Origin of the sequence: Brachybacterium hainanense (assembly GCF_042434575.1) — a bacterium.
Classification (GTDB): domain Bacteria; phylum Actinomycetota; class Actinomycetes; order Actinomycetales; family Dermabacteraceae; genus Brachybacterium; species Brachybacterium hainanense.
Map to the genome: position 1 here is coordinate 1 of NZ_JBHLSV010000025.1, position 56,324 is coordinate 56,324.

At 72.4% G+C, this 56,324-nt stretch carries 51 protein-coding genes (1 of these 51 running past the window's edge); 10 read left to right on the forward strand and 41 right to left on the reverse strand.

Annotation, left to right across the window (positions count from 1 at the left end; all coding sequences use genetic code 11):
* Positions 1-81: 81 nt before the first annotated feature.
* The 14 genes from murC to ACFFF6_RS16230 form a co-directional block, all read right to left on the reverse strand.
* Positions 82-1,599 carry a UDP-N-acetylmuramate--L-alanine ligase gene (murC, locus tag ACFFF6_RS16165; RefSeq protein WP_376982516.1) on the reverse strand — a complete coding sequence of 506 codons (1,518 nt, stop codon included), beginning with the start codon at positions 1,597-1,599 and terminating at the stop codon, positions 82-84.
* 35 nt (positions 1,600-1,634) lie between these two features.
* Positions 1,635-2,714, reverse strand: coding sequence for an undecaprenyldiphospho-muramoylpentapeptide beta-N-acetylglucosaminyltransferase (gene murG, locus ACFFF6_RS16170; protein ID WP_376982517.1), 1,080 nt, complete (start codon positions 2,712-2,714; stop codon positions 1,635-1,637).
* Positions 2,711-4,138: a peptidoglycan glycosyltransferase FtsW gene (locus ACFFF6_RS16175; RefSeq protein WP_376982518.1), complete on the reverse strand. Its 1,428-nt coding sequence runs from the start codon at positions 4,136-4,138 to the stop codon at positions 2,711-2,713. Before ACFFF6_RS16175 ends, murG begins: the two co-directional genes overlap by 4 nt.
* 10 nt (positions 4,139-4,148) lie before the next feature.
* Complete coding sequence (gene murD, locus ACFFF6_RS16180) at positions 4,149-5,657, reverse strand: UDP-N-acetylmuramoyl-L-alanine--D-glutamate ligase (protein WP_376982519.1); 1,509 nt, start codon at positions 5,655-5,657, stop codon at positions 4,149-4,151.
* Entirely contained in the window at positions 5,654-6,757 is a 1,104-nt protein-coding gene (gene mraY / locus ACFFF6_RS16185) for a phospho-N-acetylmuramoyl-pentapeptide-transferase (protein ID WP_376982520.1), read from the reverse strand. Before mraY ends, murD begins: the two co-directional genes overlap by 4 nt.
* Entirely contained in the window at positions 6,754-8,247 is a 1,494-nt protein-coding gene (locus tag ACFFF6_RS16190; protein WP_376982521.1) for a UDP-N-acetylmuramoyl-tripeptide--D-alanyl-D-alanine ligase, read from the reverse strand. The genes mraY and ACFFF6_RS16190 overlap by 4 nt, the downstream gene beginning before the upstream one ends.
* Positions 8,241-9,809, reverse strand: coding sequence for a UDP-N-acetylmuramoyl-L-alanyl-D-glutamate--2,6-diaminopimelate ligase (locus tag ACFFF6_RS16195; protein WP_376982522.1), 1,569 nt, complete (start codon positions 9,807-9,809; stop codon positions 8,241-8,243). The genes ACFFF6_RS16190 and ACFFF6_RS16195 overlap by 7 nt, the downstream gene beginning before the upstream one ends.
* Before the next feature lie 7 nt (positions 9,810-9,816).
* On the reverse strand, positions 9,817-11,493 hold the full coding sequence (locus ACFFF6_RS16200) for a peptidoglycan D,D-transpeptidase FtsI family protein (RefSeq protein ID WP_376982523.1): 1,677 nt from the start codon (positions 11,491-11,493) through the stop codon (positions 9,817-9,819).
* A 172-nt stretch (positions 11,494-11,665) separates the two neighbouring features.
* On the reverse strand, positions 11,666-12,166 hold the full coding sequence (ftsL, locus tag ACFFF6_RS16205; RefSeq protein WP_376982524.1) for a cell division protein FtsL: 501 nt from the start codon (positions 12,164-12,166) through the stop codon (positions 11,666-11,668).
* A gap of 54 nt (positions 12,167-12,220) precedes the next feature.
* Positions 12,221-13,201 (reverse strand): 16S rRNA (cytosine(1402)-N(4))-methyltransferase RsmH, encoded by a 981-nt coding sequence (gene rsmH / locus ACFFF6_RS16210; protein ID WP_376982525.1) that lies wholly within the window; start codon positions 13,199-13,201, stop codon positions 12,221-12,223.
* A gap of 203 nt (positions 13,202-13,404) precedes the next feature.
* Entirely contained in the window at positions 13,405-13,836 is a 432-nt protein-coding gene (gene mraZ / locus ACFFF6_RS16215; RefSeq protein WP_376982526.1) for a division/cell wall cluster transcriptional repressor MraZ, read from the reverse strand.
* 499 nt (positions 13,837-14,335) lie between these two features.
* A complete protein-coding gene (locus tag ACFFF6_RS16220; RefSeq protein ID WP_376982527.1) occupies positions 14,336-14,734 on the reverse strand; it encodes an SCO2097 family morphological protein in 399 nt (132 codons plus the stop codon).
* Between the two features lie 178 nt (positions 14,735-14,912).
* Positions 14,913-16,103 (reverse strand): DNA polymerase IV, encoded by a 1,191-nt coding sequence (gene dinB / locus ACFFF6_RS16225; protein WP_376982528.1) that lies wholly within the window; start codon positions 16,101-16,103, stop codon positions 14,913-14,915.
* A 61-nt stretch (positions 16,104-16,164) separates the two neighbouring features.
* The gene (locus tag ACFFF6_RS16230) at positions 16,165-16,626 is read right to left on the reverse strand and encodes an SAV_6107 family HEPN domain-containing protein (RefSeq protein ID WP_376982529.1); all 462 of its coding nucleotides are present in this window, start codon (positions 16,624-16,626) and stop codon (positions 16,165-16,167) included.
* A gap of 160 nt (positions 16,627-16,786) precedes the next feature.
* Here ACFFF6_RS16230 and ACFFF6_RS16235 point away from each other — a divergent pair, with 160 nt between their 5' ends.
* Complete coding sequence (locus ACFFF6_RS16235; protein ID WP_376982530.1) at positions 16,787-17,683, forward strand: spermidine synthase; 897 nt, start codon at positions 16,787-16,789, stop codon at positions 17,681-17,683.
* 66 nt (positions 17,684-17,749) lie between these two features.
* Here the strand turns inward: ACFFF6_RS16235 and ACFFF6_RS16240 are convergent, their stop codons facing one another.
* Positions 17,750-17,953 carry a cold-shock protein gene (locus tag ACFFF6_RS16240; RefSeq protein ID WP_376982531.1) on the reverse strand — a complete coding sequence of 68 codons (204 nt, stop codon included), beginning with the start codon at positions 17,951-17,953 and terminating at the stop codon, positions 17,750-17,752.
* 274 nt (positions 17,954-18,227) lie between these two features.
* Positions 18,228-19,175 (reverse strand): proteasome assembly chaperone family protein, encoded by a 948-nt coding sequence (locus tag ACFFF6_RS16245; RefSeq protein WP_376982532.1) that lies wholly within the window; start codon positions 19,173-19,175, stop codon positions 18,228-18,230.
* Between the two features lie 158 nt (positions 19,176-19,333).
* Between ACFFF6_RS16245 and ACFFF6_RS16250 the strand changes: the two genes are divergently transcribed.
* Positions 19,334-21,571 (forward strand): HelD family protein, encoded by a 2,238-nt coding sequence (locus ACFFF6_RS16250; RefSeq protein WP_376982533.1) that lies wholly within the window; start codon positions 19,334-19,336, stop codon positions 21,569-21,571.
* 171 nt (positions 21,572-21,742) lie between these two features.
* Here ACFFF6_RS16250 and nrdR read toward each other — a convergent pair whose 3' ends face one another.
* Complete coding sequence (gene nrdR, locus ACFFF6_RS16255) at positions 21,743-22,210, reverse strand: transcriptional regulator NrdR (protein WP_376982534.1); 468 nt, start codon at positions 22,208-22,210, stop codon at positions 21,743-21,745.
* A gap of 29 nt (positions 22,211-22,239) precedes the next feature.
* A complete protein-coding gene (locus ACFFF6_RS16260; protein ID WP_376982535.1) occupies positions 22,240-22,620 on the reverse strand; it encodes a LysM peptidoglycan-binding domain-containing protein in 381 nt (126 codons plus the stop codon).
* Between the two features lie 187 nt (positions 22,621-22,807).
* On the opposite strand from ACFFF6_RS16260, the gene lexA reads away from it, so the two are divergent.
* Positions 22,808-23,488 carry a transcriptional repressor LexA gene (lexA, locus tag ACFFF6_RS16265; RefSeq protein WP_376982536.1) on the forward strand — a complete coding sequence of 227 codons (681 nt, stop codon included), beginning with the start codon at positions 22,808-22,810 and terminating at the stop codon, positions 23,486-23,488.
* Between the two features lie 122 nt (positions 23,489-23,610).
* On the opposite strand, the gene ACFFF6_RS16270 is transcribed toward lexA, so the two are convergent.
* Positions 23,611-25,632 carry an ATP-dependent DNA helicase gene (locus tag ACFFF6_RS16270; protein WP_376982537.1) on the reverse strand — a complete coding sequence of 674 codons (2,022 nt, stop codon included), beginning with the start codon at positions 25,630-25,632 and terminating at the stop codon, positions 23,611-23,613.
* A gap of 107 nt (positions 25,633-25,739) precedes the next feature.
* Entirely contained in the window at positions 25,740-27,290 is a 1,551-nt protein-coding gene (gene hflX, locus ACFFF6_RS16275) for a GTPase HflX (protein ID WP_376982538.1), read from the reverse strand.
* Positions 27,291-27,418: 128 nt separating this feature from the next.
* Here hflX and ACFFF6_RS16280 point away from each other — a divergent pair, with 128 nt between their 5' ends.
* On the forward strand, positions 27,419-28,033 hold the full coding sequence (locus ACFFF6_RS16280) for a class I SAM-dependent methyltransferase (protein WP_376982539.1): 615 nt from the start codon (positions 27,419-27,421) through the stop codon (positions 28,031-28,033).
* Between the two features lie 32 nt (positions 28,034-28,065).
* On the opposite strand, the gene dapF is transcribed toward ACFFF6_RS16280, so the two are convergent.
* A complete protein-coding gene (gene dapF, locus ACFFF6_RS16285) occupies positions 28,066-28,992 on the reverse strand; it encodes a diaminopimelate epimerase (RefSeq protein WP_376982540.1) in 927 nt (308 codons plus the stop codon).
* 9 nt (positions 28,993-29,001) lie between these two features.
* Positions 29,002-29,988, reverse strand: a complete 987-nt coding sequence (miaA, locus tag ACFFF6_RS16290; RefSeq protein WP_376982541.1) for a tRNA (adenosine(37)-N6)-dimethylallyltransferase MiaA — start codon at positions 29,986-29,988, stop codon at positions 29,002-29,004.
* 202 nt (positions 29,989-30,190) lie between these two features.
* Between miaA and ACFFF6_RS16295 the strand changes: the two genes are divergently transcribed.
* On the forward strand, positions 30,191-30,676 hold the full coding sequence (locus ACFFF6_RS16295) for a YbjN domain-containing protein (protein WP_376982542.1): 486 nt from the start codon (positions 30,191-30,193) through the stop codon (positions 30,674-30,676).
* Between the two features lie 106 nt (positions 30,677-30,782).
* On the opposite strand, the gene miaB is transcribed toward ACFFF6_RS16295, so the two are convergent.
* A complete protein-coding gene (gene miaB / locus ACFFF6_RS16300) occupies positions 30,783-32,399 on the reverse strand; it encodes a tRNA (N6-isopentenyl adenosine(37)-C2)-methylthiotransferase MiaB (RefSeq protein WP_376982543.1) in 1,617 nt (538 codons plus the stop codon).
* Positions 32,400-32,550: 151 nt separating this feature from the next.
* Between miaB and ACFFF6_RS16305 the strand changes: the two genes are divergently transcribed.
* The 4 genes from ACFFF6_RS16305 to ACFFF6_RS16320 all read left to right on the forward strand — a co-directional run bounded on the left by ACFFF6_RS16305 (position 32,551) and on the right by ACFFF6_RS16320 (position 35,849).
* A complete protein-coding gene (locus ACFFF6_RS16305) occupies positions 32,551-33,333 on the forward strand; it encodes an amino acid ABC transporter ATP-binding protein (RefSeq protein WP_376982544.1) in 783 nt (260 codons plus the stop codon).
* 63 nt (positions 33,334-33,396) lie between these two features.
* Complete coding sequence (locus tag ACFFF6_RS16310; RefSeq protein ID WP_376982545.1) at positions 33,397-34,251, forward strand: glutamate ABC transporter substrate-binding protein; 855 nt, start codon at positions 33,397-33,399, stop codon at positions 34,249-34,251.
* An 84-nt stretch (positions 34,252-34,335) separates the two neighbouring features.
* A complete protein-coding gene (locus tag ACFFF6_RS16315; RefSeq protein WP_376982546.1) occupies positions 34,336-34,983 on the forward strand; it encodes an amino acid ABC transporter permease in 648 nt (215 codons plus the stop codon).
* Positions 34,980-35,849 carry an amino acid ABC transporter permease gene (locus ACFFF6_RS16320; RefSeq protein ID WP_376982547.1) on the forward strand — a complete coding sequence of 290 codons (870 nt, stop codon included), beginning with the start codon at positions 34,980-34,982 and terminating at the stop codon, positions 35,847-35,849. Before ACFFF6_RS16315 ends, ACFFF6_RS16320 begins: the two co-directional genes overlap by 4 nt.
* Before the next feature lie 49 nt (positions 35,850-35,898).
* On the opposite strand, the gene ACFFF6_RS16325 is transcribed toward ACFFF6_RS16320, so the two are convergent.
* From ACFFF6_RS16325 to ACFFF6_RS16405, 17 genes are all read right to left on the reverse strand, one after another.
* Positions 35,899-36,552 (reverse strand): regulatory protein RecX, encoded by a 654-nt coding sequence (locus tag ACFFF6_RS16325; RefSeq protein ID WP_376982548.1) that lies wholly within the window; start codon positions 36,550-36,552, stop codon positions 35,899-35,901.
* Between the two features lie 57 nt (positions 36,553-36,609).
* A complete protein-coding gene (gene recA / locus ACFFF6_RS16330; RefSeq protein ID WP_376982549.1) occupies positions 36,610-37,710 on the reverse strand; it encodes a recombinase RecA in 1,101 nt (366 codons plus the stop codon).
* Between the two features lie 317 nt (positions 37,711-38,027).
* Positions 38,028-38,252 carry a DUF3046 domain-containing protein gene (locus tag ACFFF6_RS16335; protein WP_376982550.1) on the reverse strand — a complete coding sequence of 75 codons (225 nt, stop codon included), beginning with the start codon at positions 38,250-38,252 and terminating at the stop codon, positions 38,028-38,030.
* 1 nt (position 38,253) lies between these two features.
* On the reverse strand, positions 38,254-38,559 hold the full coding sequence (locus ACFFF6_RS16340) for a helix-turn-helix domain-containing protein (protein ID WP_376982551.1): 306 nt from the start codon (positions 38,557-38,559) through the stop codon (positions 38,254-38,256).
* A 284-nt stretch (positions 38,560-38,843) separates the two neighbouring features.
* Positions 38,844-39,380 (reverse strand): CinA family protein, encoded by a 537-nt coding sequence (locus tag ACFFF6_RS16345; protein ID WP_376982552.1) that lies wholly within the window; start codon positions 39,378-39,380, stop codon positions 38,844-38,846.
* On the reverse strand, positions 39,377-39,979 hold the full coding sequence (gene pgsA, locus ACFFF6_RS16350; protein WP_376982553.1) for a CDP-diacylglycerol--glycerol-3-phosphate 3-phosphatidyltransferase: 603 nt from the start codon (positions 39,977-39,979) through the stop codon (positions 39,377-39,379). The genes ACFFF6_RS16345 and pgsA overlap by 4 nt, the downstream gene beginning before the upstream one ends.
* A gap of 46 nt (positions 39,980-40,025) precedes the next feature.
* On the reverse strand, positions 40,026-42,905 hold the full coding sequence (locus tag ACFFF6_RS16355; RefSeq protein WP_446680634.1) for an FtsK/SpoIIIE family DNA translocase: 2,880 nt from the start codon (positions 42,903-42,905) through the stop codon (positions 40,026-40,028).
* A gap of 260 nt (positions 42,906-43,165) precedes the next feature.
* Positions 43,166-44,803, reverse strand: a complete 1,638-nt coding sequence (locus ACFFF6_RS16360; RefSeq protein WP_376982568.1) for a ribonuclease J — start codon at positions 44,801-44,803, stop codon at positions 43,166-43,168.
* A gap of 67 nt (positions 44,804-44,870) precedes the next feature.
* Positions 44,871-45,800 (reverse strand): 4-hydroxy-tetrahydrodipicolinate synthase, encoded by a 930-nt coding sequence (dapA, locus tag ACFFF6_RS16365; RefSeq protein ID WP_376982555.1) that lies wholly within the window; start codon positions 45,798-45,800, stop codon positions 44,871-44,873.
* A 109-nt stretch (positions 45,801-45,909) separates the two neighbouring features.
* On the reverse strand, positions 45,910-46,629 hold the full coding sequence (gene thyX / locus ACFFF6_RS16370) for an FAD-dependent thymidylate synthase (RefSeq protein ID WP_376982556.1): 720 nt from the start codon (positions 46,627-46,629) through the stop codon (positions 45,910-45,912).
* A 65-nt stretch (positions 46,630-46,694) separates the two neighbouring features.
* Complete coding sequence (locus ACFFF6_RS16375; RefSeq protein ID WP_376982557.1) at positions 46,695-47,402, reverse strand: HAD-IA family hydrolase; 708 nt, start codon at positions 47,400-47,402, stop codon at positions 46,695-46,697.
* Between the two features lie 25 nt (positions 47,403-47,427).
* A complete protein-coding gene (locus ACFFF6_RS16380; RefSeq protein WP_376982558.1) occupies positions 47,428-47,850 on the reverse strand; it encodes a hypothetical protein in 423 nt (140 codons plus the stop codon).
* 4 nt (positions 47,851-47,854) lie between these two features.
* Positions 47,855-48,613 carry a 4-hydroxy-tetrahydrodipicolinate reductase gene (dapB, locus tag ACFFF6_RS16385; protein ID WP_376982559.1) on the reverse strand — a complete coding sequence of 253 codons (759 nt, stop codon included), beginning with the start codon at positions 48,611-48,613 and terminating at the stop codon, positions 47,855-47,857.
* Positions 48,614-48,643: 30 nt separating this feature from the next.
* Positions 48,644-49,972: a M16 family metallopeptidase gene (locus ACFFF6_RS16390; protein WP_376982560.1), complete on the reverse strand. Its 1,329-nt coding sequence runs from the start codon at positions 49,970-49,972 to the stop codon at positions 48,644-48,646.
* Between the two features lie 158 nt (positions 49,973-50,130).
* Positions 50,131-52,383 carry a polyribonucleotide nucleotidyltransferase gene (locus ACFFF6_RS16395; RefSeq protein WP_376982570.1) on the reverse strand — a complete coding sequence of 751 codons (2,253 nt, stop codon included), beginning with the start codon at positions 52,381-52,383 and terminating at the stop codon, positions 50,131-50,133.
* A gap of 211 nt (positions 52,384-52,594) precedes the next feature.
* Complete coding sequence (rpsO, locus tag ACFFF6_RS16400) at positions 52,595-52,864, reverse strand: 30S ribosomal protein S15 (RefSeq protein ID WP_376982561.1); 270 nt, start codon at positions 52,862-52,864, stop codon at positions 52,595-52,597.
* A 159-nt stretch (positions 52,865-53,023) separates the two neighbouring features.
* The gene (locus tag ACFFF6_RS16405; RefSeq protein ID WP_376982562.1) at positions 53,024-54,142 is read right to left on the reverse strand and encodes a bifunctional riboflavin kinase/FAD synthetase; all 1,119 of its coding nucleotides are present in this window, start codon (positions 54,140-54,142) and stop codon (positions 53,024-53,026) included.
* 274 nt (positions 54,143-54,416) lie between these two features.
* Between ACFFF6_RS16405 and ACFFF6_RS16410 the strand changes: the two genes are divergently transcribed.
* Positions 54,417-55,958, forward strand: a complete 1,542-nt coding sequence (locus ACFFF6_RS16410) for a L,D-transpeptidase family protein (RefSeq protein ID WP_376982563.1) — start codon at positions 54,417-54,419, stop codon at positions 55,956-55,958.
* Positions 55,959-56,064: 106 nt separating this feature from the next.
* On the opposite strand, the gene truB is transcribed toward ACFFF6_RS16410, so the two are convergent.
* On the reverse strand, positions 56,065-56,324 hold the 3' portion of the coding sequence (gene truB, locus ACFFF6_RS16415; protein ID WP_376982564.1) for a tRNA pseudouridine(55) synthase TruB. It continues 679 nt past the right edge of the window; 260 of the gene's 939 nt are visible here — the last part of the coding sequence; its start codon lies beyond the right edge, outside the window; it ends in the stop codon at positions 56,065-56,067.

Consider the following 56,324-nt stretch of genomic DNA (forward strand, 5'->3'; position numbering starts at 1 on the left):
TGGGACGCCGCTCCTTGCCCGCGGTCCCGCGGGGGGCGACGCGGCGCGGGACGACGGGGGCGCGCGGCGGCCGACGAGGGCTCACGGCGCACCGTCCGGGGCGCGACGCAGCGCGGCCAGCACCTCCGGGGTGTCCTCGACGATGTCCCCCGCACCCAGCATGAGGATCACGTCGCCCGGGCGCGCGGCCGCCGCGAGGATCCCGGCGACCTCCTCGCGCTCCTCCAGCGCCGTCACCCGGGCGGGGGCGAGATCGGTGATGGTGCGGGCCGTCACGGAGGGATCGGGATCCTCCCGGGCGGCGTAGACCGGCAGCACCCAGGCGGCGTCGGCGCGGCCCAGCGCGGCCGCGAAGTCCGCGGCGAAGTCGCGCGTGCGGGAGAACAGGTGGGGCTGGAAGACGGCGAGGACGCGCCCTCCCTCGTGCGCGGATCCGACGATCCCCTGGGCCGCCTGCACGATCGCCTCCACCTCGCGGGGATGGTGCGCGTAGTCGTCGTAGACCGCGACGCCCCGCGCGATGCCCCGCAGGTCGAAGCGGCGGGAGGCGCCGCGGAACGGGGCGATCCCGGCGGCGAGGTCCGCCGGATCCGCCAGCGGGAGCAGGCTGCTCGCGCCCGCGAGGGCTCCGACCGCGTTCAGCACGTTGTGGTGCCCGGTCACGGCGAGGTCCAGGGCGAGCTCCCCGTGGGGCGAGGCCACCCGCACGCGGGAGCCGCCCGTCCGGCTCTCCTCGGCGAGGATGTGCCAGTCGGCGTCCGCGGAGGCGCCGTAGCGGAGCACGCGAATCCCCTCGCGGGCCGCCCGTGCGCCGAGCGCCGAGGCTCCCGCATCGTCCGCGCACACCACCAGGGTCCCTCCGGGGACGATCCGGCGGGCGACCGCGTCGAAGGCAGCGGTCAGGTTCTCCGGGGTGCCGTGGAAGTCCAGGTGATCCGGCTCGAGGTTGGTCACGACGAGGGCGTCCGGGGCGAACGCGAGGAAGGAGCCGTCGGACTCGTCGGCCTCGACCGCCGCCGGCGCCTGCCCGGCGCCGCCCCCGGGGGCCGCGCCGAAGCCCGCGTTGCGCCCGAGGTCCGGGACCGCCGCGCCGACCGCCCAGGCCGGGTCCTGCCCGGCCCCGCGCAGGGCGAGGGTCGCCATCGCCGTCGTGCTGGTCTTCCCGTGGGTGCCCGCGACCGCGAGCAGCGGACGTCCCTCGAGCAGGCCGGCCAGGCCCGCCGCCCGGTGGATGACGGGGATGCCGCGCTCCCGGGCGGCGAGGACCTCCGGGTTGTCCGCACGCACAGCCGTCGAGACGATCACGAGATCCGTGTCCGCGGCGAGGGTCTCCGCCGCGAAGCCGATCACGATCCGGGCACCGGCCTCCCGCAGCGGCCCGATGAACTGCCCGTCCTGCGAGTCGGAGCCGGAGACGCGGAGCCCGGCCTCGAGGGCGAGGCGGGCCACCGCCGACATGCCGGCGCCGCCGATCCGGACGACGTGCACCGAGCGGACCGGCTCCTCGGGCCAGTCCGGGCGGGTGATCACCGCACCGGGAGCGAGCATGGTGCGCACCTGGGGAGCGGCGGAGACGGGGGCGGGATCGGGCTGGGTCATGGCAGAAACGGTAGCCTCCCGGCGTCGCACGGCTCTCAGCGTCCCCGTGCGGCGCCGGTCACGACGGCCGCCATCTGCTCCGCCGCATCGGCGATGCCGAAGCCGCGCGAGCGCGCGGACATCTCGGCGAGGCGCTCGGGATCGCGCAGCAGGGGCAGGACGGTGCCGGTGATCCAGCTCGGGGTGAGCTCCGCATCGGCGACGAGCAGCGCTCCTCCGGCGGCGACGACGTCCCGTCCGTTGAGCGCCTGCTCCCCGTTGCCGATGGGCAGCGGGACGAAGACCGCGGGGAGCCCGACCGCGGTGACCTCGCAGACGGTGCCCGCGCCCGAGCGCGTGATCGCGAGATCCGCGGCCGCGTAGGCGTCCTCCATGGCGCGCACGTACTCCACGACCCGGTAGCCGGGCTGCTCGGCGACGCCGGCCTTGCCCCGGCCGGTCACGTGCAGGATCTGCGCATCGGCGTCCAGCAGGGCGCTCGCGGCGCTCGCGACGGACTCGTTCAGGTGCTGCGCGCCCAGGGATCCGCCGGTCACCAGCAGCACGGGCCGCGCGGGGTCCAGGCCGAAGCCGCGCACGGCCTCGTCGCGACGCGCCGCGCGGTCCAGGTGCGCGATCTGCGGACGCATGGGCATGCCGATGCGCCGGGCGCCCGGCAGCGGCGTGCCGTCGAAGGCCGTGAGCACCGCGGTCGCCCGGCGCGCGCCGAGCTTGTTCGCCATGCCGGGGCGGCGGTTGGCCTCGTGCACGATCAGCGGGGTCCCGCCGAGGGCGGCGGCGATGTAGGCGGGCGGGCACACGTAGCCGCCGAAGCCGGCGACCGCCTGGATGCCGCGGTCCCTCAGCAGGCGCCGCACGCTCGTGATCGTCCGGGTGAAGCGTGCCGGGAAGCGGACGGCGGCCCCGTCCGGACGGCGCGGGAAGGGCACCTTCTCGATCGTGACGAGCTCGAAGCCCGCCGCCGGGACGAGATCCGCCTCGAGGCCGTCCTGGGTGCCCAGGACCATGATCTGCGCCTCGGGCTCGCTCTCGCGGATACGGCCGGCGACGGCGAGCAGGGGCGAGACGTGCCCGGCGGAGCCGCCTCCGGCGAGCAGGATGCGGGGCGGGGTCATCGGCGTCCTCCGGAACGGTTCGGGCGGGTGGTGGTGCGGGAGGTCTTCCCGGTGCGGGGGCGCGCGGCGCGGGCGCGGGCCGAGCGGCCCTTCGCGCCGCGGCCGCGCAGCAGGCGGGACAGTCCGGACGGGGCCGGGCGGCCTGCGGCCTGTTCGGCGCGAGAGGCCGGCAGGACGGCGATCGAGGAGCGGACCGAGCCGATGCGCGCGCTGATCGCCTCCTGCGCCCCGGGCTCGCGGCGCGCGAAGGACAGGAGGATGCCGAGGGCCGTCATCGAGGCGACGAGCGCGGAGCCGCCGGCGGAGATGAACGGCAGCGGCACGCCGAGCACGGGCAGCAGCCCCGTCACGACCATCATGTTGACGATGGCCTGACCGAGGATCCAGCTGGTGAGCGCTCCCACGGTGATCTGCACGAAGGCGTCGTCGATCCGGGTGATCATGCGGAACAGCACGAGGGCGAGCAGCGCGAACAGGAGGACGACGCCGAGCGTGCCGATCAGACCCAGCTCCTCGCCGATGATCGCGAAGATGAAGTCGTCCTGTGCGGCGGGGAGGCGGCCCCACTTGTTGGCGGACTTCCCGAGCCCCTTGCCCCACCAGCCGCCTTCGGCGAGGGCCTGCAGGCCGATGCTCGACTGGTCGCAGGTCGCGCCCTCACAGGTGCCGTGCAGCCAGCTCGAGATGCGGCGCATGCGGTTCTCGCTCGTGATCGTCAGGCCGATCACGGCGACGAGGCCGAGCCCGGCGGCGAGGGCGAACCAGCGCCGGGGCACCCCGGCGACCCACATCGCCCCCGCCACCAGCATGGCCATCACCAGCATGGTGCCGAGGTCGTGTCCCAGCATCACGAGGCCCAGCGCGGTCAGCGCGACCGGGGCGAGCGGTACGAGGATGTGGAAGACGCGGCTCAGCAGCGGGCGCTTCATCGCGAGCACCGCGCCCAGCCAGACGGCCAGGGCGAGCTTGAGCAGCTCGGAGGGCTGCAGCTGCTGTCCGGCGATCTGGATCCAGTTCCGGTTGCCGTACGCGCCGACGCCGAGCGGTGTGAACACGAGCAGCTGGAGGGCGAGTCCGAGAGCCAGCAGGGGCCAGGCGAGCCGGCGGTACCAGTGCGGCGGGACGAAGGCGGCGACCACCATGCCGACCAGGCCGATCAGCGCGAAGCGTCCCTGCCGGAACAGGCCCGCGAAGCCGGACTCCCCCTTGGCGATGTTGATGACCGCGGAGCTGGAGAGCACCATCGTCAGCCCGAGGCTGACGAGGATCGCCCCCAGCGCGATCAGCGCGTAGAAGTCGAGGGCCGGCGACTTCAGCCACTCGGCGACGCCGCTGCGCACGCGCGCGCCGACATCCCCGAGCGGCTTGTCCTCCTCGGGGCGCACGACGTGCGTGGAGCGCCGCCGGCTCTCCTGGGACGTCATCGGGCCTCCCTCAGGCTGCGTCGCCGTCCACGAGGTCGCGGACGGCGGCGGCGAACAGATCGCCGCGCTCGGCATAGTTCGTGAACTGGTCCATGGAGGCGGCCGCGGGTGCGAGCAGGACCACGTCCCCGTCCCCCGCGAGGGTGCGGGCGGCGGAGACGACCCGGCGCATGTAGGCGGCCCGGCCCTCCGCGTCGCCAGTGTGCCCCGGCTCGGGACGTGCCAGGGGGACCTGCGGGGCGTGTCGGGCGAAGGCGTCCCGGAACGGCGCCTCGTCCTGGCCGATGAGCACGGCCCCGGCGAGCCGCGGCCCGGCGAGCCGGACGAGCGCATCCACATCGGCCCCCTTGGTCAGCCCGCCGACGATCCACACGATCGAGGGCGCGGCCGCGAGGGAGGCGCGGGCGGCATCGGGGTTCGTGGCCTTGGAGTCGTCGACGTAGGCGACGCCCGCCGCGGTCGCGATGACCTCTGCCCGGTGCGCCCCGGCCCGGTAGGCGCGCAGCCCGTCGCGGACCGCCTCCTGCGGCACGCCATGGGCGCGGGCGAGGGCGGCCGCGGCGAGGGCGTCCAGGACCACGTGCGGCGGGGCGCCGCGGGCGCCCAGGTGCGCGAGGTCCTCCAGGGTTCCGAGCTCCGCGGCCCGGTGGCGGCGGTCGGGAAGGAAGGCGCGGTCCACGAGCAGCCCGTCGACGATCCCGAGCTCGGAGGGGCCGGGCGCGTCCAGCCCGATGCCGATCGCGCGGGCGCCCTCGCGGACGTCCGCCTCCTCGACCAGATGCATCGTCGCCGGATCCGCGGTCGTGTAGACGCAGGCGACCTCCACGTCCTGGTAGATCCGCCCCTTGGCGGCGGCGTAGTCCTCGAGGGACCCGTGCCAGTCCAGATGGTCCTCGCTGATGTTGAGCACGGCAGCGGCCTCGCACTGCAGGTGCCGGGTCCAGTGCAGCTGGAAGCTGGACAGCTCGACGGCGAGGACGTCGAAGCCCTGCGGGTCCAGCGCGGCCTCAATCACGGGCAGGCCCACGTTCCCGCAGGCGACGGCGCGCAGCCCGGCGGCGCGCAGGATCGACTCGAGCATCGTCACCGTCGTGGTCTTGCCGTTGGTGCCGGTCACGCCCAACCAGGCGGGGCCGTCGGCGCTCTGCATGCGCCGGGCCAGCTCGATCTCGCTCCAGATCGGGATGCCCGCGGCCGCGGCCGCGGCGAGCAGCGGCTGATCGGGGCGCCAGCCGGGCGAGGTGACCACGAGGTCGACGTCCTCGCCCGCGGGCAGCGTCGTCGTGTGCTCGGGCCCCAGCAGCGCCCGCAGGCCGAAGACCTCGAGGATCCGGGCCTGCTCGCGGTTGCGCTCGGAGTCGGCCGCATCGACGACCGTGACGCGGGCCCCGCGCTGCAGGGTCTGGTCGGCCACGGCGTACCCGGAGACGCCGAACCCGGTCACCAGGATGTGCAGCCCCGCCACGTCCAGCCCCGGCCAGGGACGGTCCTCGGCGCCCTGGCGCCCGGGCGCGCTCATGAGCTGAGCCTCGGGAGGGCCTCGAGGTAGAACAGCCCCAGCCCCACGGCGGCCAGCAGGCCCGCCACGATCCAGAAGCGGACCACGATCGTGACCTCGTTCCAGCCCAGCAGCTCGAAGTGATGCTGCAGGGGCGCCATCCGGAACACCCGCTTCCCGGTGGACTTGAAGCTCGCGACCTGGATGATCACCGACAGGGAGATCGCGACGAAGAGACCGCCGATGATCGCGCCGAGGAGCTCGGTGCGGGAGACCACGGTCAGGCCCGCGAGGGCGCCGCCGAGGGCGAGGGAGCCCGTGTCGCCCATGAAGATCTTCGCCGGGGAGGTGTTCCACCACAGGAACCCGACCAGGGCGCCGATGATCGCCGAGCAGATCACCGCGGTGTCCAGCGGGTCGCGGGCCGTGTAGCAGTGCGCGGCGCCGCTGGCGAGGTCGAGCCCCTCGGCGCAGCCCTGGCGCCACTGCCAGAAGGAGATCAGCAGGTAGGCGGCGGCGAAGAGGATGGTCGCACCGCTGGCGAGGCCGTCGAGGCCGTCGGTGAGGTTGACCCCGTTGGACCAGGCGGCGACCAGGAAGTTCGCCCAGATGGCGAAGAGGACGAAGCCGACGATCGTCCCGGCGAAGGCGAGGTCCAGCCAGGGGATGTCGCGGATGAAGCTCACCTGCGTCGACGCCGGGGTGATGCCATGCGCATCGGGGAACAGGAGGGCGAGCACCGCGAAGACGGTCGCGACCAGGAACTGGCCCAGCAGCTTCGCGCGCGGGCGCAGGCCCAGGCTGCGCTGCTTGGAGATCTTGAGGAAGTCGTCGAGGAAGCCGACGACGCCGAGGCCCACCATGAGGAACAGGACCAGCAGCCCGGAGGCGCTCGGCAGGGTCTGCGTCGCGATGTGCGAGATCGCGTAGCCCAGCAGGGTCGCGAGGATGATGGCGACGCCGCCCATCGTGGGGGTCCCGCGCTTGGTCGAGTGCGAGGTGGGGCCGTCGTCCCGGACGAACTGCCCATAGCTCCGCCTGACCAGGAGCTTGATGTAGTACGGGGTGCCGAAGAGGGAGAGCACGAAGGCTCCGAGCCCCGCGTAGATGATCGCGATCATGCCGGGGTGTCTCCTTGTCCGGGGGTCGTGCCGAGAGCCTGCGGAGCGTGCCCGGACGGCTCCGCCTGCAGGTGGGCCAGGATCCGCGGTGCGAGCGTGCGCAGCCCGGAGTCGCGCGAGGACTTCAGCAGCACGACGTCCCCGCCGCGCACCTCTCGTTCTAGCACAGCGAGCGCCTCGTCCAGGGTCCCGACATAGGTCGACTCCCCGCCGAAGCTGCCCTCGAGGCAGGCTCCCTGATGGATGGGGGCGGCGCCAGGGCCGACGACGATCAGCCGGGTCACGTTCAGGCGGACCGCGAGGCGGCCGATCTCGTCGTGCAGGCGGACGGCGTCCTCCCCCAGCTCGAGCATCTCCCCGAGCACGGCGAAGGTCCGCCTCCCCCGCCCGAGATGGGCGAGGGTGCGCAGCGCCAGCCGCATCGAATCGGGGTTGGCGTTGTAGGCGTCGTTGACCACGAGCACATCACCCGCGCGGCGCATCTCCATGCGCTGGGCGGAGACGGCCTCGGCGGTGCTCAGACCTGTCGCGACGGCGGACAGGTCGGCGCCGGCGAGCAGGGCGGCACCCGCGGAGGCGAGCGCCGTGTGCACCTGGTGCTCGCCGGTCGTGCGCAGGGCGACGGGCGCGGAGCCGGCGGCGATGACGGTGCCGTCGGCGCGCGTCACCTCGCGGGTGAGCACGAGGGTGAAGGTCGGGCGGGCCAGCTCGTCGAGGTCGATGTCGTGCGCCTGCAGGTCTCCCTGCTCCAGGCCCCAGGTGAGGACGGGGGCGGCGCTGCGGGAGGCCATCTGCGCGACGCGCGAGTCCTCGGCGGCGAGGACGGCCCGGCCCTCGCTGCCGAGCGCCTCGATGATCTCCCCCTTGGCCTGCGCGATCGCCTCCACGGAGCCGAACTCGCCGAGGTGGGCGGTGCCCACGTTCAGGACGAGGGAGATGTCCGGCGGCGCGATCGCGGTGAGGTGAGCGATGTGCCCGATGCCGCGCGCGCCCATCTCCAGGACGAGGAAGCGGGTGCTCTCGTCGAGGGACAGCACCGTCAACGGGAGACCCAGCTCGTTGTTGGGGCTGCCGGGCGGAGCGACCGTGGGACCGAGCGGGGCCAGCAGCTGGCCGATGAGGTCCTTGGTGCCGGTCTTGCCGGCGCTCCCGGTCACCGCGATCACCTGGAGCTGCGGGTGCAGCGTCCGCGCGGCGGCGAGCTGTGCGGCGGCGAGGGCGGACAGCGCCGCCTCGACGTCGTCGACGAGGACCGCGGGCACGTCCACCTCACGGCTGACGAGGCACAGCGCGGCGCCGGCCTCCCGGGCCGCGCCGACGAAGCGGTGCCCGTCCACATGCTCGCCGTCGAAGGCCGCGAACAGGTCGCCGGCCTCGACCGCGCGGGAATCGATCCGTGCGCTCCCGGTGACCGTCTCGGCACCGCTCGCCCCGCCGATCAGGGCGCCGCCGGTCAGGCGGGCGATCTCCGCGGCATCCGTCCTCAGCATCGGTCCCCCTCCATCCGCATCCCGGCGGCCGCGAGGGCGCCGCGCAGGACATCGCGATCATCGAACGGATGGACGATACCGCCGATCTGCTGTCCGGTCTCGGCCCCCTTGCCGGCGACGAGGATGGTATCTCCCACATCGGCCAGTCGGACGGCCAGGGCGATCCCGTCCCGGCGCCCGTCCACCTCGTGCACCTGCGCGGATGCAACGGCTCGTGCGCCCGCGAGGATCTCGGCGCGGATCACGGCGGGGTCCTCGCCGCGCGGGTTGTCGTCCGTGACGACGACCACGTCCGCGAGGCGAGCCGCGGCCTCGCCCATGAGCGGGCGCTTGCCGCGGTCCCGTTCGCCGCCCGCGCCGATGACGGCGATGAGCCGTCCCGTCCCGGGCAGCTCCCGCAGGGTCGTGAGCGCCTGGACCAGCGCATCGGGCGTATGGGAGAAGTCGACGATCCCGCGCACCGGGTGCTCGGCGACGAGCTCCATGCGACCGGGCACGACGCCCTCGGCGGCGACGGCCCGATGGACCTCCTCCCCGGCGAGGCCGAGGGCCTCCAGCAGGAGCACGACGGCGATCGTGTTGGCGACGTAGTGGCGACCGGGCAGGGGCGAGCGGAGGGCGGTGCGCTCCCCCTCGCGCTCGATCTCGAAGGACGCGCCGAAGCCCTCGACGCGCAGGCTCTCCTCGACCAGGCGCACATCGGCCGTGGTCCCGGGCCTGGTCGCATAGGTGGTCACGGGGATGCTCGCCTGCTCGGCGAGACGCCGGCCCCAGGCATCGTCGACGCACACCACGCCGCGCCGTGCATGGGCCGGGGTGAACAGGAGCGCCTTGGCCCGGAAGTAGGACTCCATGTCGCCGTGGAAGTCGAGGTGGTCCTGGGTGAGATTCGTGAAGCAGGCGGCGTCGAAGACGACCCCGTCGGCCCGGTGGAGGACCAGGGCATGGCTGGAGACCTCCATGGCGCAGCTGTCCACGCCGGCCTCGTGCATGCGGGCGAGGATGCCGTGGACCTCCGGGGACTCCGGGGTCGTGCGGACCGTGCCGATGGCGTGCTCCGCTCCGTCGGCGGCGACGAAGCTCGTGCCGCTCGTGCCGATCACGCCGCTGGTGCGGCCCATCGCCAGGAGCGCGCGATGCGCCATGGTCGTCACCGAGGTCTTGCCGTTGGTGCCGGTCACCGCGATCGTCGCGATCCGCTCGGCGGGGTGCCCGTACACGAGGCTCGCCGCGGCGGCGGTCCGGGCCCGTGGATCCGCCACGACGAGGACGGGGAGGCCCGCTGCGGCGCAGCGCTCGGCCCCCGCCGGGTCGGTGAGGGCGGCCGCCGCGCCCCGGGAGGCCGCCTGCGCGGCGAAGTCCGCGCCGTGGGCATGCGCCCCGGGCAGGGCGCACCAGAGGTCCCCGGGGCGGACGCTGCGCGAGTCGAGGGTGATCCCGGTGACCGCGCAGCGCGCGTCAGGGCCCTGCTGGACGGCGGCCAGCCGGGAGGCGAGCTCGGCCGGCGCGATCGGCTCCGTCCTCTGCGGCCGGGGAGGCTCCTGCACGGCGGGCGTGGTCATCGACGGGTCACCATTCGTTCTCGAGGGTGCGGGGGGCGACCCCCGTGGGCGGGATGCCCTGGTTCTGGAGGGAATACTCCATCAGCTGGCTGAAGGCCGGTGCGGCCGCGGTCGACCCGGAGATGAAGGTGGGCAGTCCGTAGACGAAGACGCCGATCACGAGGTCCGGGTCGTCGGCGGGGGCGAAGCCGATGAACGAGGCCGTGTAGGTGCCGTCCTCGACCTGGGCGGTGCCGGTCTTGCCCGCGACCGCGTAGTTCTTCACCGTCGCGTTCCGGGTGCCGTCCGCGGAGTTCTCCATGAGGGCGACCATCGTCTCCGCGGTCGGCGAGGAGATCACGCGGGTCTGCTCGGGCTCGCCGAGCCGGCGGAGCGACCCGTCCTCCTCGCGGACGCCCGAGACCAGGGTCGGCTGGACGCGCACCCCGTCATTGGCGAAGGTGCCCACGGCGGAGACCATCTGCAGGGCCGTGACGGAGTACGCCTGGCCGAAGGACGTCGTGTAGAGGTCTCGGCCCTTCCACTGGTCGGCGGGGCGGAGGATGCCCGCGGACTCGCCGGGCAGGTCCACGCCTGTCTTCTGACCCAGGCCGAAGCGGTGCATGTAGTCGTACCGGGTCTGCGGGGAGATCGTCTCCGCGACCTGGACGGTGCCCACGTTCGAGGAGTTGCGCAGCACCCCGGCGAGGGTGAGGCGCTGATCCGGGTGGTAGTGCGAGTCCTTGATCCGGTGCCCGTCGAAGTATCGGACGGCCGGGACCTCGTACTGGCTCTCCGGGGTGACCGTGCCCTCCTCGAGCGCGGCCGCCATCGTGAAGAGCTTGCCCGTCGAGCCGGGGGCGAAGATGTTGGAGATCGACTGGTTCCCCCGGTACTCGGGCGCGGTGGCCCCCGGGTCGTTGGGGTCGTACGTCGGGGCGTCGGCGAGGGCGAGGACCTCGCCGGTGCTGGGTCGCAGGACGACGGCGCTGCCGCCGGTGCCTCCGTTGTCGGCGACTGCCGAGGCGAGGATCTGCTGGGCCTTCCACTGCAGGTCGCGGTCGATGGTGAGGACGACATCCTGCCCGTCGACCGCCGGGGTCTCCTCGATGACGCCGGTGGGGATGATCTGACCGCCCGCGCCGCGCTCGTACTTCTTGGAGCCGTTCGTCCCGCTGAGGTAGTCGTCGAAGGACAGCTCGGTCCCGGCGAGGGCCTCGCCGTCGGAGCCGACGAATCCCAGCACGTTCCCGCCGACGGAGCCGGCCGGGTAGATCCGGTCGGAGACCCGGTCGGATCCGATCCCGTCGATCTTCAGCGCGATCACGGCGTCGCGGACCGCCGGGTCCACGTTCTTGACCAGGTACTGGAAGCCCTTGTCGCCGGTCAGCCTCTCCTTGGTGTCGGCGACGCTCCAGCCCAGCAGCGGGGCGAGCTTCTCGGCGGCGGCATCGATGCCCTTGACGTCCGCCTTCTTGTCGTTCTTGAGATAGTCGACGACCTGGTGCTGGTTCACCCAGAGGTCGTAGCGCTCGACGCTCGAGGCCAGCACGACCCCGTCGCGGTCGGTGATGTCGCCGCGCAGGGCGGTGATCACGCGGGTCTTGGTGCGGGCGTCGACGGCGACCTGGGCGCGTGCGCTCGCGTCCAGGCCCTGGACCCAGATGAGCCGACCCGACAGCGCCATCACCGCGATCAGCAGCATGGCGATCAGGAATCGGTGGCGGACCGCCGGAGAGCCCACCTTCGCCGTGGGGAGCACACCGGCGCGGGCCGTCCCGCGGGGGCGGGACGGCCTCCGGGTGCGGGCGGCGCTCGTCCGGCCCGCCGTCCGACCCCGACGTCCGGAGCCGGCAGGAGTTCCTCGACGTGCCATCTCAGGCCCCCTCGTTGCCCATGCCGTGGTACTCCGGCGCCTCATCGTAGATCTCGGCCTGCGGGACGGTCGCCGGGACCAGCTCGGAGCTGGTCTTCGCGTCGGTCGCGCCCTCCTCGCCCCGGTCCTCCTGGCCGATCACGGTCCCGGTCGAGAGGTCGATGTACGACGGTTCGGTCACGGGGACCATGCCCAGCTCGCGGGCCCGCTTCTCGAGCTCCTGTGGGGTGCCCAGACGGTCGTTCTGGGCCGAGAGGGACTGCCCCTTCTCCGACAGCTTCTGGGACTGGCTCTGCAGCCTCGTGATCTGGTAGCTCTGATCGGACATCTGGATGTTCAGGACCAGCACGGCGGCCAGGGCGAGGACCACGATGAGGGTGCACAGGGCAGCGAAGGGGACGGAGCTGCGCCCGGGCTCGGGGCGGGCGACGACGGCGAGACGGGGCGCAGGAGCGGCGGCTGCGGGTGCGGCGGAGGCGCGGGCTGCGGAGGTGCGGGCCATGGGATGTCCTGACGGGTGAAGCGGGTGCGACGACGATGGGGCGGGCGGGGCGGGTCAGATGTCCGGGCGGACCCGTCGGACCGCGCGCAGCCGCACGGAGGCGGAGCGCGCGTTGCGGGCGATCTCCTCGTCATCGGCGCGCAGGGCGCCGCGGACGAGGTTCTCGAAACGGGGTCGGTGCTCCTCGAGCTCGACGGGGAGGTCGGCGGGGGCGGACGATCGGGTCCCCCGGGACAGCGCCGCCTTGACCAGGCGGTCCTCCCCCGAGTGGTACGACTCGACGACGAGACGCCCCTCGAGAGCGAGGGAGGTCAGGGCTCCCTCGAGCGCTCGGGTGAGGATCTCGAGCTCCTCGTTGACGGCGATCCGCAGGGCCTGGAAGGTGCGCTTCGCGGGATGGCCGCCGCTGGCCCGGGTCGCAGCGGGGATCGCCGCCTCGAGCAGGGCCACGAGCTCGCCGCTGCGGGTGATCGGGGAGATCTGCCGCTGGGCGACGATCCGCTGGGCGATCCGGCGGGCGAAGCGCTCGTCCCCGAGCTCCTTGAGCATCCGGGCGAGGTCCTGCTCGGACAGGTCGCGCAGCAGATCCGCGGCGGTCGGGCCGTCGGAGCCCGCGTCCATGCGCATGTCCAGCGGGGCGTCCTGCGCGTAGGCGAAGCCGCGCTCGCGGGTGTCGATCTGGAAGCTGCTCAGTCCGAGATCCATCATCACGGCGTCCGCCGCGGGGATCCCGAGGTCGGCGAGCACGGCGGGGATCTGGTCGTAGGTCGCGTGGACCAGGGTGATGCGATCGCCGTGCCCGGCGCGCATCAGCCGCTCCCGCGCGAGCTCGAGCGCCTCCGCGTCGCGGTCGATGCCGACCAGGTGGGCCCGAGGAGCGGCGTCGAGGACGGCGACGGCGTGGCCGGCCATGCCGAGCGTGCCGTCGACGTAGACGGAGCCGTCATGCTGCAGGGACGGGACGAGCAGGTCGACGCAGGTGCCCAGGAGGACCGGGAGATGTCGATCGTCCGCGGGCGCATTCGTCGTGTCCACTGGCTCTCCTCCCGATGCCGTTTCCCTGCACGTGCCTGTCCTGCTGTCCGACGTCCGAGCGGTGCTGCCGCCGTCCGGCGGACGTCGCTCCGGTCCGCTGTCCTGCGGGGCCGTCCGGCGAGATCTCTCCTCGCTCCCGACCCGCCACCGGGGAAGTTGCGTCGGGGCGGGAGCGACGAGGGATCTCACGAGACGGATGACCGTCAGAACAGGCCCGGGACCACCTCTTCGGCGGTCTGGGCGAAGCCCTCCTCCTTCTGCTCGAGGTAGGTCTCCCAGGCCGGGAGGGACCAGACCTCGAGGCGGTCCAGCGCGCCGATCACCGCGGTCTCCCGGTCCAGTCCTGCGTAGGCCCGCAGGTGGCCCGGGATGGTGATGCGGCCCTGCTTGTCCGGGATGACGTCCTCCGCACCGGAGAGCAGCACGCGCAGATAGTCGCGCGTGCGCTGATCGGTGGTCGGCGCGCGGCGAGCCTCGTCCAGCTTCTGGCGGAACTCGGCGATCGGATACACGGCGATGCAGTGCTCCTGACCGCGAGTCATGACCAGACCCGAGGCGAGACCCTCCCGGAACTTCGCGGGGAAGATCAGCCGTCCCTTCTCGTCGAGCTTGGGCGTGAACGTTCCGAGGAACATCGCGCACCCCCTCGACTCGGGCCGGGACCACTGGCTTCCCTACGCGCTCCACTTTACCCCACTCCTCCCCACATGACCGTTCAGCTTGCCCTGATCCGCCCGGTTCGGCACACATCATCGCAGGTCACAGCGGTGGTGGGCGGTGGAGGAAAAAGCCCGGGACACGGGCACGGCGGAGCGTCACGGGCGTGTCGGAATCCGCCCCATGGAGAGCGCCGGCACCCGCATCGGAACCGCGAGCCCAGCGGATGCCCAGGTCACAGCCCTCTGACGCGCGACCGCGCGCCGCAGCACGCCCTCGGCGACGAGGCGGGGAGCGATGTGGAGGAGACGCGGGGAGCGATGTGGAGGGCGCGCGGGGAGCGATGTGGAGGACCGCCCGGGTGCGGGGCCGCGGACTCCACCGCCGGGGCGGGGCAGGCGCCCGCGAAGCGGCCGGGCAAGCAGAAGCCCCGCCGGATCATCGGATCCGACGGGGCTCGCGGGGCACGGAGGGCGGTCAGCGCCGGGGGTCGTCCCCGCCGCGCTTCTCCCAGCGCTCCTCCATGCGACGCATGAAATCGCCTCGACCCTTGGACGCCCCGTGGGGACCGCCGGACCGTCCCCGCTCCGGCTGCTCCTGGGCCCCGGTCTCGTGCTTCGGCGCGGTCACGGCCGTGATCGTCCCGGCGAGCATCGCGAGGAACCCGAGGACGCCCAGCCACACCGCGGGCCAGAGCACGGCGACGACCAGGAGCCCGAGCCCCAGCACGGCACCGATCAGTCCGAGCGTCACACGCTGGCGGCTGCGCCGAGGCCGGGTCGAGGCCTGGAAGGTCCGCGCCAGCTTCGGGTCGTCGGCGAACAGCTGACGTTCCATCTCGTCGAGCATCTTCTGCTCGTGTTCTGACAGCGGCATCTCTCCCGCCCCCTTCTGACCGACCTACACAGCATGTGCGAGCTGCGCATCCCGGTGCCGCTGCGTCGGTGGGGACGGTGCCCGCCCGACGTCGATGTCGGCGACTCGGAATGCCACTCCAGGATACGGCGGTTCCCTGGGTATTGGTAACAGGGAGGGGAAGACGCCGGGGGCCGGCTCAGCCCCGGCCCTCCCCGCCCTGGCGAGGGGCCAGATGCGAGAGACGGGAGAGGCTCTCGCCGCCGAAGCGATCGCGGGCGCGGTCCATCGCCTGCTCCAGGTCCCGCCAGCCCGTCGTGCGCCCGGCGAGCTCCACGGAGCCTCCGCCCTGCGCAGGCAGGAGATGCTCGGCGCGCACTCCCACCAGCCGCAGCCGCGGCAGCCCCCCGGCCTCCCGCTCCCAGAGGGCGATCACGTGCTCGCGCAGCCGCTCCCCCACCGAGCTGGGCTGGCCCATGGTCGCGGCCCGCGTGATCGTGGTGCCGTCCGGGGCGCGCAGCTTGATGCTGACGGTGCGGGCGAGGAGATCCTCGCGGCGCAGAGAGCGCGCGACCTCGTCGGCCATGCCGGTCAGGACCCGGCGGACGTCGGTGCGCTCGACGAGGTCCTCCTCGAAGGTGCGCTCCGTGCCCAGGCTCCGGTCGCGCACCTGCCGTCCCAGGCCCGTCCGATCCGTGCCCGCGGCGATCTGCGCGACCATCCCGGCCTGCGGCCCGAGCGTGCGGCGCAGCGTCGGGCCGGGGATCTCCCGCAGCTCGCCGATCGTCCGCACGCCCAGCCGCTCGAGGGCGGCGACCGCCTTGGGGCCGACTCCGGAGATCACGGCGACGGGCAGGGGCGCGAGGAAGGCGGCGGTCCCCTCGGGCGGGACGATGAGCAGCCCATCGGGCTTCGCCCTCGCGGAGGCGATCTTGGCGACCGCGCGCGAGACGGAGCCGCCGACGCTGCTGGGCAGGCCGAGTCCGCTGCGGATCCGCTCCCGCAGGAGCGCGCCGATCTGCTCCGGCGTGCCGAAGAGGCGCCGCGCCCCGCGCACGTCGAGGAACGCCTCGTCGACGCTGATCTGCTCGAGCTGCGGGCTGACCGATCCCAGGATCTCCATAACCTCCCGGGACACGGCCCGGTAGCGATCGATCCGCGGGGGCACGATCACGAGATCCGGGGCGAGCCGCCGCGCGGTGGCCATCGGCATCGCCGAGCGGATCCCGCGCCGGCGCGCCGGGTAGCTGGCTGCGGCGACGACGCTGCGGTCCCCGGCGCCGCCGACCACGACCGGCAGCCCCGCGAGGCGCGGGTCGTCACGGATCTCGACGGAGGCGAAGAACGCGTCCATGTCCAGGTGCAGGATGGTGCTGTCCTCGTCCTCCACCTCGGCCTCCTCCCGGTCCCGGTCTCGCGCCCATCGTACGGAGCCGGGAGCGTCATGCCACTCAGCGCGGCGGCTCCGCGAGGTCGGCGGGCAGGCTCGCCGCCAGCACCTCCTCGCGGACCGCGGCGAGATGTGCGGTGGTGAGCTCGCGATGCCGCTCCAGCAAGAGCGCGTCCGGCACCAGGTCCTCGCGCCGGGCGAGACGGTCACGCTCCGCCACGAGCTCCTGCATCTGCTCGGCCCAGTCACGATGCTCCCCGCCGATGCGGACCAGCGCATGCCAGGCGTTCAGCGGCAGCTTGCGGCGACGCTCCCGGTTCGCACGGGCCACGACGACCCCCGCGGCCCGCAGCGCGGCGCGATGCATGAGCTCGTAGGCCAGGCGCGGATCCGTCCCGGAGAGCGTCCGCCCCTCGCGCAGCAGAGCCTCCGCGCGGTCGAGGGCGTCGAGCTCCGCCTCGAGCCGACGCAGCAGGGCCGAGGGACGGCTGCGCCCTGCCGCGGTGAGATGTGCTGATGCCATGGCCATGATCCGTCCTCCTGTTCGTCCTGCAATCCGTCCTGCTCCGATGACGACGACGCTACGCCGAGGCACGGACAGACGAGCGGCAGCTGTGGACGGAGCCGTCCTGGGGAGGGCCGGCGCGGCCGCCCCGAGGGACGCGACCTCGTAGAGTTGCGACATGAGCAAGCGCGAACCGCGGCGGCGCCGCGGCCCGTCCCAGGCCCCCTTCCCGGACCTCGGCCCCCTCGGGACCGCGATCCCGATCTCGACCGGCACCGCGATGCTGGAGCAGGAGACGGACGGCTCGATCACGCTCTACGTCAACGGCGTCCCGTCCTCGGGCCTGCACCCCGACCCCCAGCACCTCGAGTTCGAGTACATGCGCTGGATCCAGCTGGTGGTGCGCGCCTGGGCGGGCGAGACGTCCTGCGGGCCCTCCCGCTCCGCGATGGAGGTCGCGCATCTGGGCGGCGGCGGCTGCTCGCTCCCCCGCGCGCTCGTCGATCAATGGCCGGCCTCGCGCCATGTCGTCGTCGAGCGGGACGCGCTGCTCGCCGAGCAGGTGCGCACCTGGTTCTCCCTGCCCCGCTCACCGCAGCTGCGCATCCGCGTCGAGGACGCGACCGCAGCCCTCGCATCATGGCGCCCGGCCCGCTTCGACGTCGTCATCCGCGATGTGTTCAGCGGGAACGTCACCCCGCTGGTGCTGACGTCCCAGGCGGTGGCGCAGCATGTCCGGCGCGTCCTGCGCCCCGGGGGCCTCTATCTCGCCAACAGCGCAGCCCCGCCAGGAACGCGGACCCTCGCCGATGAGGTGGCCACGCTCTCCTCCGTGTTCCCGCACGTCGGCGTGATCGCCGAGCCCGCCCATATCAGCGGGAAGCGACGCGGCAACTGTGTGCTCGCCGCCTCGACGGACCCGCTGCCCGAGGGCATCGACCGGGCCCTGCGCTCCGACCCCGTCTCCGTGCGCCTGGCCCCCCGCGCCGATGTGCGGGCCCTCGCCGAGCGGGGACGGGTCGTGGAGGTGCCGATCCCCGAGCCGGCCCCGCCCGCCGGCGCCCCGGGAGCATGAGAGAGCGGGCAGGAGACGTGGTCTCCTGCCCGCTCTCGATGTCCGGACGTGCCGGAAGCTCCGGGTTCAGAGGGGGCGGACCTGCTCGGCCTGCGGACCCTTGTCGCCCTGGGCCACCTCGAACTCGACACGCTGCCCCTCCTCGAGGGAGCGGTAGCCGTCCATGTCGATCTTGCTGTGGTGGACGAACACGTCAGCTCCGCCACCATCGATCTCGATGAAGCCGTAGCCCTTCTCAGCGTTGAACCACTTGACCGAGCCCTGCGCCATATCTTTCACTTTCCTTCTGGTCCGTCGACGATCGCGGTGCGATCCCGAGTCGCGTGAACTTTCCCCCCGCTTCGGATGAAGCGAGCTGACCGCACCAGGCGAGAGACCCGTGCTGCACCCCGCGGGCGACATCAACGGACTGTCCTGCTGGACTGCTGGACGTACTTCACTGCAACGACTCCATTGTCACCCATCTCCGTGGCTCAGTTCACGTCGCAGAGGGCGATCGGCCGTAACGAAGACGTAACGAACGGTCTGCTCGGCTCCGTGCGCCTCAGACGGGCGCCGGCCCCTCTCCGTCCCGCGGGCCCTGATCGTCCTGCCGGGCGAGGAAGCGCTCGAAATGATCGCCGATCTCATCGGCCGTGGGGAGGTCCATCGTGGTCGCGATGCCGTGCAGGGCGCCGTCGGCCGCCGCTGCGTCGTACTGCTCCTCGAGCGCGGTCACGATCGCCCCGACCTCCTCGTTCTGCGCGAGGGTCCCGGACAGCGCCGCAGCCGCCGCATCGGTCAGGTCGCCCAGCTCGACGAGCGGCAGCTCGAGCCCGGTCGCATCGCTCACCCGGCGCAGGAGGGCGAGCGCCCCCGCCGGGAAGTCCGTGCGCGTGAGGTAGTGCGGGATCTGCGCCGCGTAGCCGAGCGCCCGATGCCCCGCCCGTTCGAGCTCCTTCTCGAGCAGCGCGCCGAAGCTCGCGGGGACGACGACCTCGGTCTCCTCCTGCTGCTCGGCCTCCTCCGGAGCGAGGGAGCCGTCGTTGGCATGGGCGATCAGCGCGATCGGCCGCGTGTGCGGCACCGCCATCGGATATGCCTCCATGCTCACCACCTGGTCGACCTCGAAGAACTCGACGAGGTCGATGAGGGCCTGCGCCAGACGCTGCCACTGCAGGTCCGGCTCGGGTCCGTCGAGGAGCAGGAACGGCCGGTCCGCATCGTCGTACATGAGATAGATGGCCATCTGGGGGATGTCCACCGAGGCGTAGGAGCGGCCGTCGAACACGGCCTGCGGCCGCGAGCCGCGGTAGTCGACGAGCTCATCGGCCTCGAAGGTCACCAGACGCACATGCCGCAGCGTGTCGCGCAGATAGGTCGCCGCGATCCGGCACGCGTTGCCGGCGTCGACCAGGCCCGGCAAGGCATGCACCAGCGTCATCCGGCTGCGCGGCACCGCCGCCACCACATCCGCCGAGGCGAAGGAGTACAGGTCCCGCGGATCCCTCATGCGCACCTCCTCCACGGCTGCCTCGGACAGGGCGCCGGTCCCGCGCACCCAGGAGCATCAACCATAATGGATCCCCGTGTCCGCCCGCCGGGCGCCCGCATCCCCGGGCGCGCGGGCGCTCCGCCACCCACGCACATCTTCTCAGGGGGACCATCGCCGTGGACGCCACCACCTCGCAGCTCGCCGCCGAGCAGGACTACAGCGACACCCTGTACGAGCGGCTCGACGAGCTGATCGCCCAGGTCGAGCGGAACCTCGAGGAGACGCAGGGATCCCAGAGCGCTTCCACCCATCAGAACCGCTCCGAGCGGGACGCGTTCATGGCCCTGTACGAGGACCGCCTCTCGCTGCTGCGCTCGGTCAGCCAGAACGTCGTGTTCGGGCGTCTGGACACCGACGAGGAGCAGCGGCACTACATCGGGCGGATCAGCCTGTTCACCGCGGAGCGCGAGCAGCTGATGGTCGACTGGCGGGCCCCCGCCGCCGCGGCCTTCTACCAGGCCACCAGCGTCGACCGCCTCGGCGTGCGGCTGCGACGCCATCTCATCACGCGAGGCCGCACCGTGATCGGGCTCGAGGACGACGTCCTGGATCACGAGGTCCTGCACGAGGACGACGACGTCGTGCTCCAGGGAGAGGGCGCGCTGCTCGCGGCGGTCTCCTCCCAGCGCACCGGGAGGATGGGCGACATCGTCGCGACCATCCAGGCCGAGCAGGACCGCATCATCCGCTCCGCGAACCGCGGGGTGCTCGTCGTCCAGGGCGGCCCCGGCACCGGCAAGACCGCCGTCGCGCTGCACCGCGCCGCCTATCTGCTGTACACGCACCGCCGCCGCCTCGAGCACACGGGCGTGCTGATCATGGCGCCCACCCAGGGCTTCCTGCGCTACATCGAACGGGTGCTGCCGAGCCTCGGCGAGTCCGGCGTGGTCATGCTGACTCCCGGCGAGCTCTTCCCCGACGTCTCCACCACGCGCCATGACGAGCCCGAGGTCGCCGCGGTGAAGGGCGGCATCGACATGGCGGCCCTGCTCTCCCGCGCCGTCAAGGCGCGTCAGCTCGTGCCGGAGCATGACGTCCCCGTGACGATCGACGGCACCCGCTTCGTGCTGACCCGCGGCGACGTCGCCGACGCACGTCGCGAGGCCCGAGCCACGCACAGGCCGCACAATGCGGCGCGCGCCGTGTTCGTCCGCGCCGCGCTCGAGCGGCTCGCGAACCGCTACGAGAAGGCGCTGCAGGCCGAAGGACAGACGGTGCTGCCCGAGGACCGTCCGCAGCTGCTCGCCGACCTGCGGGGAGACGCCGAGGTGCGCCGCGCCCTGAACCTCGCCTGGATGCCCTACAGCCCCGAGTCGTTCCTGCGCATCCTGTTCGCGCACCCCGAGCGGCTGCGCGCGGCGGCGCCCCGCTCGCTCTCCCCCGCCCAGCTGGACCGACTCGTGCGCCCGAAGGACGCGCCCTGGACCATCGAGGACGTGCCGCTGCTGGACGAGGTCGCCGAGCTCCTCGGCTCGGACGACGCGGTCTCCCGCGCAGAGGCCGAGCGGCGACGCGAACAGCGTGCCCGGGACGTGTCCTACGCGCAGGAGGTCCTCGAGAACGTCGACACCAGCGGCATGGTCCGCGCCGAGGACCTCGCCGACCAGGTGGCCCAGGTCCGCGACGGCCGCACCCTCGCCGAGCGCGCCCGGGCCGAGCGCGAATGGACCTACGGCCACATCGTCGTGGACGAGGCGCAGGAGCATTCGGCGATGATGTGGCGGGCCCTCATGCGGCGCAACCCCACCAAGTCCTTCACCGTGGTCGGCGACGTCGCCCAGACCTCCTCCGCCGGCGGAACCTCCAGCTGGGAGGAGGCCCTGTCGCCCTACGTCGAGGATCGCCTCGAGGTCGAGCACCTGAGCGTCAACTACCGCACGCCCCAGCGGATCATGGATCCGGCGCAGCGCATGGCCGAGGCACTCGACCTGCCGGTCACCGAGGTCACCTCGGTGCGCGAGGGCGACGCCGATCCGACGCTGCGCCCGGCGCCGGCCTCGGAGCTCACCGCGCAGACGGTCCTCGCGGTGCAGGAGCAGCTCGCACAGGCGACCGGGCGTCTCGCCGTGATCGCGCACGCGAGCCGCCTGGCCGACCTCGTCGATGCGCTGCGCTCCGCGCCCGGCCTGCCGAAGGTCGGCTCGGGGAGCCGGGGCGTCGACGAGATGGTCGCCGTGATGAGCCCGCAGGATGCCAAGGGCCTCGAGTTCGACGGCGTCGTCCTCGTCGAGCCGGCGGAGCTGCTGGCTGACCGGACCCACGGCGCAGGAGACCTCTACGTCGCCATGACCCGTCCCACCCAGCGGCTCGACGTGGTCCATGCCCTTCCTCTGCCGGAGGGCATCCAGGGCTGAGACGAGGATCGGCGGCCGCGGCTTCCCCTCCGCGACCGCCGATCCGGCAGGCGCCGCGAACGGCGCCACCATGCATCCTATGCGGATTCTCGGGAGCCGTGCGACCGGTTCCCCGATTCGGACCGAGGACGACGGAGGGACGGAGGCCGACGTGGCAGGCGAGCACCGGGCTCACGCGCCGGTCGCGCCGCTCGCCGCCTCCTCCCGCAGCCGATGGATCGCCGCCTCGAAGTCGTCGAGGGACTCGAAGGACCGGTAGACGCTCGCGAAGCGCAGATACGCGACGAGATCGAGCTCCTGGAGCGGCTGCAGGATCGCGAGGCCCACCTGGTGCGCCTCGATTTCGGCCTGGCCGCTCTGCCGGATCGCATCCTCGACCTTCTGCGCCAGCAGCGCGAGCTGATCGTCGGAGACGGGGCGGCCCTGGCAGGCCTTGCGGACCCCGGAGATCACCTTGCTGCGGCTGAAGGGCTCGCTGACGCCCGATCGCTTGACGACCGACAGTGAGGCGGTCTCCACCGTCGAGAACCGACGGGAGCAGGCGGTGCACTGACGACGCCTGCGGATCACCGCGCCGTCATCGGACGTGCGCGAGTCCACGACGCGGGAGTCGGGGTTGCGGCAGAAGGGGCAGTGCACCCTTCCAGCTTACAGCGGGGCGACCGCGCTCAGCGGCCGGTCTCCGCCCCGGTGGGGAGCACGATCTCCTGGCCGGCGGTCAGCCGCGGCGTGACCAGCCCGTTGAGGCGACGCACATCGTCGACGAACTCCTGCGGGGCGACGCCCTCGGGGGCGTAGGAGTCCGCGTACGCCCACAGGGTGTCCCCGGCGGCGACCGTGACGACGGGCCCGGAGTCCCCCGATCCTGCGAAGGCCCAAGGGCCGTCGACGAGGAGGAGGACCATGAGCGCGACGACGACCCCCAGCAGGAAGGCGGCGGCGATGCTGAGGACACGGCCGCGACGGGTGAGCACGAGCCGCGCGCGAGCACGGGGAGCATGCTGCTCGATCGCGGTGGTGCGAGCGGCGAGGGGAAGGATCGTTGCCATGTCCGAACTCCTGTTCGATCGAATACGTGTACGACTGTAGGCCCGGTTGACGCGACACGCAAGACCCGTCTCGAACACATGTTTGGCCTGCGGTGCGCGAGCGCCTACTGTGGAAGGCAGGATCACTCCACCAGAGGGGTCCGACAGACGAACCGCCGCCGCCCCGTCCTCCCAGGAGAGTCCGCCCATGTCGCCCACGAGCACCCCGGAGCACGAGAGCTCCCCCGCCCCGTCGGACCTCACCCGGCGGCAGCACCGGATCCTCGAGACCATCACCGCGGAGATCGCCGCGCACGGCTACCCGCCCACCATGCGCGAGATCGGCCAGGCGGTCGGCCTGACCTCCCCGTCCTCGGTCGCCCATCAGCTCGGCGTGCTCGAGCGCAAGGGCTACCTGCGCCGTGACCCCAAGCGCCCGCGCGCGATGGAGGTCGTCCAGCTCGACGAGTCCGGCGCCCCGGACGCGGATGCCGCGGAGGTCCTGCCGGTCTCCCCCTCGGTCGCCGTCCCCCTCGTGGGCCGCATCGCCGCGGGAGTGCCGATCACCGCCCAGGAGCAGGTCGAGGACGTCTTCACCCTGCCCGAGCAGCTCGTCGGCGGCGGGGACCTGTTCCTCCTGCAGGTGGTCGGGGAGTCGATGATCGATGCGGCGATCTGCGACGGCGACTGGGTCGTGGTGCGGCGTCAGCCGGTGGCGCAGAAGGGCGAGATCGTGGCGGCGATGATCGACGGCGAGGCCACCGTGAAGACGTTCGCCGAGCGCGACGGCCACATCTGGCTGATGCCCCACAATCCGTCCTTCACCCCGATCCTCGGCGACGAGTCCGAGATCCTCGGCAAGGTCGTCGCGGTGCTGCGCGCCGTCTGATCACCGCACGGGCGTGGCCGGCGGATCGGTCCCGGCACCCCCCCGGCGCCGGCGCGGGAACGCGCATACCCCCGGTCCACGTCGCCCCGCGCTCCCGAGGGCTCCGGTGCCGGACCGGGCGATCAGCCGTCCGCGAGCCGGCGCAGCGAACCGAGCGCGACCGCCGGGTCCTGCGTGCGCCACAGCGGCGGCATCGCCTGCACGAGGTAGGAGCCGTAGCGCTTGGTGACCAGCCGCGGATCCAGCACCGCGACCATGCCGCGGTCCGCCGAGGAGCGGATCAGCCGCCCGGCCCCCTGCGCCATGAGCAGGGCCGCATGCTGCGCCGAGATCTGCATGAAGCCGTTCCCGCCGCGCTCGGCGATGCGCTCCTGGCGCGCCGAGATCAGCGGCTCGTCCGGCCGCGGGAAGGGGATCCGGTCGATCGTCACCAGGCGACAGGCGCGCCCGGGCACGTCCACGCCCTGCCACAGGGTGATGGTGCCGAAGAGGCTGCTGCTCTCCTCGGCGGAGAAGTCCCGCACGAGCCGCGTCATCGAGTCCTCGCCCTGCACGGCGATGGGCAGGTCCAGGCGCGCACGCACGTGCTCGGCCGCGAGCTCCGCCCCGCGCCGCGAGGAGAACAGGCACAGCGCTCCTCCGCGGGACGCCTCGATCAGCTCGGTCAGATGCTCCATCATCTCGCGGGAGGGCCCGTCCCGCCCGGGCAGCGGCAGGTGCGAGGCCACGTACAGGATGCCCTGGCGGGGATAGTCGAACGGGCTGCCCACATCGAGGCCGGACCACAGGCTCGGATCACGGATCCCGTCCTCGAGCTCGGGGGCGCGGCGGTCCGCGGCGCGCAGGCCCACCGAGCCCGCAGGCGGCTCGAAGCGTCCGCCGAGCGCGAGGGTCGCCGAGGTCATCACCGCGGTGCGCTCCTCGAGGATCGCCCCGCGCAGGGCGCCGGCCACGCTCATCGGCGCGACGGTCAGGCTCGTGCGCCCGGTGGCCTCGGAGCGGGAGATCGCGACCACGTCGTCCTCGTCGGGATCTGAGGCGCGCTCGCACACGTCGATGATCTCCTGCAGGCTCGTGCGGACGGAGCGGCGGGCGCCGGCCGTCCCGGCGAGCTCCTCGTCCCCGGCGTCCTTCGCATCCGCATGCGCGGTCCGGGCCTCGACGCGGAGGGTTCCGATCGCATCGGCCAGCCGCGGGGCGAGGTCGCCGATCACCCGCCCGTCCGGCTGCTCCTCGAGCGCCGCGCGCAGCTCCTCCCCCGCATCGTCCAGGGCGGTGCCGGCGACGCCGAGACCGCGCAGCTCCCGCACCGCGCCGCGCACCATCCCGGGGGCGAGGACCTCCGTGACCGCGCTCGTCACCCGCGCCGCGAGGTCATGGGCCTCGTCGAGGACCACGATGTCGTGCTCGGGGATGATGCCGAGGTTGTTGAAGGCATCGACCGCGAGCAGCGCATGGTTGGTCACGATCAGGTCGACCTCGCGGGCGACCTCGCGGCTGCGCTCGGCGAAGCAGCTGCCGACGAGGGGACAGGTCTGCCCCAGGCACTGGTTGCCGCTCACGGAGACCTGACGCCACGCACGGTCGGAGACCGGGGTCTCGAGGCTGTCGCGGTCGCCGGTGTCGGTCTCCTCGGCCCATGCCCGCAGGCGCCGGATCTGGTCGCCCAGACGCTCCTGCCGGTCATCGGCCCCGCCCCGAGCAGCGGATTCCGTGAACAGGGCTCCCGGATCGAGGTCCGTGGGATATCCGCCGTCCATCTTGTGCCGGCACAGGTAGTTGCTGCGGCCCTTGAGCAGGGCAAAGGTGGGGCGCCTCGGGAGGTCCTCGGCGAGGGCCTCGACCACGCGCGGGAGGTCCTTGCGCGTGATCTGGCTCTGCAGGGCGATCGTCGCCGTGGAGACCACCACGGGCCTGCCCCCCGTCACGGCGTGCAGGAGGGCGGGAACCAGGTAGGCGAGCGACTTCCCGGTGCCCGTGCCGGCCTGGACGAGCAGGTGACGGCGCTGCCGCATGGCCGCGTCGACCGCGGCGGACATCTGCGTCTGCCCCGGACGCGGTGCACCGCCGATCGCCGTGACCGCATGCGCCATGAGGGCGGCGGCATCGGGCACGGCGGGAGGAGCGTCGCTCGCGGAGGGCATCACCCCAGATTACCGGCGAGCACGGCGTGCGGCGGGGACGCCGGGCCGGGGTCCCCGCCACATCGGCGACGCGGCCGAGGCGCCTCGAGCGCCGGGGCCGCGGCGGCTCAGCTCGCGGCGGCTGAGGCCGCGCCCAGCTCCGCGGCGAGCGCCGCATCGACCCGGGCGTGCAGACGGGTGCCCTCGGCCAGATGCTCCTCGGCGAGGACCTCTCCGACCGCATGAGCGCGCGAAACCAGGTCGCCGCGCGTGTACGGCACCACCAGGTCCACCTCCGCCGCGGGGCGCGGCAGGCGCTCGGCGATCAGATCCCGCAGCTCCTCGATGCCCTCGCCCGTGCGGGCGGAGACCACGACGCAGTCCTCGACCTGGCTGCGCAGCCGCGCGATCGTCTCGACCTGGGCGACATCGGCCTTGTTCAGGACGATGATCTCCGGGACGTCGAAGCCGTCGATATCGGAGAGGACCTCGCGCACCGCCCGGATCTGCCCCTCCGGGTCCGGGTGGGAGGCGTCGACGACATGCAGCAGCAGATGCGCGTCGGCGACCTCCTCGAGGGTCGAGCGGAATGCCTCCACGAGCTCCGTGGGCAGATGCCGGACGAAGCCGACCGTGTCCGCGTAGGTGAACTCGCGCCCGTCCGGGGTCTGGGCCCGTCGGACGGTCGGGTCCAGGGTCGCGAACAGGGCGTTCTCGACGAGCACCCCGGCACCGGTGAGCCGGTTCAGGAGCGAGGACTTCCCGGCGTTGGTGTACCCGGCGATCGCGACCGCCGGCACCTCGCGGCGCTTGCGGTCCGCGCGCTTGGCCTCGCGGCCCGGAGCCATCTCCGCGATCTCCCGGCGCAGCTTCGCCATACGGGTGCGGATGCGGCGGCGGTCCAGCTCGATCTTCGTCTCGCCGGGACCGCGCGAGCCCATGCCCGCGCCGCCCGCGGCGACGCGTCCGCCCGCCTGGCGGGACATCGACTCGCCCCAGCCGCGCAGGCGCGGCAGGAGGTACTCGAGCTGGGCGAGCTCGACCTGCGCCTTGCCCTCACGGGACTTCGCGTGCTGGGCGAAGATGTCGAGGATGAGGGCGGTGCGGTCCACGACCTTGACCTTGACGATGTCCTCGAGGGCTCGGCGCTGGCTGGGCGCGAGCTCGCCGTCGGCGATCACGGTGTCGGCACCGGTCTCGGCGACGACGTCCGCGAGCTCCTGTGCCTTGCCCTTGCCCAGGAACGTCGCGGGATCCGGATGCGCGCGGCGCTGCATGACCGCCTCGAGGACCTCGGAGCCGGCGGTCTCGGCGAGCGCCGCGAGCTCGCGCAGGGAGTTCTCGGCGTCCTCGGCGTTGCCCGTCGTGAACAGGCCTGCGAGGACGACGCGCTCCAGGCGCAGCTGCCGGTACTCGACCTCGGTGACATCCTCGATATCGGTGCGGATCCCTGCGACGCGTCGCAGGGCCTGCCGGTCGGCGAGGTCCAGCTGCTCGCCGTCCGAGCTCGAGGAGTAGGTGACGGTGGAGACGGAGGCGTCGCCGCGGGCGAGGATCCGCTCGGTCAGGGGGTCGCGGGGCCGCTGTGTGGATCGGCTCCCACCGCCCGTCTGCTCGGCGGGGGCGTCGGCGGTGACGTCCTGCGTGCTCTCGGGATCAGGATGGAAGGCGATGGGCACGAAACGGACCTGCTCTCTGTCGGGGATGTCGAGATCCCAGCTTCCCACGGGCCGAGCAGGCGGTCGAGGGATTTATCGTGCCCGCCACCTGCATCGGCCCTCCGCGACGGAGCCCGTATCCTTCCGGGGTGGACGAGCACTACTTCTCCGAGACCAGCACGACCGATGCGGCCCGGCATGCCCTGCGGGTGCGCCTGGCCGGGACCGAGCGCGAGCTCGTCTCCGCGCGCGGGGTCTTCAGCGGCGGCGGGCTCGACAAGGCCACTGCCGTGCTGCTGGACCGTCTCGACATGCTGCCGGAGCCGCGGCCGGGGGCGCGCATCGTGGACGTGGGATGCGGCTGGGGCCCGATCGCCCTGACCGCTGCGCTCCTGCACCCCGATGCGGAGGTGTGGGCGGTCGACGTGTCGGAGCGGGCCCGCGCCCTGACCGCCGAGAACGCGCGGCGGCTGGGCCTGGAGACGGTGCGGGTGTGCGCGCCGGAGGAGATCCCCGCGGACCTCGTGGCGGACGTGATCTGGTCCAATCCCCCGATCCGCATCGGCAAGGAGGCTCTGCATGCGCTCCTGCTGGAGTGGGCGGACCGCCTCGCGCCCGAGGGATGGATGGCGCTCGTGGTGGGACGCAACCTGGGAGCCGACCCGCTCGCGAGCTGGCTCGACGACCAGCTCCCGCGACGGGCTGTGCGCAAGGCGGCGAGCGCGAAGGGGTTCCGGATCCTCGAGATCTCCCCGGAGCGCTGAGGCACGACTCCCCGGGGCGGCCTGCCGGGCGGTCAGGGCAGCAGCACGCCGTCGGCGACGAGCTCCGCGGGCCCGGTCAGGGTGGTGGTCCCGTCGCTCTCCCAGCCGATGACCACGCTGCCCCCGGGGACGTCGATCCGCCACGGCAGGCCGCTGTCGTCCCGGCTCGCCGCGGCCGCGGCGACAGCGGCCGCGACCGTCCCGGTGCCGCAGCTGAGGGTCTCCCCGACGCCGCGCTCGAAGACGCGCATGGCGGCATGGCGCTCTCCTCGCAGGGAGACCAGCTCGATGTTCGTGCCGGCCTCGGGGAAGGGGACGAGATCGGGCCGGGACTCCAGGTCCAGGGCCTCGAGGTCGACCTCGGGCGGGAGCATCGCGGCCGCGTGGGGATTGCCCAGATCGACATCCAGGGTCGGGAGGTCCATCGGCTGCTGATGGGGGCCGCGGACCGTGACGGTGCGCCGGGTCCCGCCGATGCGAGCGGGGCCCATGCCCACCCGCACCTGCCAGGCGGCCCCGTCCTCGGAGGGCCGTCGGAGGATCTCGAGGGTGCGCAGCCCGGCGCGGGTCCAGATCGGCAGTGCGGCGCCCTCGGGCATCCGCCCGGCGCGGTCCAGGAAGGCGCCGAAGACGCGCACGCCGTTGCCGCACATCTCGGCGAGGGTGCCGTCGGCGTTGCGGTAGTCCATGAACCACTCGGGGGCCCCGGCCGGGGCGTCGACGCCCGCGGCGCGCGTGCGGACGACGCGGATCACGCCGTCGCCGCCGATCCCTCCGCGGCGGTCCGCGAGGCCGCGGACCGCCTCCGGGGTGAGGTCCAGCCGTCCTTCGGGGTCATCGAGGAGGACGAAGTCGTTGAAGGTGCCGTGCCCCTTCGTGAAGCGGGTCCCCTCGCCGGTGCGGAGCGAGGCGGGAACGCCGTGGGCACGGGCGGGGCTCAGGGATCGGGCGGAGCGCATGGGGACAGACTATTCCTGTCCGTCCTCCTGTCCCCTCCCGCCCTCCTCCGCTGCGCCGCCGGCGGTGATGCAGGCCTCGGATCCCCGGGCCACCCGCGCGAGCGCCGCGGAGGTCAGCTGCTCGAGGTCCTCCCCCGCCTCGAGCCAGGTGATGCGGGGGTCGCGCCGGAACCACGTGTCCTGCTTGCGCACGAGGCGGCGCGTGCCCGCTTCCGTCGCGGATACCGCGTCGGCGCACGACATGGTCCCGGCGAGGACGGCGAGGGCCTGCTCGTAGCCGATGGCGCGACGTGCGGTCGCCGAGCGCTCGAGTCCCTGCGCACGCAGGTGCCGGGTCTCCTCGAGCAGCCCCGCCTCCACCATGCGGCGCACGCGGAGCGCGATCCGGGCGTGCAGGAGCGGCCGGGGCCGGCTGAGGCCCAGCTGGATCGTCGCCGGGTCGTGGTGGACGGGGCGCGGGAGGAAGGCGCGGAAGGAGCGGCCGGTCAGCTGCCCCACCTCGAGGGCTCGCACGATGCGGCGGGTGTCGTGGACGCCGATGCCGGCCGCGGCCTCCGGGTCCGAGGCCGCGAGCTCGCGATGCAGGGCGGGGGCCCCGATCGCCTCGGCCCGTGCCTCGAGCTGCGCCCGCAGCCGCGCATCGGTGGGAGGGAACTCGATGTCATCCAGGAGCGCGCGCACGTACAGGCCGGAGCCGCCGACGACGACCGGGGTCCTCCCCCGCCCCCGGATCGCAGCGATCGCCGCCCGCGCCTCGCGCTGGTACGTGCTCACGCTCGCCTCCTCCGTGACCTCGAGGACGTCCAGCAGATGATGCGGGATGCCGCGGCGCTCGTCCGGGGGGATCTTGGCGGTGCCGATGTCCATGCCGCGGTACAGCTGGAGGGCGTCGGCGTTGACGACCTCGCCGTCGAGCTCCTCGGCGAGGCGCACGGCGAGATCCGACTTCCCGGTCGCTGTCGCGCCGAGGACCGCGACGATGGGCAGGGCGTTCATGCTCCGCACTGTACGTGCCGAGGGCCACGACGGCAGCATCGCCCCTGCTCGGTGGGCGCCGCTCCGAGGCGCGCCGCGGCCCGGGAGGGCGGTGACGGCACCGCCTCCGGCACGGCCCGGCCGCAGGATGTATGGTGTGGGCCGGTCCGGATGGCCCGGACCCGCTTCCCGCGTCTTTCCGCAACGTCAACCGAGGTTCGATGTGACTGCCGTACATGGCGCCCCGCAGGCCGCTGCCGGGTCCCGCGATCTCGCGCCGATGACCCTCGAGCGCATCCAGGAGAGCCTGACCCGGCTGGGCTACTCCTACGTCCGCGACGAGGAGCACCCCGATGTGCTCCGGGCCCGCTTCGACGACTATCGCTTCCACTTCCTCCTGGTCGGGGAGAACCGCGGCGTTCTGCAGACCCGTGGCCGCTGGAGCCACTCCGTGGACATCTCCCGCAAGGTCGAGATGCTCAAGCTCTGCAACGAATGGAACATGAGCCGCCTGTGGCCGAAGGTGTACGTGCGCCGCGAGTCCGAGTCGGTGCTCTCCCTCTACGGCGAGATGAGCACGGACTTCTTCTGCGGGGCCGTCGACCGGCAGATCGACCGGTCGATCAGCTGCGGCCTGTCCACGGTGATCTCCTTCTTCCACGAGGTCGAGGGCCGTCTGGGCCCGGAGCTCGAGCCCGGCGACTCCTGACCGTGCCGCCGCCCGGAGTGCTGGCGCAGGCCAGAAGGGCGCGCACCCCGCGGGGTGCGCGCCCTTCTGTCATGTCCGGCAGGTCGGCCTCCTCCGGGGCGAGCGCTCAGCGGCCCGGACGGAGGGTGGGGATCCCGAGGGTGACCGGTCCCGCGGGGGCGGGAGCGCCGGTGCCGCAGGCCGAGCCCCCGGTGCCGCAGGCGCCGTCGAGCCCTGTCGCGCCGGTCTCCCAGGCGTCGCCGCTGCGGGTGCGGCGGATCGAGAACTCCTGCGGCGCGAGCGCGTCCCAGGCCGTGCCGGGGCGCTGGATCGCGCTGTCGGCGATGAGGTAGTGCGGGGCGCCGCGGGTCACGGTCGCGGTGACGAGGTCGCCGGGACGCGGACGCCGCTCCTGCGGGAGGTCCGCGGGCAGGGAGACGTGCACGAGGCGGTTGTCCCGGGCGCGCCCGGACAGACGATGGGTGAGGTCATCCCGGGTTCCTTCCCCCTCGGCGACGAGGACCTCGACGGCCGTGCCCTCGAGCTTCCGGTTCTCCTCGTGGGCGATCCGGTCCTGGAGCGCGACGAGGCGCTCGTACCGCTCCTGCACGACCTCCTTGGGGATCTGGTCCTCCATGGTCGCGGCCGGGGTGCCGGGACGGATCGAGTACTGGAAGGTGAAGGCGCTCGAGAAGCGGCTGGCCTCGACCACCTCGAGGGTCTGCTGGAAGTCCGCCTCGGTCTCGCCGGGGAACCCGACGATGATGTCGGTCGTGATGGCCGCCTCCGGGATCTGCGCACGGACCCGGTCCAGGATCCCGAGGAACTTCTTCGAGCGGTAGGAGCGCTTCATGGCCCGCAGGACGGCGTCGGAGCCCGACTGGAGCGGCATATGCAGCTGCGGCATGACCGCGGGCGTCTGTGCCATCGCGGCGATCACGTCGTCGGTGAACATCGCCGGGTGCGGAGAGGTGAAGCGGATCCGCTCGAGCCCGTCGATCTCGCCGCAGGCGCGCAGGAGCTTCGCGAAGGCACCGCGGTCGCCGAACTCCACACCGTAGGAGTTGACGTTCTGCCCCAGGAGGGTCACCTCGATCGCCCCGGAGTCCACGACCTGGCGGACCTCGGCGAGGATGTCGCCGGGGCGGCGGTCCTTCTCCTTGCCCCGCAGGGAAGGGACGATGCAGAAGGTGCAGGTGTTGTTGCATCCGACGCTGATCGACACCCAGGCGGCGTAGGCGGACTCCCGCTTCGTGGGGAGGGTCGAGGGGAACACCTCGAGCGATTCGAGGATCTCGACCTGTGCCTCGGCGTTGTGGCGGGAGCGTTCGAGCAGGACCGGCAGGGAGCCGATGTTGTGCGTGCCGAAGACCACGTCGACCCAGGGCGCCTTCTCGACGATGCCGGCGCGGTCCTTCTGCGCGAGGCAGCCGCCGACGGCGATCTGCATGCCCGGGTTCGCGCGCTTGGCCGGGCGCAGCAGGCCGAGGTTGCCGTACAGCTTGTTGTCGGCGTTCTCGCGGACCGCGCAGGTGTTGAACACGACCACGTCGACCTCGCCGCGCTGGGCGTCGGCCTCGGCCGGCGCGGGGGCGTAGCCGGCGCCTTCGAGCAGGCCGGTCAGCCGCTCGGAGTCGTGGACGTTCATCTGGCAGCCGAAGGTGCGCACCTGGTAGGTGCCGCGGGGCGCATCGGGCGCCGGGATCGGGGCGGAGGCGGTGTCAGGGGTGGGGATCGTCGACATGATGGCATCCAGAGTACGGCTCCCGGTTGCCGGCGGGCGGGCCGACGGCGCCGTGCCGGGCGGGATCACAGCCCTCGCGCGAAGGTCACCATGGAGTAACGGCCGGGTCCCGGTCGCCGCCGGGGACCCCACGATGGCGTAGCGTCCTTCCATGACCCAGATCACACAGCCGCTTCCGTCGGGGGCCGCTGCATCCCGCCCTGCGCTGCTGTCCCTGCGCGGGGTGCAGAAGCATTTCGGGGCCCTGCACGTCCTGCAGGACATCGACCTCGAGGTCTGCGCGGGCGAGGTCGTCGTGGTGCTCGGACCCTCCGGATCCGGGAAGTCGACCCTGTGCCGCACCATCAACCGCCTCGAGACCATCGACGAGGGCGAGATCCGCATCGACGGGGAGCTGCTGCCCTCCTCCGGGCCGGGGCTCGCCCGGCTGCGCTCCGAGGTCGGCATGGTCTTCCAGTCCTTCAACCTGTTCGCCCACAAGACCGTCCTGGACAACGTCACCGTCGCCCCGATCAGGGTCAAGAAGGTGCCTCGCGCCCAGGCGGAGGAGGAGGGCCGCGCCTTGCTGGCCCGGGTGGGGGTGGCCGATCAGGCCGACAAGCTCCCCGGCCAGCTCTCCGGCGGGCAGCAGCAGCGCGTCGCGATCGCGCGCTCGCTCGCGATGAAGCCCAAGCTGATGCTGTTCGACGAGCCGACCTCCGCCCTGGACCCGGAGATGATCAACGAGGTCATCACCGTGATGACGGACCTCGCGAAGGACGGGATGACCATGGTCGTGGTCACCCACGAGATGGGCTTCGCCCGCCGCACCGCGGACCGCGTCGTCTTCATGGACGCCGGGCGCATCATCGAGATCCAGCCCCCCGAGCAGTTCTTCACCGCGCCACGGTCCGAGCGCGCGAAGGACTTCCTGTCCAAGATCCTCCAGCACTGAGGACCCCTGCAGCCCGATTCCTTCCACCCCGCGGGCCCGGCCCGCCGCCCCAAGGAGACCATCATGGCACTGACCCGACGACTCTTCCTCTCCACCGGCGCGGGCGCGCTCGCCGCCGTCTCCCTCGCCGCCTGCGGGAAGGGGGGCAGCGCCGGCGACTTCCCCGAGGGCTCGACGATGGCCCGCCTGGCAGAGGCCGGGAAGATCACGATCGGCACGAAGTTCGACCAGCCCCTGTTCGGGCAGGCGGGCCCCGACGGCAAGCCCGTGGGCTTCGACGTCGAGATCGGCAAGATCATCGCCGGCAAGCTGGGCATCGAGCCCGACGCCATCGAATGGACCGAGACCGTCTCCGCCAACCGGGAGCCCTTCATCGAGGGCGGCCAGGTCGACCTCGTCATCGCGACCTACACGATCAACGACACCCGCAAGGAGGTCGTGGACTTCGCGGGTCCGTACTACATCGCGGGCCAGGCGCTCATGGTCGCGGCGGACAACGAGACGATCACCGGCGAGGACTCCCTGGCCGGCACCAAGGTCTGCTCCGTCGAGGGCTCGACCCCGGCGGAGTACATCGCCGAGAAGCACCCCGACGCGACGCTCGTCACCTTCGACACCTACTCGAAGTGCGTGACGGAGCTCAGCAACGGCCAGATCGATTCGGTGACCACGGACAACGTCATCCTCGCCGGATTCGTCGCCGCCTCCGACGGCAAGCTCAAGATGGTCGCCGACGGCGCCACCTTCACGCAGGAGCCGTACGGGATCGGGCTCAAGAAGGGCGACGACGACTTCCGCGCCTTCGTGAACGACGCCCTCCAGGCCGCCTTCGACGACGGCTCCTGGGCCGCCGCCTGGGAGGCCACCGCCGGCGTCGTCCTGCCCACCCCGGAGCCGCCGGAGATCGACCGCTACTGAGCGGACCCGCCCCTCGTCTCTTCCTTCCCCCACGGGTGACGGACCCGGCCCGCCTCGGGCCCGTCGCCCGGCCAGGAGCCGCTGATGGACCACTTCCTCGCCGAGAGGGCCCAGGTCTGGGACGCCTTCATGACGACCCTCGTCCTCGCCGGGGTGTCCGGCGCGCTCTCGCTCGTCCTCGGCACCGTGCTCGCCGGCATGCGGGTGAGCCCGTATCTGCCGCTGCGCACGGTCGCGACCGCCTACACCGAGCTGGTGCGCAACACCCCGCTGACGATCGTGTTCTTCTTCTACGTCTTCGTCACCCCGTCGATGGGCTTCTCCTTCAGCTACAAGGTCGCCGCGGTGATCGCGCTGACCTGCTACACCTCGGCCTTCGTCGCGGAAGCGGTGCGCTCGGGCATCAACTCGGTCGCCGCGGGCCAGGCGGAGGCGGCACGCTCGCTGGGCATGTCCTTCGGGCAGAACCTCTTCATCGTCGTGCTCCCCCAGGCGTTCCGGACGGCGATCCCCCCGCTGATCAGCGTGATCATCGCCCTCGTGAAGAACACCTCGGTCGCGGGCGCCTTCAGCGTCCTGGAGCTGTTCGCGCTCTCGAAGCGGCTGACGAACACCTACAGCGCGGACGTGATCGCGATCCTGGTGGGGATCGCCCTCTGCTATCTGGTCATCTGCATCCCGCTGGGGCGCCTCGCGGCCTCCCTGGAACGGAAGGCGGTGTTCGCCCGATGAGCAGCGGACCTGTCCTGTACGACATCGCCGGTCCCGCGGAGAAGCGCCGCGAGCGCATCATCTCGGTCATCATCGGCGTCGTCCTCGCGCTCGCGGCCGCCGCGGTCATCTGGCGCCTCGCCCGGAACGGCGTCTTCGACGATCGCTGGATGGTGCTGGTCGAAGCGCCCCCGAACTTCGCGGGCTACGAGGCGAAGCACATCTGGCAGGCCGTCTTCCGCGGGCTCGGCAACACGCTCATCGCCGCGGCGATCTCTCTGCCGCTGGCGCTGGCACTGGCCGTGGTCCTGGTCTCGCTGCGAGCCTCGCCGTTCCGCGCCGTGCGCTGGCTGATCGCGGCCGTGATCGAGGTGTTCCGGGCGCTGCCGGTCGTGCTGGTCATGCTGTTCGGGATCCTCGTCCTGCCCGGCGCGAGTCCGCTGGTCGCGGTCGTCTTCGGGCTGTCGATCTACAACGGGGCGGTGTTCGCAGAGATCCTCCGGGCCGGCATCGCCGCTCTGCCGAAGGGGCAGACGGAGGCCGCGGCCTCGCTGGGCATGGGGCCGTTCCTGACCTATCGCGACATCCAGCTGCCGCAGGCCGTGCGGATGATGCTCCCCTCCCTCATCGCGCAGGGCGTGGTCCTAATCAAGGACTCCTCGCTCGGCTACATCGTGGGATATGCCGAGCTGCTCCGGCAGGTGAGCCGCGTGGCCGATGCCCTGACCAACGCCTCGTACATGCTGCCGATGCTCGCCGTGGGTGCGGCCGTGTACATCGCACTGAACGTGCTGCTCTCCCGCATCGCCGTCTGGGTGCAGCGACGCAGCTCCTTGCATCCCCGCCGGGCCGCGGTGACCCCCGCCGCCCCGATCGTCGAGGCGTGATCCGCGGGAGCCGTCAGCGGCGCGACCTCGACGTCCGCATGCGGGATCCTCAGAGCTGGCGAGCTCGCATCTCGCTCGCGATGACGCGGACGGCGAGGGATCCCTCGTAGCCGCGACGGCGCAGGTAGCCGTCCAGGCGGCGCGAGATCCTCCCGCGGGTGCGCGGATCACTGAGGTGCGCCCGGCTCTCGCGGCGCAGCCGGTCCTTCACGAGGGTGCGGCAGCGCTCCTCCTCGGCCAGAGCGGGGTCCTGGTCGAGCGGGCCGTCCCCGGGGGCGAGGTCGGAGAAGGCGGCGGCGATGTCCCGCTCGGCGACGCCCCGCTGCCGCAGCTCCTCGCGCAGCGCCCGATCGCTGAGGCCCTTGCGGAGGCGTCGCTGGTCGATCCAGTCCCGAGCGAAGGCGGCGTCGTCGATGAGGCCAGCGCGCGCGATCCGCGCCATGACCTCGTGGATCTGGTCCGCCGGGACCTCCCGCTCCTCGAGGCGTTGCCGCATCTCCCCCTCGCTGCGGCGCCGGGTCGACAGCAGGCGCATGAGATAGCGGCATTCGGCCACGACCTGCTTCTCACGCTCCCGCTGCTGCGGATCCGGAGCGGGCCTCGGAGCCTCGAGGATCTCCTGGGTGCGGGCCGCCAGGCTGGCGAGCAGCTGCGTCTGCGGCCCGGCGGAGCCCTGTGGAAGCTCCTCCCTGCCCTCCGTCATGGTGATGCCTTCCCTGCGGGGACGGGACCGGACGCGGGCCGTCCGATCCCGTCGGGCTCAGATGTTCGCGGGGACGTCCTCGTCGAAGAACTCCTCCTCGCCGGCGACCACGTCCTCCGCCGGGACCTCTCCTTCTGCATACTGGCCGACGCCGAGCGTGCGCAGGATGCGGTGCTCGATGTCCACGGCGAGGTCCGGGTTGTCCTTGAGGAACTGGCGGGCGTTCTCCTTGCCCTGCCCGAGCTGGTCGCCCTCGTAGGTGAACCAGGCGCCGGACTTGCGGACGATGCCGTGCTCGACGCCGAGGTCGATCAGGCCGCCCTCGCGGGAGATGCCCTCGCCGTAGAGGATGTCGAACTCCGCCTGCTTGAAGGGCGGGGCCATCTTGTTCTTGACCACCTTCACGCGGGTCCGGTTGCCGACCGAGTCGGTGCCCGTCTTCAGGGTCTCGATGCGGCGGATGTCCATCCGGACGGAGGCGTAGAACTTCAGCGCCTTTCCACCGGTGGTGGTCTCCGGGCTGCCGAAGAAGACGCCGATCTTCTCGCGCAGCTGGTTGATGAAGATCGCGGTGGTGCCGGTCGAGGAGAGGGCGCCGGTGAGCTTGCGCAGCGCCTGCGACATGAGGCGGGCCTGGAGACCCACGTGGGAGTCGCCCATCTCGCCTTCGATCTCCGCCTTGGGCACGAGGGCGGCGACCGAGTCGATCACGATGACGTCGAGGGCGCCCGAGCGGACCAGCATGTCCGTGATCTCGAGGGCCTGCTCGCCGGTGTCCGGCTGCGAGACCAGCAGGGCGTCGGTGTCCACGCCGAGCTTCTTCGCGTATTCGGGATCCAGCGCGTGCTCCGCGTCGATGAAGGCCGCGATGCCGCCGTTGCGCTGCGCGTTCGCGACCGCGTGCAGGGCGACGGTCGTCTTGCCGCTGGACTCCGGGCCGTACACCTCGACGATGCGACCCCGGGGCAGGCCGCCGATGCCGAGCGCGACGTCGAGCGCGACGGAGCCGGTGGGGATCACCTCCACCGGGGGACGGTTCTCGTCGCCGAGCCGCATGATCGATCCCTTGCCGAACTGGCGGTCGATCTGGGCGAGAGCGGCGTCCAGCGTGGAGGCGCGGTCCTTGGGAGCGGACTTGGGCGAGGACTTCGAGGCCATGATCGGATTCCTTCCTGGGGGCCGGCTGCCCGGCGGGCTGTCGAACGTATGGAGCCACAGTAGGGCGATGCACCGACGATCGAACCGCCCCGTCCTCCGCGGTGGAGAACTCCGACATGAGGAGGAGGAGCGGCGCAGCCCGGAGCAGCGTCCCGGGAGGGATCAGAGGCGGTGACATCTGCCGATCGTCATGGATCAGCATACCCGAACATGTGTTCGAGATGTGTTCCCGAGCCCGCGACACGCCGCATCGGGCGCCCGACATGCGCGCCACGCGCGCTCCAGGCGGCCGGGAGAGCGAGCGGTCGCCCGGGCCGTCACCGTCGACGGGACGCCGCGGGGACCTCCCAGCGCTCGCGCTCGGGGACGTCCATCGCGTCGCACAGCGCGGTCCACACCGCGCGCACCGCGACGCCGTGCTCGAGGGCCTGGTCCGCGGTCATCCCGCCGACCTCCTCGAGCACGACGTCACGTCGGTAGGTCACCGCGAGCGCGGGACCGAAGACATGGTCGGCCAGCTCGTCGAGCTCGCTGCGCCGCACCTCAGCGGGCGCCCACGAGCGCTGGCGCCTGTTCGGCGAGGTCGTCCGGGACCGTGTCCGGGACGGTCACGCCCTCGGCGAGGGCGATGCGCTCGGAGACCTCGCGCAGGACATAGGACAGCGGCAGGCCCAGAGCGCCGGTGACCGAGGTCAGCAGCTCGCTCGAGGCCTCCTTCTGGCCGCGCTCGATCTCGCTGAGATAGCCCAGCGAGACCCGGGCATCGGAGGAGACCTGGCGCAGGGTGCGGCCCTGGGCACGGCGGGCGCCGCGCAGGACGTCGCCCAGCTCCTGGCGGAAGAGGATCACGGGGCGGCCTCCCTTCATAGCGTCGTGCGGCGCGCGGAGCGCCGCAGGGTCATCGGCTCGCAGGGGCCGTGCGGACGACGACAGGGGTCGCCGTCCCGGAGCAGTGATCCCACGGCCCGACGCCGGACGGCGGGACCGGGGGCTGGTGGTGTTCGTCATCATGCTCATCACACCGGGTGCAACGCGGAAGCTCCTGCGGGTGTTCCCGATCCTAGTCCGATGCCGTGGGAGAACACTGTGGCCGTTCACACCCCCGCCATGCGCGCCCGATCATGCGCCCCCGATCATGCGCAGGGGCGCGCCTCCGCCCCGAGGGCGTCCCGCAGCAGAGCGATCGCGGCATCGACCGCCTGGGCGCGCACGGCCGCGCGGTCCCCGGCGAAGCGATGCTCCGCGGTGCGCACCCGGATGCGGACCACATCCCCGGCGTCCGCCTCGCGGCATGCGAGCCCCAGGTGGACCGTCCCGGCGGCCACGCCCCGCGCATCCGGTCCGGGACCGGCCACCCCCGTGGTCGAGACCGCGAGATCGGCGCCGTAGACCTCGAGCGCTCCGCGCGCCATCTGCTCCGCGACCTGCGCGGTGACGGCCCCGTCCCGCGCGAGCAGCTCGGCGTCGACGCCGAGCACGCGCTGCTTGGCCTCGTAGGAGTAGCAGGCCGCTCCCCCGGCGAGGCAGCGGCTCGCGCCGGGGACGTCCACGAGCCGGGCCACCACCGCACCGCCCGTGAGCGACTCCGCGGTCGCGAGCACGAGCCCCCGATCCGCCGCGGCCTCGACGACGGCCCGGGCGGCCTCCGCCGGGAACGGCCTCCCGCTCATGCGCCCCGCGCCTGCTCGGCAAGCGCCTCGCGGCGCAGGCGCAGCCCGTCCTTGAGGTTCACCAGGCCCGACCAGACCGTCAGCACGACCGCGAGCGCGACCAGCGCCAGCCCGACCCAGCGCGCCGGCGCCCACCAGATCTCGAAGGGGATCAGGCACACGGTGATGGCGATCGTCTGGACCATCGTCTTGGCTTTGCCCGCCATGTTCGCCGGCAGCGCGCCGTACTTGAGGATCGTGAAGCGCATGATCGTGATCCCGAACTCGCGAACCAGGATCAGGATCGTCATCCACCACGGGACGTAGTCCCAGACGGAGAGCATGACCAGGGCGGCGCCGGTCATGGCCTTGTCCGCGATCGGGTCGACGATCTTCCCGAAGTCGGTGATGAGGTTCCGGCTGCGGGCGAGGTGGCCGTCGAGGAAGTCCGTGATCATCGCGAGGACGAACACGCCGGCGACCAGGAGGCGTCCGCCCACGTCCTCCGGATACATCGCCGCGAGCACGATGAAGATCGGCACCATGGCGCAGCGGATCATCGTGAGGATGTTCGCGATGTTCCACAGCGGCACGGGAGGCGCCTGGTCGTTCGTGGTCATCTGTGCTCCTAAGTCATCCCCGGGACGGCCGGGGTCCGGACCGGATCTAGCGCCCCGTCAGGCTCCACGCGTCCTCGCCGCCGTCGCTGTTCTGCTCGTCGACGTCGTCGAAGTACTCAGGCGCGAGATCCTCGGCGTCATGTGCCAGAGGATCCTGCCCGTAGCGTTCTTCTGCCGCGGGCTCCGGCAGCGGATCCTGGGCGGGCGCGGGAGCCGGGGCGGGCTCGTCGGCGCCGGTGATGCGGGCGATCGCCCCGGCGAGGTCGTCGGGATGCACGAGCACGTCGCGGGCCTTCGATCCCTCGGAGGGACCCACGATCTCGCGGGACTCCAGCAGGTCCATGAGCCGGCCCGCCTTCGCGAAGCCCACCCGCAGCTTGCGCTGCAGCATCGAGGTCGACCCGAACTGCGAGGTGACCACGAGCTCGGCGGCCTGCAGCAGCACGTCGAGATCGTCGCCGATGTCGTCGTCGATCTGCTTCTTCGCCGCCGCGACGGTGACGTCCTCCCGGTAGGAGGGCTTCATCTGCGCCTTGACGTGGTCGACGACCTTGTGGATCTCCGACTCGTTGACCCAGGCGACCTGCACGCGCATGGCCTTGGCCTTGCCCATCGGATGGAACAGCGCATCGCCCTGGCCGATGAGCTTCTCCGCGCCGGGCGAGTCGAGGATGACGCGGGAGTCCTGCAGCGAGGAGGTCGCGAAGGCGAGACGGCTGGGGACGTTGGCCTTGATGATGCCGGTGACGACGTCGACCGAGGGTCGCTGGGTCGCGAGGATCAGGTGGATGCCGGCGGCGCGCGCGAGCTGGGTGATCCGCTGGATCGAGGCCTCGACGTCGCGGGGGGCGACCATCATGAGGTCGGCGAGCTCGTCGACGACCACCAGCAGGTACGGGTACGGAGCCAGACGCCGCTCGCTCCCGGCGGGGACCTCGACCTCGCCCGCGCGCACCGCCTTGTTGAAGTCGTCGATGTGCTTGAAGCCGAAGGCCGCGAGGTCGTCGTAGCGGGCGTCCATCTCCTTGACGACCCATTCGAGGGCCTCGGCGGCCTTCTTGGGGCTCGTGATGATCGGGGTGATCAGATGCGGGATGCCCTCGTAGATCGTGAGCTCGACGCGCTTGGGGTCCACCAGGACCATGCGCACCTCCTCGGGCGTGGACCGCATGAGGATGGAGGTGATCATCGCGTTGACGAGGCTCGACTTGCCGGAGCCGGTCGCTCCGGCGACCAGCAGGTGCGGCATCTTGGCGAGGTTCGCGACGACATAGCCGCCCTCGACGTCCTTGCCCACGCCCATGACCATCGGATGCTCGTTCCGGGTCGCCACCGGTGCGCGCAGCACGTCGCCGAGCGCGACCGTCTCGCGGTCGGCGTTGGGGATCTCGATGCCGATCGCCTTCTTGCCCGGGATCGGCGAGAGGATGCGGACATCGGAGCTGGCGACCGCATAGGAGATGTTCTTGTCCAGGGCCGTGACCTTCTCGACCTTGGTGCCCGGCGCGAGCTCGACCTCGTAGCGCGTGACCGTCGGCCCGCGGGTGAAGCCGACGACCTCCGCGTTCACGTTGAACTGCTCGAAGACCTCGCCGAGCGCGGCGACGACCCGGTCGTTCGCCTCGGAGCGGGTCTTGTGGGGCGGTCCTTCGAGCAGGTACCCGGACTCCGGAAGGGTGTAGACGATGTCGCCCGCGAGCTCGAGCTGCTCGCCCGCACGGGGCAGATCCCCCATCGGCGGGGGGACCAGCTCGGGCTTCTCCTCCGGGACGGGCGCGGGCTTCGCTGCCGCGGGGAGCGCGGCGGTACGGGCCGGGGCCTTCTCGGCGGTCGGCAGCGGGGCGGTCGCGGGCGGGAACGTCTTCGCCCGATGGTTCTCGTCGGCGACGACGTCGAAGACCTCGGTCGAGGGATCCTCGGTGCCTCGTCCCGCACCGGTGCGGGACGAGGAGGCGCTCGCCGCGCGCCCGCGCGAGGGACGCGCCGGCTTCTCCTCGGCGACGATGCTCGAGTCGAAGGCCTCGTCCCCGACGTAGCCGAACTCGTCGTGGTCCCGCACGGCCCCCTCCTGCTCCGGGGCCTGCTTCTCACGGCGCGAGCGGCGGCGCGACCGCGGTGCCTTCTGCACCGTCGTCTCCTGGTCGTGCACCGCCGGGTCGAGGGCCCGGCGGCGCGGGCGCAGACCGAAGGTCTCGCGCTCGGCGTCCTCGTCCTCGCTCTGGCCCACCAGCACGTCGTAGACGCCCCGAACACGCTGCGGGATGGACTCGACCGGCGTCGCCGTGAGCACGAGCACCCCGAAGCCGATCACGGCCGCGTACAGGACGATGACCGCGACCTCCGGAAGGAGCGCGGCCACCGGCGCGGCCGCCAGATAGCCCAGCACGCCTCCGCCGCGGGCGAGCGCGTCGATCCCATCAGCCGGCGCGGGCATGCGGGCGGCCACGGAGGCGATCGCGGCGATCGCCGTCACGAGGATCGCGATGCCGAGGAACACGCGCGTGTTGGCGCGCACCAGATCCGGGCGGCGGAACATGCGCAGCGCCCAGCCCGCGAGCAGGAGGGGCAGCGCCACCGAGGCGATGCCGAAGGTGCCCGCGGCCACGACGTGGACCGCGCCGAAGAAGGCGCCCGGGACCTGCCACCACTCCCGGACGGCGATCAGCGCCGCCAGGAGCAGGAGGAACAGGGCGTAGCCGTCACGTCGCTGCTCGTGCTCGACCTCCCAGCGGGCCACGCCGATCGCGCGGACGAATCCGCCGATGCCGCGGGCGATGCCGAGATACCCGGAGCGCAGTGCGCGCACCGGGAGCGGGAGCGTCGACGGGTCGTGGGACCCGCCGCCGGAACCGCGAGCGGAACGGGCGGAGGAGGTCCGGGACGAGCCTTTCGACGCACGTGCGGGGGAAGACGTACGTGTCGCCATGCCCCCAATCTACCGCGGACATGCCGAGAGGGCCCGGAGCACGTGGCCCCGGACCCCCGTGAGCTTCCCCGCGGAGCCGATCAGGACTCGTGCTCGATCGCCCGATCGACACCGCACCGTTCTCCGGGCCCGCTCGTCCCTCGCGCGACCTCCGGCCGGAGCGGAGCCGATCAGGACACGTGCTCGATCGCCCGATCGACACCGCACCGTTCTCCGGGCCCGCTGGTCCCTCGCGCGACCTCCGGCCGGAGCGGAGCCGATCAGGACTCGATGACCACCGGGATGATCATCGGGCGGCGGCGCAGGCGCTGGGACACATAACGGCCGACCACGCGACGCATGACCTGCTGCAGCTGATAGGTGTCGCGGCGGTTCGCCTGATCGGCGACCGCCTGCTCGAGAGCCTTGATGATCTCCGGCTTGATGCGCTCGAAGACCTGGTCGTCCTCCGCGACGCCGCGGGCGTGGATCTCCGGGCCGGCGATCAGCGCCCCCGTCTCCGAGTTCACGACGGCGAACAGGGAGATGAACCCTTCGTCGCCGAGGATGCGCCGGTCCTTCAGATCCGCCTCGGAGATCTCTCCCACGCTCGACCCGTCGACGTACACGTAGCCGTTGGGGATCTCCCCGACGACCTTCGCCACCCCGTTCTTCAGGTCGACGACGTGACCGTCCTGCGCGAGGATCACGCGCTCGCGCGGAATGCCCGTCGACTCGGCGATGCGCCCGTTGGCGATGAGGTGGCGGACCTCGCCGTGGATCGGCATCACGTTCTTCGGGCGCACGATGTTGTAGCAGTACAGCAGCTCGCCGGCGCTCGCATGCCCTGAGGTGTGCACCTTCGCGTTCCCCTTGTGGACGACCTCCGCGCCGAGCGCCATGAGGCCGTTGATCACCCGGAACACGGAGTTCTCGTTGCCGGGGATCAGGGAGGAGGCGAGGATCACGATGTCGCCCTCCCCCACCGAGACCCGATGGTCGCGGTTCGCGATCCGCCCCAGCGCCGCCATCGGCTCGCCCTGCGAGCCCGTGCACATGAGCACGACCCGGTCATCGGGCAGGTCGTCGATCTTGCGGACGTCCACGAGGATGTTCGGCGGCACCCTCAGGTAGCCCATCTCCGCGGCGATGTTCATGTTGCGCACCATGGAGCGGCCCACGAAGGCGACCTTGCGTCCGTGCCGCTCGGCGGCGTCGAGGACCTGCTGGACGCGGTGGACGTGGCTCGAGAACGAGGCCACCACGATCTTCTGGGTGGCGCGGGCGAAGATCGAGTCCATCACCGGGCCGATCTCGCGCTCGGCGACCGTGAAACCGGGGACCTCGGCGTTGGTGGAGTCGACCATGAACAGGTCCACGCCCTTCTCCCCGAGCCGCGCGAAGGCGCGCAGATCGGTGATGCGGCCGTCCAGCGGCAGCTGGTCCATCTTGAAGTCGCCCGTGTTCAAGAGGCTGCCGGCGGGCGTGGACACGTAGACGGCGAGCGCGTCCGGGATCGAGTGGTTCACGGCCACGAACTCGAGGTCGAAGGGGCCGATCTGCTCGGTCTGCCCCTCCGCGACGGCGAGCGTGTAGGGCGTGATGCGGTGCTCCTTCAGCTTCGCCTCGACGAAGGCGAGGGTGAGCTGGCTGCCCACGAGCGGGATGTCGGGCTTCAGCCGCAGCAGGTAGGGCACGGCGCCGATGTGGTCCTCGTGGCCGTGCGTGAGCACGATCGCGGACACGTCCTCGAGGCGGTCCTTGATGTAGTCGAAGTCCGGCAGGATCAGGTCGACGCCCGGCTGGGACTCCTCGGGGAAGAGCACCCCGCAGTCCATCACGAGCAGCCGCCCTCCGTACTCGACCGCGGTCATGTTGCGGCCCACGTCGCCCAGGCCGCCCAGCGGGATGATCCGCATGGTGTCCTTCTTGAGCTTCGGCGGCTGGTTCAGGCGACCGGTGAAAGCGGTGCTCACAGGGTTCTCCTCAGGATTCTCGGGTGAGAGGCGGGATCCCGGACGCGGCGCCGAGCGCGGCGGCGAGAGCCTGGACCTCATCGGGGTTGGGGGGGACCAGCGGAAGACGCACAGCGGCGTGCGCGAGCACGCCCTGCAGCATCAGCGCGGTCTTCGCGGCGACCACACCGGGCATCCGCATCATGATGGCGTCGACCAGCGGCGCGAGCTGCGCGCTGATCTCACGGGCGCGGCGCAGGTCGCCGGCGTCGACGGCGGCGACGAGCGCCGCCTCGAGGGGGCTCGCGGCGTGCCCCACGACCGAGACGATCCCGGCGGCGCCGATCGCGAGCCAGGCGAGGTTCAGGGCATCCTCGCCGCAGTAGAAGGCCAGCTCGCTCTGCGCCATCACGAGCGTCGCCTGCTGCAGATCGCCCTTGGCGTCCTTCACGGCGACGATCCGCTCGTGCTCGGCGAGCCGCAGCAGGGTGTCGGTGGACAGGCCCACACCGGCGCGGCCGGGGATGTCGTAGAGCATCACCGGCAGGTCGGTGGCATCGGCGACCGCGCGGGTGTGCGCGAGGATCCCGTCCTGCGAGGGCTTGGAGTAGTACGGGGTCACGACCATGATCCCGTCGATGTCGAGCTCGGCGCTGGCCCGCGCGAGCTCGATGCTGTGGCGGGTGTCGTTGGAGCCGGCGCCGGCGACGATCCGTGCCCGTGTGCCGACGGCCTCGCGCACCGCGCGCAGGACCTCGAGCTTCTCGGCATCCCCGACCGTGGGCGACTCGCCCGTGGTGCCCCCGAGGACCAGCAGGTCGTTGCCCTGCTCGACCAGGTGCACGGCCAGACGCTGCGCGGCCTCGAGGTCGAGCGCCGAGGCGTCCTCGGTCAGAGGGGTGACCATGGCGGTCCCCACCGCGCCGAAGGGCCGGGTGGGGACGGCATCGAGACCGCTCATGAGTCCTCCTTGGCATGGAAGCCGATCTGGCGGGGCGGAGCCCGCTGCGGGACGGGCCCGCGGAACTGGGTCTGTCGTCCGCGGAGCGGGACGGCAGGTATCGACGAGGTCAGGGGGCGATGCGACCGCCGTCGTCGAAGGCGGCATGGGTGAGCGGCATCGCGTCGCGGAAGAACTGCTCCATCCGCTCGGCGACCATCTCGATCTCGCGCTGCGGGAACGACGGGAAGGCCGATCCCTCGCGTCGCGTCCGCAGGCTGAGGAAGTTCATGAGACTGCGTGCGTTCATGGTCACGTACATCGACGAGAACAGGTTCACCGGCAGGACGGTCCGGGCGACCTCACGGGCGACTCCGGTCGCGAGCATATCCCGATAGGCGGCGTACGCCGATGCCGACTGCTCCCTGACCGCCGCGTCCACCGCCGCGTGCTGCTCCGGCGAGCCCGGCTCGAACTCGTAGGCCCCCGGCTTCCCGACCTGGACGAGCGCTCGTCCGGGCCCGGGCACGTAGAAGACGGGCCGGAGTTCGCGGTAGCGCCCCGACTCCTCGTTGTAGGAGGCGATCCGATGACGCATGAACTCGCGGAAGACGAAGATCGGCGCCTCGACGTAGAACGTGAACGAGGTGTGCTCGAAGGGGCTGCCGTGACGGTCCCGCATCAGGTACCGGATCAGGCCGCGATCGCGATCCGTCGCCTCGCCGCCGGCGAGGGCGAGGGTCTGCTCCCCCTGCGTGGACACCCGTGCCGCGAACACCACGTCGCCGTCCTGCGCGGAGCAGCGCACCAGGTGCACGTCCACGTCGGACCGGAAGACGATATCGCTCATGGCCTCCAGGGTAGTGCAGGCGGAGGACCGGTCACGGCAGCGCCCGCACGGGTCGGCCGTCCGGATCACACGCCCAGCTCGACCCGGAGCCCGCCCTCGTGCGCTCGGACGCGCACGCCCTCGAGGTCGGCGACGAGGGCATCGGCCCCGCCCGCGAGCTCCGCGGCCGGGGAGGTCGTCGCCAGCGCGAGGGTCCGTGCACCGGCCGCCCGGGCCGAGGCGAGTCCGCCCAGGGAGTCCTCGACCACCAGGGTCCGGGCCGGGTCGACCCGCAGCCGACGCGCTCCCAGCAGGTACGGCTCCGGGTCGGGCTTGCCGCGCGCCACCTGGTCCGCGGTCACGAGAGAGGGGGGAACGGGCAGACCGGTGGTGGCCCAGCGCGCGGCGAACAGGTCCGCCGTGCAGGAGGTGACGATGGTCCAGGCGGGACGGCCCAGCAGCGCGGAGGCCGCATCGAGCTCGGCGAGCAGGCGCTCGGTGCCCGGCAGCACGCGGATCCCGTCGATGTCCGAGAGCTCGAGGGACAGCACGCGCTCGAAGGCCGTCCGCGTCTGCTCCGCATCGAAGTGCGGGAACACGCGGGCCAGCACCTCCCGCCCGGGGACGCCGTGCAGGCTGTGGTCGAAGCGGCGCTCGCTGCCGAGCTCCGCGAACAGCTGGTTCCAGCACCGCTGGACCGCGGGGCCGGAGTCGATCAGGGTGCCGTCCATGTCGAGCAGGAGGGCGTCGACGACCAGATCGGGCCCGTCGTCATCAGGGGAAGGGGAAGGCATGGCTCCACCGTCTCATATCCGGCCCTCAGCGGGCGCGCTCGAGAGCGATGGCACGGCGCACCGCGGCACGTGCCTGCCGACGATCCCGCATCGCATCGTAGGCGAGGCCCAGCCGGAACCAGGCCCGCCAGTCCGCCGCGCCCCCGGCGGCCTCGGCCTCTCGGATCGCGGCCCGGGCGCGCTCGAACTCCGCGCGGGGCTCCGGGGGGCCCGTCGGAGGATCCTCCTGCTGCGCATAGGCGCGGTCGAGCCGCGCGGACGCCAGGCCGAACAGCAGCTCCCGCCAGGTCACCCAGATGGTGAGCAGCAGCAGGATCGCCGTGGCAAGGGCGAGCCCCCAGCCGATCGGCCCTCCGGCCCGCCAGAACCCCCAGGCGAGCCACAGCAGACCCCAGGCGTAGGCGGCGGAGACGGCCACGAGAGCGCCGACGAGCAGCTTCTGGCGCATCGGGTCAGCCCAGCTCCAGATAGCCGTCCAGCCCCAGGGTCAGACCCGGGTGGGAGGCGACCTCGCGGATGCCCAGCAGCACGCCCGGCATGAAGCTCACCCGGTCGAAGGAGTCGTGGCGCAGCGTGAGCTGCTCCCCGACGCCGCCGAAGAGCACCTCCTCGTGCGCGACCAGGCCGCGCAGCCGCACCGCGTGGACGTGCACGCCGTCGACGACCGCCCCGCGAGCGCGCAGGGGATCCGTCTCGGTCGCATCGGGGACCGCGCCCAGACCTCCGGCCGCCCGGCCCCGGGCGATGGCGGCGGCCGTGTGGCGCGCCGTCCCCGAGGGGGCGTCGACCTTCGCGGGATGGTGCAGCTCGATGATCTCGGCGCTCTCGTAGTAGCGGGCGGCGATCTCCGCGAAGCGCATGGCGAGCACGGCGCCGATCGCGAAGTTGGGAGCGATGAGCACGCCCAGCCGCGGATTCCGGTCGAGGGCCTCGCGGACCTCGGCGAGCGCGTCCTCGTCCCAGCCGGTGGTGCCGACCACGGCATGCATGCCGTGGTCCAGAGCCCACAGCACGTTCGCCTTCGCGGCCGAGGGGACCGTCAGGTCGACGACGACCTCCGCCCCGGCCTGCGCCGCCGCGTCGAGATCATCGCCGCGACCGATCCGGGCCACGAGCTCGAGGTCCTCCGCGGCGTCGACGGCGCGGCAGGCCTCGCTGCCCATGCGGCCGTTCGGGCCGAGCACGGCGACGGGGATGGGGGTGCTGGTCATCGGGGGTCCTTCCGGGGTCGGGGGCGGCGCTCAGACGGCGGGGCCGATGTCGACGCGGGTCGTGAACGAGCCGGCGAGGGTGCGGGCGAGCTCCTGGACATCCTGCGCGCTCACAGCAGCGATCCGCCCGATCGTCTCATCGACGCTCGCGTAGCGGCCGTGGATCAGCTCCGTGCTGCCCAGGCGTCCCATCCGGCTGCTGGTGTCCTCGAGGCCCAGCGCCAGGGAGCCGGTGATCTGCCCCAGCGCCCGACGCATCTCCTCCGGGGCCGGTCCGCTGCGCCCGAGCTCGGCGAGCTCCTCGCGCAGGAGCGCGACGACCTCTTCGGTGCGGGCGGGGCGGCAGGCCGCGTACATGCCGAACAGGCCTGCCTCGCGGTAGCCGCCGCTGAAGGAGTAGACGCTGTAGGCGAGGCCCCGCTCCTCGCGGATGTGCTGGAACAGGCGCGAGGACATGCCGCCGCCGAGGATGGACATGAGCACGTTCATGACATGGCGCTGGGGGTCCGTGGCGGGCAGGCCGGGTCCGCCCAGATACACGTGGACCTGCTCGGTGTCGCGTCCGAGACGGTGCGGGACGAGCTCCGCGACCGCGGAGGTGCCGGTCTCCCGCCGCCCCGGGGCGGGCGCGCGGCCGGGAGCGGGCAGCGCCCCGTCCGGCAGCTCCCAGCCTCCCTCGGCCAGGCGCTCGAGCACCATCCGCGCGAGCTCGTCGTGGTCGAGGTCCCCGACCGCGGTGACGACCAGGGAGTCCGGCCGGTAGTGGGTGCGGTAGTGCGCGCGGACGTCCTCGCCATGGAGGGCGCCGACCGTCTCCGCGGTCCCGCCGACGGGTCGTCCCAGCGCGGTCCCAGGGCCGATGACCTGTTCGAGGAAGGTCTCGTAGCCGATGTCGCTCGGATCGTCGGCCGCCATCGCGAGCTCCTCGAGGATGACCTCGCGCTCGGTCTCGAGCGCCTCGTCGGCCAACCGGCTCGAGGTGAGCATGTCGGTGAGGACGTCGACGGCGATGGGCACGTCCGTGCTGCGGACGCGGCCGTAGTAGAAGGTGTGCTCCTTCGCGGTGACCGCGTTGGACTCCCCTCCGACCTCGTCGAAGGCGGCCGCGATGTCCATGGCGCTGCGGCGGGCGGTCCCCTTGAACAGGAGGTGCTCGAGGACATGGGTGGATCCCGCGTGCTGCGGGGTCTCGTCGCGCGAGCCGACGGGCAGCCAGAAGCCGATGCTCGCGCTGCGCACGGAGCGGTCGGTCTCGGTCAGGAGGCGCACTCCCCCGGGCAGGAGGCTCCGACGGATCCGCGCCTCCGGATCGAGGATCAGATCGGAGCCGGGGACGTCGAGCGGGAGGTCGAGGGGCATCATCCGATCCTTCCATGCTCCCCGAGCTCGCGCCGAGGCGCCGCGGCGGAGTGTGACCGATGAAGCGCCGGTGCCCTGCTCCGGGACGGCGCGAGGGCGGCACCCCGCAGGGGGTGCCGCCCTCCGTCAGCGGCCCGGCCGGAGCCGGACCGATGGCCTCACTCGGCCGCGACCGCCTCGGCCGGCGCGTCCTCCGCGGCCTTCTCGTCCTCGACGACGGCGAGGCTGATCTTGCCGCGCGCGTCGATCTCGCGGATCTCGACCTCGATCTTCGTGCCGACCTTGACGACGTCCTCGACGTTGTCGACCCGCTTGCCGTCGTTCAGCTTGCGCAGCTGGGTGACGTGCAGCAGCCCGTCCTTGCCCGGCGTGAGCGAGACGAAGGCGCCGAAGTCGACCACGCGCACGACGGTGCCGAGGTAGCGCTCGCCGACCTCGGGGACCTGCGGGTTCGCGATCGCGTTGACGGCGCTGCGCGCGGCCTCCGCGGACGGGCCGTCGGTCGCGCCGATGTACACGGTGCCGTCGTCCTCGATCGTGATGTCCGCGCCCGTGTCGTCCTGGATCTGGTTGATCATCTGGCCCTTGGGGCCGATGACCGCGCCGATCTTGTCGACGGGGATGGTGACCGCGAGGACGCGCGGGGCGTTCGGGCTCATCTCGTCCGGGACGTCGATGGCCTCGCCGAGGACGTCCAGGATCGCCAGGCGCGCCTCGCGGGCCTGCGACAGGGCGCCGGCGAGCACGGAGGCCGGGATGCCGTCGAGCTTGGTGTCCAGCTGGATCGCGGTGACGAACTCGGAGGTGCCGGCGACCTTGAAGTCCATGTCGCCGAAGGCGTCCTCGGCTCCGAGGATGTCGGTGAGCGCCGCGTAGCGGGTCTCGCCCTCGACCGTGTCGGAGATGAGGCCCATGGCGATGCCCGCGACCGGCGCCTTCAGCGGCACGCCCGCGTTCAGCAGCGAGAGGGTCGAGGCGCACACGGAGCCCATCGAGGTGGAGCCGTTGGAGCCCAGGGCCTCGGAGACCTGGCGGATCGCGTAGGGGAACTCCTCGCGGCCCGGCAGCACCGGGGTGATGGCGCGCTCGGCGAGCATGCCGTGGCCGATCTCGCGGCGCTTCGGGGAGCCGACGCGGCCGGTCTCGCCCGTGGAGAACGGCGGGAAGTTGTAGTGGTGGATGTAGCGCTTGCGGTCGACCGGCGAGAGCGAGTCGATCTGCTGCTCCATCTTGAGCATGTTCAGCGTGGTGACGCCCAGGATCTGGGTCTCGCCGCGCTCGAACAGCGCCGAGCCGTGCACGCGCGGGAGGACCTCGACCTCGGCGGAGAGCTGGCGGATGTCCCGCAGCCCGCGGCCGTCGATGCGCACGCCCTCGGTCAGGACCCGGGTGCGCACGACCTTCTTGGTCAGCGCGCGGAAGGCCCCGGTGATCTCCTTCTCACGGCCCTCGAGCTTCTCGGCGAGCTCGGCGGAGACGGCGGCGAGGAGCTCCTCGGTGGCGGTCTCGCGCTCCTGCTTGCCGGCGATCGCCATGACCTGCGAGAGACGCTCGGTGGCTGCCTCGGCGACGATGTCGTACGCATCGTCCTGGTAGTCCAGGAACAGCGGGAACTCGCGGACGGGCTTGGCGGCCTTCGCGGCCAGCTCCTGCTGCGCCTCGCACAGGGTGCGGATGAAGACCTTGGAGGCCTCGAGGCCCTCGGCCACGATGTCCTCCGTGGGAGCGATCGCGCCCTGGTCCTTGATGAGGCTCCAGGAGTTGTCGGTCGCCTCGGCCTCGACCATCATGATCGCGACGTCGGTGCCGCCCGCGGCGTCCTCGACGATGCGGCCGGCCACGACCATGGAGAAGACGGCCTCGTCCAGCTGCGCGAAGGTCGGGAACGCGACCCACTGGCCGCCGGTCGCCGTCGGGATGAGCGCGATGCGCACGCCGCCGATGGGGCCGGAGAAGGGCAGGCCGGAGATCTGCGTGGACGCGGAGGCGCCGTTGATGCCGACGACGTCGTAGGCGTCGTCCGGGGCGCAGGCCATGACGGTCAGGACGACCTGGACCTCGTTGCGCAGGCCCTTGACGAAGGCGGGGCGCAGCGGGCGGTCGGTGAGGCGGCAGGCGAGGATCGCGTCGGTGCCGGGGCGGCCCTCGCGACGGAAGAAGGAGCCGGGGATGCGGCCCGCGGCGTACATCCGCTCCTCGACGTCGACGGTGAGCGGGAAGAAGTCGAACTGGTCCTTGGGCTTGTTCGACACCGCGGTGGCGGACAGGATCATGGTGTCGTCGTCGAGGTAGACGGCGACGGCGCCGGCGGCCTGCTGGGCGAGGCGGCCGGTCTCGAAGCGCACCTCGCGGCGGCCGAAGGAGCCGTTGTCGATGACGGCGGTGGTGGCGGTGATCTCAGGGCCTTCCATGGCCATGGGGATTCTCCTCGGATAGGGGGTGCCCCTCCTGGTACGGCCATCGTCAGATGCTCGCGGAGCTGCGCGCGGGGCGGGATCCGCGGGCCTCTGCCGAGGACCGGACCGGAGGCGGGGGCGTTCTGGGTGATGAGGTCCGGGCCGGGTCGTCCCGGCCGGGAACCGCGCCGCCGCCCGTCCCGGAGGACGAGCGGCGGCGAGGGGGTCAGCGGCGGATGCCGAGACGCTTGATCAGCGAGCGGTAGCGCTCGATGTCGACGTTCTGCAGGTACTGCAGAAGGCGCTTGCGCTGACCGACCAGCAGCATCAGACCACGACGCGTGTGGTGGTCGTGCTTGTGGGTCTTGAGGTGCTCGGTCAGGTAGGTGATGCGGTGGGTCAGGAGCGCGATCTGGACCTCGGGCGAGCCGGTGTCGCCCTCGCTCGTGCCGTACTCCTTGATGATCTCCTGCTTGGTGGCAGTATCGAAAGCCATGCTCTCTCCCTCGGTCGTTGCGCGGCGCTCCGGGGCTGGTTCTCCCGGGCTCTCTGTACGAGGCGCCGGCCCGACGTGCGCGCGCCCGGCGCAGGGCCGGGCGTGAGCACGGGGACGCAGACGTCTCTCCGCGGCCGAATTCACGGCGAGGGAAGCCTATCAGGGACGAGCGGCCTCAAGGCCGGGAACCGAGGCCAGGGTGCGACGGGTCACGTCCTTGTCGCGCTCCATCTGCACGACGAGCGCCTCGACGCTCTCGAAGGTCACGGTCGGCCGCTGGCGGGCCACGAACTCGAGGGAGACCACGTCCCCGTAGAGGTCCAGGCCCTCGCGGTCATGGATGTACGCCTCGACCATACGGGGGGCGATCCCGTCCCGGCTCGGGAACGTCGGGTTCGTGCCGATGGAGATCGTCGCGGGCACGCGCACGAGGCGGGGGGCGCCGGCATGCGCGGGGATCTGCTCGAGCACCGTGAGGAGCCCGGCGTAGACGCCGTCCGCGGGCACCAGTCCGCGCGGGGCGGGGCCGAGGTTGGCCGTGGGGAAGCCCAGCTCGCGCCCCCGCTTGAAGCCGTGATGGACCTCGTCGGCGACGGTGTGGAACCGGCCCAGCAGGATGCTCGCCGCCTCGACGTCCCCGGCGAGCAGCGCCTCGCGGATCTCCGAGGAGGAGACGCGATCCCTCCCGGTGCGGCCGGCATCGGAGCCATGGGCCGCCGCGAGCTCGCGGTGCACCTCGCGCACCGGAGCCGGGGCGTCCGCGGCGAGCCGCGCGGGCGGGCCGACGTGCGCCTCGTGCCCCTGGTCCTCGACGAGCACGACGTCGAAGCCGAAGCGCTCGCCGAGCTCGCGCATCGTCGTGAGATCGCCCTGGTTGCCCCGCCCGAAGCGAGAGTCCTCCCCCATCACGACGCAGCGCATGCCGAGCCCCTCGACGAGGAAGACCCGGACGAAGTCCTCGGCGCTGTGCTGGGCGAAGGCTCGGGTGAAGGCCAGGTCGAGCACGCCGGCGAGCCCCGTCTCCTGCAGCAGCGCATCGCGGTCCTCGTGGGCGGTCAGCAGCGGCGTGGCCGCGGGGTCGCCCATGACATGGCGCGGGTGGGGCCAGAAGGTGAGGGCGACGGGCAGCAGCCCGCGTGCCTCGGCGGCTGCCCGCAGTCGCGCCAGGACCGCCTGGTGGCCCCGGTGGACCCCGTCGAAGTTGCCGATGGTGACCGCGGTCGCGCCGAGGTCGGCGGGCACCTCGTCGAGGGAGTGCCAGAGCGGGGCTCGTGTCACGAGGGGGTTCCTGTCCTTCCGGCGGGGTGCGGGGGGCCGGCGGGCGCCTGCCCGGGAGGCCGCAGACCACTGTAGCGCCGCCGGGACGGCCCGGGAGGCGCCCGGCGCCCCGCGTCCACGTGGCGCATCTGGCACGGTTCGCGTGTCGCGGGCCACCCGGTCGAACCTGACCGTCCGGTATCGTGGGCGGGAAAGGCGGCTCTGGGGAAGGCCCTCTGGACGTCCCCGCAGCGCTGCGCGCGGGACCGTATGCCGCCAGGAAGCGAACGAACACATGTCGAACGTGACCGACGCCGCGTCGCTCGGCGGCCCGTCCGGGCCCGTCGCGCGTTCCGGCCGACGCCGCCTCGTGCTGATCGTGGTGGCGATCCTGGCCGTCATCGCCGTCGTCCTGACCGGCGGCGCCTTCGCCTACGCCAAGCAGTTCTCCGGCAAGGCCCTCCCCGGCACGACCGTGCTCGGCACGGACGTCTCCGGGCAGAGCGCCGAGCAGATCGCCGCCGCGATCACCGAGCACGCCGCGGGCGTGACCGTCACCGTCACCGCCGACGGGACCGCGCACGAGGCGACCCTCGCCGAGCTCGGCGTGAGCGTCGACGCGGAGGCCACGGCCCAGGCCGCCGTCGAGCACGACGGCTCGATCCCCGCGGTCATCAGCTCGACCTGGAAGGGCGAGCGCGTCGTCGAGCCCGTGGTCGCCGTCGACGAGGCCGCCGTCGCCGCCTACGCCACCTCCCTGGTCCCCGCCGACCGCACCGTGCCCGTGGACGCGCAGGTCGTCTACGACGAGGACGAGGAGACGTGGAGCGTCGTCGAGGGCACCCCCGGCCAGGGTGTGGAGCCCTCCGGTCTCGTCGCCGCCGTCTCCGCCCAGGCCCCGGCCCTCGAGGACTTCTCCGTCGAGCAGGAGATCGAGGAGATCTCCCCGGCGATCACGACCGAGGAGGCGCAGGGCGTCGTCGACCAGATCGACGCGATGCTCGAGCAGCCCATGTCCATCGCCGGCCCCGACGGCGCGACGCACGAGGTCTCCTCGAAGCGTCGCAGCGGGTGGATCACCGTGGCCCCCAACGAGTCCGCGGACGCGCTCGCGATCACGGTCGACGAGGACGAGGTGCGCGAATGGGTCGCGACCCGCGCCGACAAGGACGCCGTGAAGGCGAAGGACGGCATCGAGCAGGTCGACGCGAGCGGCAAGGTCGTCAAGGTCGTCGCCGAGAAGCAGAACGGTCTCGAGATCACGAACACCGATGCGGTCTCCGATCAGCTGATCGCCTCGATGACGGGCACGACCCCGCTCGAGGCGGCCTTCGAGACCAAGACCTCCGAGGCCGAGGTCACGCAGGTCAAGGCCCCCGAGGCGGAGAAGCCCGCCGACGACAAGGCCGCCGGCGCGACGCCCGCGCCCACCACCGAGGCCCCGAAGCCGACCGGCGAGAAGTGGATCGACGTCAACCTCGCGAACAAGACCGTGACCGCCTACGTCGGCGACACCCCCGTCTGGGGTCCCAAGAGCATGGTCGACGGCAAGGAGGGCTACGAGACGGTCACCGGCTCGTACGAGATCTACCTCCGCTACGAGATGCAGGACATGACCAACGCCTCCCGGTACGGCGAGGACGACCCGCGCTACTACTACACCGAGGATGTCCCGTGGGTGCAGTACTTCCACAACGGATACGCCTTCCACGGTGCGCCGTGGCGCTCCTCCTTCGGGTACTCCGGCTCGCACGGATGCGTGAACATGCGGGTGTCCGACGCCAAGTGGCTGTACTCCTGGGCATCCGAGGGGACGCGGGTGGAGTCCCACTGGTGATCCTCCCCGGCTGAGCCGGCACCGCCGCGAGGGCCCCGATGATCCGCGGATCATCGGGGCCCTCGCGCATTCCCCGTCGGACGGGGTCGCCGTGCCGGAGCGTCCCTCAGCAGCGGGCCTCGGGAGGCACCACGAGGACCGGCTGCAGGACGGCGGCGCCCTGCGCCGGGGCGACGATCCCGAGCAGCCGGGACCGGGTGTCCAGGGCCGCCCAGCGGGGGTCCTCTCCCCCGGCCTCCTGCGCGGGCGCCCCGTCCGGCACGGGGACCTGCTTGCCGTGGCCCAGATCGCGCGCGGCCTCCTCGTCGAGCACGAGGCTCGGCATGACCTGGGAGGCAACGGCCCCGAGGCCGCGGAGGGGCAGCG

Bases quoted from the DNA above. Each gene is read 5' to 3' on its own strand.
- ACFFF6_RS16380 (WP_376982558.1), bottom strand. From the start codon at position 47,850: ATGCGCCAGAAGCTGCTCGTCGGCGCTCTCGTGGCCGTCTCCGCCGCC.
- ftsL (WP_376982524.1), bottom strand. From the start codon at position 12,166: ATGGCCCGCACCTCCGCAGCCCGCGCCTCCGCCGCACCCGCAGCCGCC.
- ACFFF6_RS16260 (WP_376982535.1), bottom strand. From the start codon at position 22,620: ATGGCAACGATCCTTCCCCTCGCCGCTCGCACCACCGCGATCGAGCAG.
- dapA (WP_376982555.1), bottom strand. From the start codon at position 45,800: ATGAGCGGTCTCGATGCCGTCCCCACCCGGCCCTTCGGCGCGGTGGGG.
- mraZ (WP_376982526.1), bottom strand. From the start codon at position 13,836: ATGTTCCTCGGAACGTTCACGCCCAAGCTCGACGAGAAGGGACGGCTG.
- ACFFF6_RS16175 (WP_376982518.1), bottom strand. From the start codon at position 4,138: ATGACGTCCCAGGAGAGCCGGCGGCGCTCCACGCACGTCGTGCGCCCC.
- ACFFF6_RS16345 (WP_376982552.1), bottom strand. From the start codon at position 39,380: ATGAGCGGGAGGCCGTTCCCGGCGGAGGCCGCCCGGGCCGTCGTCGAG.
- lexA (WP_376982536.1), top strand. From the start codon at position 22,808: ATGTCGCCCACGAGCACCCCGGAGCACGAGAGCTCCCCCGCCCCGTCG.
- pgsA (WP_376982553.1), bottom strand. From the start codon at position 39,979: ATGACCACGAACGACCAGGCGCCTCCCGTGCCGCTGTGGAACATCGCG.
- ACFFF6_RS16390 (WP_376982560.1), bottom strand. From the start codon at position 49,972: ATGCCCCTCGACCTCCCGCTCGACGTCCCCGGCTCCGATCTGATCCTC.
- ACFFF6_RS16325 (WP_376982548.1), bottom strand. From the start codon at position 36,552: ATGACGGAGGGCAGGGAGGAGCTTCCACAGGGCTCCGCCGGGCCGCAG.
- miaA (WP_376982541.1), bottom strand. From the start codon at position 29,988: ATGAACGCCCTGCCCATCGTCGCGGTCCTCGGCGCGACAGCGACCGGG.
- ACFFF6_RS16375 (WP_376982557.1), bottom strand. From the start codon at position 47,402: ATGCCTTCCCCTTCCCCTGATGACGACGGGCCCGATCTGGTCGTCGAC.
- dapB (WP_376982559.1), bottom strand. From the start codon at position 48,613: ATGACCAGCACCCCCATCCCCGTCGCCGTGCTCGGCCCGAACGGCCGC.
- ACFFF6_RS16240 (WP_376982531.1), bottom strand. From the start codon at position 17,953: ATGGCGCAGGGCTCGGTCAAGTGGTTCAACGCTGAGAAGGGCTACGGC.
- ACFFF6_RS16235 (WP_376982530.1), top strand. From the start codon at position 16,787: ATGAGCAAGCGCGAACCGCGGCGGCGCCGCGGCCCGTCCCAGGCCCCC.
- ACFFF6_RS16305 (WP_376982544.1), top strand. From the start codon at position 32,551: ATGACCCAGATCACACAGCCGCTTCCGTCGGGGGCCGCTGCATCCCGC.
- mraY (WP_376982520.1), bottom strand. From the start codon at position 6,757: ATGATCGCGATCATCTACGCGGGGCTCGGAGCCTTCGTGCTCTCCCTC.
- ACFFF6_RS16195 (WP_376982522.1), bottom strand. From the start codon at position 9,809: ATGACCACGCCCGCCGTGCAGGAGCCTCCCCGGCCGCAGAGGACGGAG.
- recA (WP_376982549.1), bottom strand. From the start codon at position 37,710: ATGGCCTCGAAGTCCTCGCCCAAGTCCGCTCCCAAGGACCGCGCCTCC.
- ACFFF6_RS16320 (WP_376982547.1), top strand. From the start codon at position 34,980: ATGAGCAGCGGACCTGTCCTGTACGACATCGCCGGTCCCGCGGAGAAG.
- ACFFF6_RS16355 (WP_446680634.1), bottom strand. From the start codon at position 42,905: ATGGCGACACGTACGTCTTCCCCCGCACGTGCGTCGAAAGGCTCGTCC.
- ACFFF6_RS16230 (WP_376982529.1), bottom strand. From the start codon at position 16,626: ATGGCATCAGCACATCTCACCGCGGCAGGGCGCAGCCGTCCCTCGGCC.
- murG (WP_376982517.1), bottom strand. From the start codon at position 2,714: ATGACCCCGCCCCGCATCCTGCTCGCCGGAGGCGGCTCCGCCGGGCAC.
- ACFFF6_RS16200 (WP_376982523.1), bottom strand. From the start codon at position 11,493: ATGCTGCTGATCGCGGTGATGGCGCTGTCGGGTCGGCTCATCTGGGTC.
- rpsO (WP_376982561.1), bottom strand. From the start codon at position 52,864: ATGGCTTTCGATACTGCCACCAAGCAGGAGATCATCAAGGAGTACGGC.
- ACFFF6_RS16315 (WP_376982546.1), top strand. From the start codon at position 34,336: ATGGACCACTTCCTCGCCGAGAGGGCCCAGGTCTGGGACGCCTTCATG.
- ACFFF6_RS16360 (WP_376982568.1), bottom strand. From the start codon at position 44,803: ATGCGGATCATCCCGCTGGGCGGCCTGGGCGACGTGGGCCGCAACATG.
- ACFFF6_RS16410 (WP_376982563.1), top strand. From the start codon at position 54,417: ATGTCGAACGTGACCGACGCCGCGTCGCTCGGCGGCCCGTCCGGGCCC.
- ACFFF6_RS16190 (WP_376982521.1), bottom strand. From the start codon at position 8,247: ATGCTGAGGACGGATGCCGCGGAGATCGCCCGCCTGACCGGCGGCGCC.
- ACFFF6_RS16310 (WP_376982545.1), top strand. From the start codon at position 33,397: ATGGCACTGACCCGACGACTCTTCCTCTCCACCGGCGCGGGCGCGCTC.
- murD (WP_376982519.1), bottom strand. From the start codon at position 5,657: ATGAGCGCGCCCGGGCGCCAGGGCGCCGAGGACCGTCCCTGGCCGGGG.
- dapF (WP_376982540.1), bottom strand. From the start codon at position 28,992: ATGCGCTCCGCCCGATCCCTGAGCCCCGCCCGTGCCCACGGCGTTCCC.
- ACFFF6_RS16270 (WP_376982537.1), bottom strand. From the start codon at position 25,632: ATGCCCTCCGCGAGCGACGCTCCTCCCGCCGTGCCCGATGCCGCCGCC.
- ACFFF6_RS16395 (WP_376982570.1), bottom strand. From the start codon at position 52,383: ATGGAAGGCCCTGAGATCACCGCCACCACCGCCGTCATCGACAACGGC.
- ACFFF6_RS16220 (WP_376982527.1), bottom strand. From the start codon at position 14,734: ATGCCGCTGTCAGAACACGAGCAGAAGATGCTCGACGAGATGGAACGT.
- thyX (WP_376982556.1), bottom strand. From the start codon at position 46,629: ATGAGCGATATCGTCTTCCGGTCCGACGTGGACGTGCACCTGGTGCGC.
- ACFFF6_RS16245 (WP_376982532.1), bottom strand. From the start codon at position 19,175: ATGAGGGATCCGCGGGACCTGTACTCCTTCGCCTCGGCGGATGTGGTG.
- miaB (WP_376982543.1), bottom strand. From the start codon at position 32,399: ATGTCGACGATCCCCACCCCTGACACCGCCTCCGCCCCGATCCCGGCG.
- murC (WP_376982516.1), bottom strand. From the start codon at position 1,599: ATGACCCAGCCCGATCCCGCCCCCGTCTCCGCCGCTCCCCAGGTGCGC.